The organism is Streptomyces sp. NPDC006512 (assembly GCF_040611935.1).
In the GTDB taxonomy this organism is placed as follows: domain Bacteria; phylum Actinomycetota; class Actinomycetes; order Streptomycetales; family Streptomycetaceae; genus Streptomyces.
In genome coordinates, this window is sequence record NZ_JBEXPG010000048.1 from 1 (window position 1) to 56,917 (window position 56,917).

At 72.6% G+C, this 56,917-nt stretch carries 48 protein-coding genes and 1 tRNA gene (1 of these 49 cut by a window edge); 23 read left to right on the top strand and 26 right to left on the bottom strand.

The features are described from left to right. Positions 1-318: 318 nt before the first annotated feature. The gene (locus ABZZ17_RS28325) at positions 319-1,251 is read left to right on the top strand and encodes a pseudouridine-5'-phosphate glycosidase (protein ID WP_356879948.1); all 933 of its coding nucleotides are present in this window, start codon (positions 319-321) and stop codon (positions 1,249-1,251) included. Next, complete coding sequence (locus ABZZ17_RS28330; RefSeq protein WP_356879950.1) at positions 1,248-2,171, top strand: PfkB family carbohydrate kinase; 924 nt, start codon at positions 1,248-1,250, stop codon at positions 2,169-2,171. The genes ABZZ17_RS28325 and ABZZ17_RS28330 overlap by 4 nt, the downstream gene beginning before the upstream one ends. A 79-nt stretch (positions 2,172-2,250) precedes the next feature. Here ABZZ17_RS28330 and ABZZ17_RS28335 read toward each other — a convergent pair whose 3' ends face one another. Further along, a complete protein-coding gene (locus ABZZ17_RS28335) occupies positions 2,251-2,895 on the bottom strand; it encodes a uridine kinase (protein ID WP_356879952.1) in 645 nt (214 codons plus the stop codon). Positions 2,896-2,986: 91 nt separating this feature from the next. Between ABZZ17_RS28335 and ABZZ17_RS28340 the strand changes: the two genes are divergently transcribed. After that, positions 2,987-4,432 carry a WGR domain-containing protein gene (locus ABZZ17_RS28340; RefSeq protein ID WP_356879954.1) on the top strand — a complete coding sequence of 482 codons (1,446 nt, stop codon included), beginning with the start codon at positions 2,987-2,989 and terminating at the stop codon, positions 4,430-4,432. A gap of 107 nt (positions 4,433-4,539) precedes the next feature. On the opposite strand, the gene ABZZ17_RS28345 is transcribed toward ABZZ17_RS28340, so the two are convergent. Then, positions 4,540-4,851 carry a cupin domain-containing protein gene (locus ABZZ17_RS28345; RefSeq protein ID WP_356879956.1) on the bottom strand — a complete coding sequence of 104 codons (312 nt, stop codon included), beginning with the start codon at positions 4,849-4,851 and terminating at the stop codon, positions 4,540-4,542. Positions 4,852-5,047: 196 nt separating this feature from the next. Between ABZZ17_RS28345 and ABZZ17_RS28350 the strand changes: the two genes are divergently transcribed. Then, on the top strand, positions 5,048-5,707 hold the full coding sequence (locus ABZZ17_RS28350; RefSeq protein WP_356879958.1) for a DUF2293 domain-containing protein: 660 nt from the start codon (positions 5,048-5,050) through the stop codon (positions 5,705-5,707). Here ABZZ17_RS28350 and ABZZ17_RS28355 read toward each other — a convergent pair. Further along, entirely contained in the window at positions 5,700-6,410 is a 711-nt protein-coding gene (locus tag ABZZ17_RS28355; RefSeq protein ID WP_356879960.1) for a chaplin, read from the bottom strand. The two genes, ABZZ17_RS28350 and ABZZ17_RS28355, sit on opposite strands and share 8 nt — an antisense overlap. Before the next feature lie 127 nt (positions 6,411-6,537). On the opposite strand from ABZZ17_RS28355, the gene ABZZ17_RS28360 reads away from it, so the two are divergent. Beyond that, the gene (locus tag ABZZ17_RS28360) at positions 6,538-7,086 is read left to right on the top strand and encodes a hypothetical protein (RefSeq protein WP_356879962.1); all 549 of its coding nucleotides are present in this window, start codon (positions 6,538-6,540) and stop codon (positions 7,084-7,086) included. Here the strand turns inward: ABZZ17_RS28360 and ABZZ17_RS28365 are convergent. The 3 genes from ABZZ17_RS28365 to ABZZ17_RS28375 all read right to left on the bottom strand — a co-directional run bounded on the left by ABZZ17_RS28365 (position 7,067) and on the right by ABZZ17_RS28375 (position 12,884). Continuing rightward, positions 7,067-8,269, bottom strand: a complete 1,203-nt coding sequence (locus ABZZ17_RS28365; RefSeq protein WP_356879964.1) for an SWIM zinc finger family protein — start codon at positions 8,267-8,269, stop codon at positions 7,067-7,069. The genes ABZZ17_RS28360 and ABZZ17_RS28365 overlap by 20 nt on opposite strands. Further along, positions 8,266-11,097 (bottom strand): DEAD/DEAH box helicase, encoded by a 2,832-nt coding sequence (locus ABZZ17_RS28370; RefSeq protein ID WP_356879966.1) that lies wholly within the window; start codon positions 11,095-11,097, stop codon positions 8,266-8,268. The genes ABZZ17_RS28365 and ABZZ17_RS28370 overlap by 4 nt, the downstream gene beginning before the upstream one ends. 134 nt (positions 11,098-11,231) lie before the next feature. After that, on the bottom strand, positions 11,232-12,884 hold the full coding sequence (locus ABZZ17_RS28375) for a helix-turn-helix domain-containing protein (protein ID WP_356879968.1): 1,653 nt from the start codon (positions 12,882-12,884) through the stop codon (positions 11,232-11,234). Between the two features lie 174 nt (positions 12,885-13,058). Here ABZZ17_RS28375 and ABZZ17_RS28380 point away from each other — a divergent pair, with 174 nt between their 5' ends. Both ABZZ17_RS28380 and ABZZ17_RS28385 read left to right on the top strand, forming a co-directional pair. Then, positions 13,059-13,682 (top strand): hypothetical protein, encoded by a 624-nt coding sequence (locus tag ABZZ17_RS28380; RefSeq protein ID WP_356879970.1) that lies wholly within the window; start codon positions 13,059-13,061, stop codon positions 13,680-13,682. Between the two features lie 81 nt (positions 13,683-13,763). After that, complete coding sequence (locus ABZZ17_RS28385; protein WP_356879972.1) at positions 13,764-14,021, top strand: DUF6343 family protein; 258 nt, start codon at positions 13,764-13,766, stop codon at positions 14,019-14,021. A gap of 88 nt (positions 14,022-14,109) precedes the next feature. Here the strand turns inward: ABZZ17_RS28385 and ABZZ17_RS28390 are convergent, their stop codons facing one another. The 4 genes from ABZZ17_RS28390 to rpsA form a co-directional block, all read right to left on the bottom strand. Continuing rightward, positions 14,110-14,538 (bottom strand): tetratricopeptide repeat protein, encoded by a 429-nt coding sequence (locus tag ABZZ17_RS28390; RefSeq protein WP_356879974.1) that lies wholly within the window; start codon positions 14,536-14,538, stop codon positions 14,110-14,112. 92 nt (positions 14,539-14,630) lie between these two features. Next, entirely contained in the window at positions 14,631-15,260 is a 630-nt protein-coding gene (gene coaE / locus ABZZ17_RS28395; protein ID WP_356879976.1) for a dephospho-CoA kinase, read from the bottom strand. A gap of 58 nt (positions 15,261-15,318) precedes the next feature. Then, entirely contained in the window at positions 15,319-16,257 is a 939-nt protein-coding gene (locus ABZZ17_RS28400) for a PAC2 family protein (protein WP_356879978.1), read from the bottom strand. 208 nt (positions 16,258-16,465) lie between these two features. Further along, positions 16,466-17,983, bottom strand: a complete 1,518-nt coding sequence (gene rpsA, locus ABZZ17_RS28405) for a 30S ribosomal protein S1 (RefSeq protein ID WP_356879980.1) — start codon at positions 17,981-17,983, stop codon at positions 16,466-16,468. Positions 17,984-18,337: 354 nt separating this feature from the next. On the opposite strand from rpsA, the gene ABZZ17_RS28410 reads away from it, so the two are divergent. Then, positions 18,338-19,186 carry a class I SAM-dependent methyltransferase gene (locus ABZZ17_RS28410; RefSeq protein ID WP_356879982.1) on the top strand — a complete coding sequence of 283 codons (849 nt, stop codon included), beginning with the start codon at positions 18,338-18,340 and terminating at the stop codon, positions 19,184-19,186. 4 nt (positions 19,187-19,190) lie between these two features. After that, complete coding sequence (gene hrpB / locus ABZZ17_RS28415; protein WP_356879984.1) at positions 19,191-21,716, top strand: ATP-dependent helicase HrpB; 2,526 nt, start codon at positions 19,191-19,193, stop codon at positions 21,714-21,716. Here the strand turns inward: hrpB and ABZZ17_RS28420 are convergent. From ABZZ17_RS28420 to ABZZ17_RS28430, 3 genes are all read right to left on the bottom strand, one after another. Continuing rightward, positions 21,706-22,698 carry a DUF3068 domain-containing protein gene (locus tag ABZZ17_RS28420; RefSeq protein WP_356879986.1) on the bottom strand — a complete coding sequence of 331 codons (993 nt, stop codon included), beginning with the start codon at positions 22,696-22,698 and terminating at the stop codon, positions 21,706-21,708. The genes hrpB and ABZZ17_RS28420 overlap by 11 nt on opposite strands. A 13-nt stretch (positions 22,699-22,711) precedes the next feature. After that, positions 22,712-22,852, bottom strand: a complete 141-nt coding sequence (locus ABZZ17_RS28425; protein ID WP_356879988.1) for an SPW_0924 family protein — start codon at positions 22,850-22,852, stop codon at positions 22,712-22,714. 138 nt (positions 22,853-22,990) lie between these two features. Next, positions 22,991-23,470, bottom strand: a complete 480-nt coding sequence (locus ABZZ17_RS28430; protein WP_356879990.1) for a DUF6193 family natural product biosynthesis protein — start codon at positions 23,468-23,470, stop codon at positions 22,991-22,993. Positions 23,471-23,570: 100 nt separating this feature from the next. Between ABZZ17_RS28430 and ABZZ17_RS28435 the strand changes: the two genes are divergently transcribed. Then, positions 23,571-23,978 (top strand): DUF6234 family protein, encoded by a 408-nt coding sequence (locus ABZZ17_RS28435; protein WP_356879992.1) that lies wholly within the window; start codon positions 23,571-23,573, stop codon positions 23,976-23,978. Between the two features lie 15 nt (positions 23,979-23,993). Here the strand turns inward: ABZZ17_RS28435 and ABZZ17_RS28440 are convergent, their stop codons facing one another. Beyond that, complete coding sequence (locus ABZZ17_RS28440) at positions 23,994-25,325, bottom strand: lytic transglycosylase domain-containing protein (protein WP_356879994.1); 1,332 nt, start codon at positions 25,323-25,325, stop codon at positions 23,994-23,996. Between the two features lie 146 nt (positions 25,326-25,471). On the opposite strand from ABZZ17_RS28440, the gene ABZZ17_RS28445 reads away from it, so the two are divergent. Next, positions 25,472-26,323: a DUF4184 family protein gene (locus ABZZ17_RS28445; RefSeq protein WP_356879996.1), complete on the top strand. Its 852-nt coding sequence runs from the start codon at positions 25,472-25,474 to the stop codon at positions 26,321-26,323. Between the two features lie 78 nt (positions 26,324-26,401). Here ABZZ17_RS28445 and polA read toward each other — a convergent pair whose 3' ends face one another. Beyond that, complete coding sequence (gene polA / locus ABZZ17_RS28450; protein ID WP_356879998.1) at positions 26,402-29,125, bottom strand: DNA polymerase I; 2,724 nt, start codon at positions 29,123-29,125, stop codon at positions 26,402-26,404. 289 nt (positions 29,126-29,414) lie between these two features. On the opposite strand from polA, the gene ABZZ17_RS28455 reads away from it, so the two are divergent. The 8 genes from ABZZ17_RS28455 to ABZZ17_RS28490 all read left to right on the top strand — a co-directional run bounded on the left by ABZZ17_RS28455 (position 29,415) and on the right by ABZZ17_RS28490 (position 39,349). After that, the gene (locus ABZZ17_RS28455; RefSeq protein ID WP_356880061.1) at positions 29,415-31,685 is read left to right on the top strand and encodes an FdhF/YdeP family oxidoreductase; all 2,271 of its coding nucleotides are present in this window, start codon (positions 29,415-29,417) and stop codon (positions 31,683-31,685) included. A 53-nt stretch (positions 31,686-31,738) separates the two neighbouring features. Further along, the gene (locus ABZZ17_RS28460; RefSeq protein ID WP_356880000.1) at positions 31,739-32,212 is read left to right on the top strand and encodes a hotdog fold thioesterase; all 474 of its coding nucleotides are present in this window, start codon (positions 31,739-31,741) and stop codon (positions 32,210-32,212) included. 277 nt (positions 32,213-32,489) lie between these two features. Next, on the top strand, positions 32,490-32,897 hold the full coding sequence (locus tag ABZZ17_RS28465) for a hypothetical protein (protein WP_356880002.1): 408 nt from the start codon (positions 32,490-32,492) through the stop codon (positions 32,895-32,897). A 543-nt stretch (positions 32,898-33,440) separates the two neighbouring features. Next, the gene (locus ABZZ17_RS28470) at positions 33,441-34,676 is read left to right on the top strand and encodes a branched-chain amino acid ABC transporter substrate-binding protein (RefSeq protein WP_356880004.1); all 1,236 of its coding nucleotides are present in this window, start codon (positions 33,441-33,443) and stop codon (positions 34,674-34,676) included. A gap of 113 nt (positions 34,677-34,789) precedes the next feature. Next, positions 34,790-35,722 (top strand): branched-chain amino acid ABC transporter permease, encoded by a 933-nt coding sequence (locus tag ABZZ17_RS28475; RefSeq protein WP_356880006.1) that lies wholly within the window; start codon positions 34,790-34,792, stop codon positions 35,720-35,722. Between the two features lie 5 nt (positions 35,723-35,727). Further along, a complete protein-coding gene (locus ABZZ17_RS28480; RefSeq protein ID WP_356880063.1) occupies positions 35,728-37,545 on the top strand; it encodes a branched-chain amino acid ABC transporter permease in 1,818 nt (605 codons plus the stop codon). A gap of 5 nt (positions 37,546-37,550) precedes the next feature. Next, entirely contained in the window at positions 37,551-38,636 is a 1,086-nt protein-coding gene (locus ABZZ17_RS28485; protein ID WP_356880008.1) for an ABC transporter ATP-binding protein, read from the top strand. Further along, on the top strand, positions 38,633-39,349 hold the full coding sequence (locus ABZZ17_RS28490; protein WP_356880010.1) for an ABC transporter ATP-binding protein: 717 nt from the start codon (positions 38,633-38,635) through the stop codon (positions 39,347-39,349). Before ABZZ17_RS28485 ends, ABZZ17_RS28490 begins: the two co-directional genes overlap by 4 nt. An 84-nt stretch (positions 39,350-39,433) precedes the next feature. Here the strand turns inward: ABZZ17_RS28490 and ABZZ17_RS28495 are convergent, their stop codons facing one another. Next, positions 39,434-40,090, bottom strand: coding sequence for a response regulator (locus ABZZ17_RS28495; protein ID WP_356880012.1), 657 nt, complete (start codon positions 40,088-40,090; stop codon positions 39,434-39,436). A gap of 98 nt (positions 40,091-40,188) precedes the next feature. On the opposite strand from ABZZ17_RS28495, the gene ABZZ17_RS28500 reads away from it, so the two are divergent. Both ABZZ17_RS28500 and ABZZ17_RS28505 read left to right on the top strand, forming a co-directional pair. Continuing rightward, positions 40,189-40,261: transfer RNA gene (locus tag ABZZ17_RS28500), tRNA-Leu, on the top strand. Between the two features lie 128 nt (positions 40,262-40,389). Further along, positions 40,390-41,148 (top strand): helix-turn-helix domain-containing protein, encoded by a 759-nt coding sequence (locus ABZZ17_RS28505; RefSeq protein ID WP_356880065.1) that lies wholly within the window; start codon positions 40,390-40,392, stop codon positions 41,146-41,148. A 7-nt stretch (positions 41,149-41,155) separates the two neighbouring features. Here the strand turns inward: ABZZ17_RS28505 and ABZZ17_RS28510 are convergent, their stop codons facing one another. After that, positions 41,156-41,614: a MarR family transcriptional regulator gene (locus tag ABZZ17_RS28510; RefSeq protein ID WP_356880014.1), complete on the bottom strand. Its 459-nt coding sequence runs from the start codon at positions 41,612-41,614 to the stop codon at positions 41,156-41,158. Positions 41,615-41,718: 104 nt separating this feature from the next. On the opposite strand from ABZZ17_RS28510, the gene ABZZ17_RS28515 reads away from it, so the two are divergent. Further along, positions 41,719-41,970, top strand: coding sequence for an EF-hand domain-containing protein (locus ABZZ17_RS28515; RefSeq protein ID WP_356880016.1), 252 nt, complete (start codon positions 41,719-41,721; stop codon positions 41,968-41,970). A 113-nt stretch (positions 41,971-42,083) separates the two neighbouring features. On the opposite strand, the gene pyk is transcribed toward ABZZ17_RS28515, so the two are convergent. Then, the gene (gene pyk / locus ABZZ17_RS28520; RefSeq protein ID WP_356880018.1) at positions 42,084-43,511 is read right to left on the bottom strand and encodes a pyruvate kinase; all 1,428 of its coding nucleotides are present in this window, start codon (positions 43,509-43,511) and stop codon (positions 42,084-42,086) included. A 168-nt stretch (positions 43,512-43,679) separates the two neighbouring features. Further along, positions 43,680-44,384, bottom strand: a complete 705-nt coding sequence (locus ABZZ17_RS28525; RefSeq protein WP_356880020.1) for an SIMPL domain-containing protein — start codon at positions 44,382-44,384, stop codon at positions 43,680-43,682. Between the two features lie 130 nt (positions 44,385-44,514). Here ABZZ17_RS28525 and ABZZ17_RS28530 point away from each other — a divergent pair, with 130 nt between their 5' ends. Continuing rightward, complete coding sequence (locus ABZZ17_RS28530; RefSeq protein WP_356880022.1) at positions 44,515-46,326, top strand: 5'-nucleotidase C-terminal domain-containing protein; 1,812 nt, start codon at positions 44,515-44,517, stop codon at positions 46,324-46,326. A gap of 46 nt (positions 46,327-46,372) precedes the next feature. Here the strand turns inward: ABZZ17_RS28530 and ABZZ17_RS28535 are convergent, their stop codons facing one another. The 7 genes from ABZZ17_RS28535 to ABZZ17_RS28565 form a co-directional block, all read right to left on the bottom strand. Beyond that, positions 46,373-47,782 carry a SidA/IucD/PvdA family monooxygenase gene (locus tag ABZZ17_RS28535; RefSeq protein WP_356880024.1) on the bottom strand — a complete coding sequence of 470 codons (1,410 nt, stop codon included), beginning with the start codon at positions 47,780-47,782 and terminating at the stop codon, positions 46,373-46,375. Beyond that, positions 47,779-49,176: an aminotransferase class V-fold PLP-dependent enzyme gene (locus ABZZ17_RS28540; RefSeq protein WP_356880026.1), complete on the bottom strand. Its 1,398-nt coding sequence runs from the start codon at positions 49,174-49,176 to the stop codon at positions 47,779-47,781. The genes ABZZ17_RS28535 and ABZZ17_RS28540 overlap by 4 nt, the downstream gene beginning before the upstream one ends. Before the next feature lie 1,096 nt (positions 49,177-50,272). Next, entirely contained in the window at positions 50,273-52,777 is a 2,505-nt protein-coding gene (gene pepN / locus ABZZ17_RS28545; RefSeq protein ID WP_356880028.1) for an aminopeptidase N, read from the bottom strand. 100 nt (positions 52,778-52,877) lie between these two features. Further along, positions 52,878-53,189, bottom strand: a complete 312-nt coding sequence (locus ABZZ17_RS28550) for a chorismate mutase (protein WP_356880030.1) — start codon at positions 53,187-53,189, stop codon at positions 52,878-52,880. A 78-nt stretch (positions 53,190-53,267) separates the two neighbouring features. After that, entirely contained in the window at positions 53,268-54,428 is a 1,161-nt protein-coding gene (locus ABZZ17_RS28555) for a histidine kinase (protein WP_356880032.1), read from the bottom strand. 1,048 nt (positions 54,429-55,476) lie between these two features. Continuing rightward, positions 55,477-56,133: a response regulator transcription factor gene (locus tag ABZZ17_RS28560; protein ID WP_356880034.1), complete on the bottom strand. Its 657-nt coding sequence runs from the start codon at positions 56,131-56,133 to the stop codon at positions 55,477-55,479. Positions 56,134-56,461: 328 nt separating this feature from the next. Continuing rightward, positions 56,462-56,917, bottom strand: the 3' portion of a protein-coding gene (locus tag ABZZ17_RS28565; protein WP_356880036.1) for a serine protease. The gene runs 318 nt beyond the window's last position; the window shows 456 of its 774 coding nt (coding positions 319-774); its start codon lies beyond the right edge, outside the window; its stop codon occupies positions 56,462-56,464.

A 56,917-nucleotide genomic window follows, 5' to 3' on the forward strand; every position in this document is an offset into this window, starting at 1 on the left:
CAACGCTTCCCACTCCAGATCCGACAGTTCATGACGACGCACCATGCGGCACATGATCCCCCATCAGAACCCTTTGAAGACAGTGCCTAGTGCCGTGGCCGGGAAGGTCTGCCGGGTCGCGGCGTCCGGTGCGGTGCATCTCAAGGCCGGGCCGCGGCTCGTACCGGACGTACCTCCGTGGTCCGACAACGCGGAGAGGTTCCGTGCCGGGCGTCGCGACCCGGTGGACCTTTCCGGTCAGGGCACTAGTCGGACAGGTTGGTGCGGGAGCGGGGGCAGCGCGTTTGGGGGCGCGCATCATGCGCCATGGATGGGGACATGCCACAGCACAGAGCAACCGAGGTCCCGGTCCTGTCGGAAGAGGTACGCGAGGCGCTCGGCGCCGGGCGGCCCGTCGTCGCCCTGGAGTCGACGATCATCGCGCACGGCCTGCCCCGTCCGCGCAATCTGGAGGTGGGCCTGGAACTGGAGTCCCTGGTCCGGGCGGAGGGTGCGGTTCCGGCGACGATCGCGGTGATCGACGGGGTGGCGTACGCGGGTCTGGACAAGGCCCGGCTGGAGCGGATCGCCTCGGGCGGGGACGTGCGCAAACTCGGGCACCGGGATCTGGCTCCGGCCCTGGCGACGGGCGCGACCGGGGCGACGACGGTCTCCGCGACGGCCCTGCTGGCGGCGCGGGCCGGGCTGCGGGTGTTCGCCACGGGCGGGCTGGGCGGGGTGCACCGGGAGTGGGCGCGGTCGCTGGACGAGTCGGCGGACCTGTCGCTGCTCGCGCGGACCCGGATCACGGTGGTGTGCGCGGGGGTGAAGTCGATCCTGGACGTGCCGGCGACGCTCCAGCGCCTGGAGACGCTCGGGGTGGGGCTGCTCGGGTACGGGACGGCGCGGTTCCCCGGGTTCTACCTCGCCGACTCCGGTGAACCGGTGGACTGGACCGTCCACCGGCCGGAGGAGGTAGCCGAGGTGATGGCCGCCCAGGACGCGGTCGGAGGCCCCGAGTCCGCCCTGGTCGTCGCCCATCCGGTCCCGGAGGCGGACCAGTTGGATCCGCGGCTGCACGACCGGGTGCTGGGCGAGGCCCTCGCCGCATGCCGCGAGCGGGGCATCACGGGCCAGGCGGTGACGCCGTTCCTGCTGGAGTTCCTGGTACGGGCGACGGGCGGCGCCTCACTGGAGGCGAACCTGGCGGCGGTACGGGGCAACGTGCGGCTCGGGGCCCGGATCGCGCGGGCCTGGGCGGCGCGGCCGTGAGCGCGCCCGCGGCTCCGACGGCCCCGCCGGGGGCGCTGCTGGTCGTCGGCGACGTGGTGACGGACGTCGTCGCGGTGCATCCGGAACCCCTGGCCCCGGCCACCGACACCGCCGCCCGGATCCGCACCCTGCCGGGCGGGGCGGGCGCCAACGCCGCCTGCTGGGCGGCCCGTACGGGAACCGCCGAGGTACGCCTCCTCGCCCGGGTGGGCTCCGAATCGGCACGCTGGCACGAGCGGGCCCTGGTCGACGCGGGGGTGCGGCCCCGGCTGGTCGTCGACCGGTCGGAACCGACCGGGACGGTCGTGGCCCTGGTCGGCAAGGACGCCGAGCGGACCTTCCTGACCGACAGCGGGGCCTCCCTGCGCCTGTGCCCCGCCGACTGGGCGCCGGCCCTCCTGGACGGCGCCGCGCACCTGCACCTGTCGGGGTACCTGTTCTTCGCCGACACCAGCCGGGAGCTGGCCCTGGTCGCGCTGCGGGCGGCGCGGACGCGGGGGGTGCCGGTCAGCGTGGACCCCGCTTCGGCGGGGTTCCTGGCCGCGCTGGGCCGCGAGAGGTTCCTGGCCGCCGTCACCGGGGCCGGGGTGCTCCTGCCCAACGAGGACGAGGCCCGGCTGCTGGCCGGCCTGCCCGAACCGGCCGGGGCGACCCGGGCGGCCGAGGAGCTGAGCCGGCGGATACCGCTGGTGGTCGTCACGCGGGGGGCGGGCGGGGCGCTGGTGGCCGAGGGCGGCCGGATCACCGCCGAGGTCGCGGCGGAACCCGTCGCCGCGGTGGATTCCACGGGCGCCGGGGACGCCTTCACCGGCGGGTTCCTCGCCGCCCGGCTGGACGGCGCGGACCCGGTCGAGGCGGCCCGCGCCGGCTGCCGGACCGCCGCGCTGGCCGTCGCCCGGCTGGGCGGCCGGCCCTCGTAGGGCGGGCCCGCGGGGTCGCGCCGGACCTGCGGCGTCCGGCACGGCACCGGGGCGGCGGGCGGGCGCTCCTTCCCCGGGCTCAGTCCGGCAGGCCGCTCCAGGCCGGGTGCCCGGGGTCGTCCGCCTTGACCAGGACGTCGGCGGCCTCGGCCGGGCCGGTCTCCCGCGCGTAGCGGGCGAAGGCCGGCAGCGTCCAGCGCGCGGACTCCTCGGTACGGCGGGCCAGGGCCGCCGGGGAGAGGCTGATGTGCACGCCGAGGTCGAAGGGGAACCAGTGCCCCATCAGCAGCGGACCGTGGACGATCACCGCGCTGCCCGGGGCGAGTTCGACGTACGGGCTGCGGGTGGCCCGGTCGGTCACCGGGTCCCACAGGTCGGGCAGGACCCGGCCGCTCCCGCCGGGGTCGGTCGGGCCGAAGACCTCGCGCCACAGGGCGCCGGTGTCGTACCAGCCGCCGAGGTAGGAATCCACGTCCTGGCGCCCGTACTCGAAGCGGAGCGAGGCCGGCCGCAGGAAGCCCTCGGCCGACACCACCAGCACCGAACGGCCGCGCAGGCGCAGCGCGTCGGCGAGGCGGCCGGCGAGCACGCCGGTCCCGGCGGCGGGCGCGCCGTCGATGCCGATGCGCTGCCAAGTCCCCTGCTCCGGGGCCGTGCCGGGGCCGTCGAGGTGGTCGGCCAGGCGTTCGGCCAGCCGCTGCCAGGTGATCGCTTCGAGCTGCACCCGTCCATTGTCAGTGGTGGGGCTTAGTTTTTTCACGAGGGGATCACCGGTGCACAGGAGCCGGCGGCCCGGCTTCGAGGAGGGGTCTGTCATGGCTCGGGAGACGACGTATCTGGAGCTGTCGCAGGAAGACGGCGCCGCGCACAAGTTCTACGAGGTGACGGTGGACGGCACCGCCGTCTCGGTGCGCTACGGACGCATCGGCGCCGACGGCCAGTTGCAGAGTTCCTCGTTCCCGACGGCGGAGAGGGCCCGGGCGGCCGCGGCCAAGAAGATCGGCGAGAAGGTCCGCAAGGGGTACGCGCCGGCCGTGCGCGGGGCGCGCGCCGCCCGTTCGGTGACCCGCCGCCAGGTTGCTTCGGCGCCTTCGACGGCGCGCGCCGTGGCCCCGGTGCTGTGGCGGTTCCGTACCGGCTCCTCGGCGTTCGGCATCCACGTGGACGAGGACCGCTGCTGGGTCGGCAACCAGGCCGGTGACGTCTACACGGTGAGCCACTCCGGTGAGGTACTGGCCCGCTACTCCCTGCCGGACGGGGTGAAGTGCCTGGTCGCGGACGAGTTCTGGATATACGCGGGCTGCGACGACGGCACGGTGTACGACCTGTCGTCGAAGGTGCCGTTCGGGGCCTACGGCATCGCGGCGGACGTGGACATCTACTGGCTCGACATCCACGAGGGCGTCCTGAACGTCTCGGACGCGAACGGCGGCCTCACCGTCATCGACCACGAGGACGAGCACCAGTGGTCGCGGAAGTCCTCCGGGGCCGGTGCCTGGATGGTCCGGGCGGACGAGCGTGCGGTCTACCACGGTCACGGCAACGGCGTGACGGCCTACGCGGCCGACGGCACCGGGGAGTTGTGGCACACGAAGACCCCGGGCGGGGTGCTGTTCGGCTGGCAGGAGGAGCACGCCGTGTACGCGGGCACGGTGCGCAACACCGTGCAGCGCCTGTCGAAGGCGACGGGGGCGGTCGAGGCCGCCTACCCGTGTGACGCGGCGGTGTACTCGTGTGCGACCTCGCCCGACGGGCGGCACGTGTTCGCGGGCGACTCGTCGTCGTCGGTGTACTGCTTCGACGCGGACGGGCGCCGGCTGTGGAAGCTCGGCACCGGGGGTGGCTCCGCGCTGTCGATGCAGTACCTGGACGAGCGGCTGTACCTGGTCACCACGGACGGTTCGCTGGTGTGCGTGGACGCGAGCGAGGCGGCGATCGCGGCCGCCCAGCAGGGTTCCGTGCCCACGGCGGTGGACGTGAAGTCGGCGGCGGCCCTGCCCGTGTTCACCCCGGCGGCCTCGGCCGCCGCGGTGGCGACGGTCTCGCGGGCCTCGGTCCCGGTCGGCGGCATCGTCGTCGAGTGCGTCCAGCAGGGGTCCCGGATGCGGGTGCAGGTGGTCTCGGAGGGCTTCGACTCCGCGTGGAACGTCCAGTTCCCGCGCGGGATCCGGGAGGCCGGGGCGCGGTACGTGGTGGACGGGCTGCACCCGGCCGCCGGTGGCTTCTACCGGGTGCGCGGGGAGATCCGCCGGCTGGTCTGAGCGGGCGCGGGGGGCTGGGGCGGCCCGTCCCGCGCGGGTGCGGCCGGGGTCCGTGGTGGACGGGGGTCTCCACGGGCTCCGGCCGTACCCGCGCGGGGCGGGCCGGCTCAGCGGCGGTGTTCGGGGCAGGCGCAGGGGGTGGCGCCGCGCGGGGCCGGGACGGACACCGCGAAGGGGGCGTCCTGCGGGAGGGCGCAGGTCACGTGGAGCACGATCGGCTCGGTGCCGAGGTTGCGGCCGAGGTGGATGTGTCCGGTGCCTTCGGGTTCGACGAAGGTGTCCCCGACCGTGTGCACCTCGACGCTGTCGTCGTCGAGGATCCGCGTCAGGGTTCCGGCCTTGACGACCGCCATCAGCGGCACCTGGTGGTAGTGCCAGCCCGTGCAGCCTCCGGGTTCTATGACGACCTCCCGGCGCATGAGGTCCGAGGGCTCTTTCTCCCTCGGCCGCCTCGCCGTGGCCTGCCGTCCGCCCATGTGCCCTCCCTCATGGGCCCGCCGTGGCCCACTCGACTCACGGTAGGAGGACATCATGACGTCCGAGAAGAGTTGATGAAAGGCTAACAACCTATCTTTACAAGGTGATATACGCACCGGTCAGCGGTATCACCCCCACATGAGTCTCGTCGTTTTCGAGTCACAGAAGCAGATCCACTGCGCAGAGTGCCGGCAGGGCCCGCTGCGTCACCTCGTCCGCGAGGCGGGGGTTCCGCAATGTCTGGACTGTGCCGATCTGGGACACCTGGTCTACCTGCCGCGGGGAGACGCGGCGCTCACCCGGCGCGCCCGGGAGGCCAGTTCGCTGTCGGCCGTCGTCGTACGCCGGCACAAGCGCCGCCGCCGGTACGAACGGCAGGGGCTGTTGGTGGAGGAAGCGGCCCTGGCGCGTGCCGAACGGGCCTGTCTCGCGGACGCCGACGCGCGCGCCCGCCGCCGGGAGCGTGACCGGCAGCGGCGCGCGGCCGAGGACGTCCGTTTCACCGCGGCCTTCACCGCCGAGATCCTGCGGTTGTTCCCCGGGTGCCCGCCGGAGCGCGCGCGGGCCATCGCCGCGCACGCCTCGCTGCGCGGCAGCGGCCGCGTCGGGCGCAGCGCGGCCGGCCGGGCCCTCGACGAACCGGCGGTGTCGGTGGCGGTCCGGGCGGCCGTGCGGCACATCGACACCGAGTACGACGCCCTGCTGATGGCGGGCGTCCCCCGGTTCGCGGCCCGGGCCCGGCTGGCGGCGCGGATCGACGCGATCCTGGACGGCTGGCGGGCGCGGCCCGCTAGTTGAGGCGGAAGCGGCGGTACAGCAGCGCCCCGCCGAGGAGCAGCCCGCCGCCGGCGGGCAGCAGGTAGCCGATGCCCTCGGAACCGGTGTGGGCGAGTGCCGAGGTGTGGCGCGGCGGGACCGGCGGCGCGGGGGGTGCGGGAGGTGCGGGCGGGGTCACCGGCCGCGGGGCGACGGGCGGGGTGACCGGCTGCGGCGGCTTGCCGCCGGTGGGGGTCTCCCCGTTGACGGAGGTGTTCCCGTGGGAGCTGTTGCCGACCCCGACGACGCTCACGGAGTTGCCGCTGAGGTTGATCGGAAGATCGACGGGAAGCTGGATCCCGTTGCCGGACAGCAGTCCTGGCGAATCCTTTCCGCTTCCGTGGGCGACCGCTCCTCCGCCGTTGGCCGCAGCGGATCCGCCACCGCCGGCCCGCTCCGGACCGGAGGGCCTCGGCCCGGGGTTCCCCTCTCCCGGGGAGACGTTCGTACAGCGGTTGCCGGCGGCCGAGTTGAGGACTCCGACCACGCTCACCGTGTTCCCGCACACGTTCAGCGGGGTGTGCACGGGCAGTTGCACCAGGTTCCCCGCGAGCAGCCCGGGGGAGCGTTCCGCCTTCCCGCCCGCTTCCGCATCGGCATGGGCCAGGCCGCCCACCCCCGCGACCGCCAGTCCACCGCCCGCGACCATCGCCGCGATCAAGCCGTTCCGACGACTGTGACGCATCAGTTTTCCTGCCTTCCGGAGGGTTCAGGGGGCATTGCCCCCACACCGGAAACAACGCCGTAAACCCATTCGGGTTATAGCGACGGTAGGCATTTCACTCCATCGTGTACTGGGTACTGCCTACTTCATGACTGAACGCCCGCTGCTCCTCCTCGACGTGGACGGCCCGCTCAACCCGTTCCGGTCCCCCTTCGCCGCCCTGCGCGGGTACACGAGCCACCGGATGCGGCCGGACGTCTGGCTCTCCTACCGCGATCCGCAGTCGCGCGCGGCCCGACGCGGTGCCCGGGTCCGGCTCCATCCCTCCCACGGCGCACGGCTGTTGGCCCTGCCCTTCGAGATCGTCTGGGCCACCGCCTGGACGCACCAGGCCAACACGATGATCTCCCCGCACGTCGGTCTCCCCACCGATCTTCCGGTCGTCGAGTGGCCTGAGCTGTTCGCCCGCGACCCCGAGGGCCTCTCGTGGAAGACGCGGCCCCTGCTGGAGTGGGCGGCGGGCCGCCCCTTCGCCTGGGTCGACGACATGATCACTCCCCGCGACCGGGCCTGGATCGCGGCCCGGCACCCGGCCCCCGCCCTGCTCCTGCGGGTCCTCCCCCGGCACGGGCTGCGCGCACGGGACTTCACCACCCTGTCCCGGTGGGCGGGTGAGGTCAGCGGGACAGCGCCGTGACCGGGTCCGGGGAGGGGGCCGCGGCGGGCCACCAGTCCTCGTCGTCCGCGCGGGACTCGTAGGCGTACCAGAGGCCTTCGCGGCCGAGGCGGAGCTGACGGGTGCGGGCGGTCAGGCGGTTGCGCTCCGGACGGAAGCTCCCCAGTCCGGCGGCGAGGAGGGCGGGCCGGGCCCGGTCGAAGGGACCGGCCGGGGGGTCCCAGGGCTCGTCGAGGACGGTGAGCGCGGGCAGCCCGCCCTGCCGCCAGGCCGCGGCGGCCCGGGCCAGCTCGGTGGTGGAGCGGCCGGTGGCGCGCGCGAGGTCCCGGTACAGGACGCGGGCCGGGCCGGTGAGCCCCGCGGTGTGGTGCGCCGAGGCCAGCCGGACGGCGTCCTGCCACAGGGTGAGGTGTCCGGTCGGGTCGGCTCCGGTGGTGAGCAGCGCGAGGGCGCGGGCGGCCGCGTCGGTCGCGAGCTGGTCCAGGGCCAGCGGGTCCGGCGCGGCGGGGTCGGCCGGGTAGGCGGGCGGCAGACCCGCGGCGGCGGGCGGGGTGAGCGGGGCGGGCAGCGGGGGCAGGCCGGTGCGGGCCACCGCCGCGCGGGCGGGCACGCCGGGGAAGTCCGGTGCGGCGTCGGGCTGTTCGCGCGCGGCGTGGGCGGCGTTGCGCCGGGCGAGTTCGTCGAGGAGTTCCCGCTCGCCGCGGCCCCGCAGCAGGAGCAGCACGAAGGGGTCCTGGTCGAGGAGACGGGCCGCCCGGTAGCAGAGGGCCGCCGCGTGCTTGCAGGGCCGGCCCGCGTCGGGGCAGGAGCAGCGGGGTACGAGCTCGCCGGCTCCGGGCAGGACCGTCTCCGCGAGGGACTGCGGGACCTCCCGCTCCAGGAGGGCCGCGAGGGCGGCGGGTTCCGCCGCCACCACCTCCAGGACCTCCGCCCACTCGGCGTCCGTGAAGGCGCCGAGGGACAGCTCCGTGCGGTACGGGCGGGCCTTGCTGCCCCGTACGTAGGCCACGATCCGGCCGGGGGTGACCGTGACGGCTTCGACGTGTCCTTCGGTCGCGTACGTCCGGCCGCGCGCGAGCCGGGCCGCGTCGTGCGCGCGGGCCTCCAGCGCGGCGACCCAGGCCCGCCCCCACCAGGTCTTCGCGTCCAGTCCGGCGGGTACGGTCTCGAAGGTGCGGCGCCGGTCGTCCCGTGCGGTGATCATGCGGGCCTCCGCAGCGAGACGAGGTCGGCGAGTTCCCGGTCGGTGAGTTCGGTCAGCGCCGACTCCCCGGAGCCCAGGACGGCGTCGGCCAGCGCGCGCTTGGACTCCAGGAGTTCGGCGATGCGGTCCTCGACGGTGCCCTCGGCGATGATCCGGTGGACCTGGACGGGCTGGGTCTGGCCGATGCGGTAGGCGCGGTCGGTGGCCTGTTCCTCGACGGCCGGGTTCCACCAGCGGTCGAAGTGGACGACGTGTCCGGCCCGGGTCAGGTTCAGGCCCGTCCCGGCCGCCTTGAGGGACAGCAGGAACACCGGGATCTCCCCGGACTGGAAGCGGTCGACGAGCTCCTCGCGGCGCGGGACCGGCGTCCCGCCGTGCAGGAACTGGTGGGAGATGCCCCGGGCCGCCAGATGCCGCTCGATGATCCGGCCCATCGTCACGTACTGCGTGAAGACCAGCACCGAGCCGCCCTCGGCCAGGATCGTGTCCAGCAGTTCGTCCAGCAGGGCCAGCTTGCCCGAGCGGTGCGGGATCCGGGGCGGCTCCTCCTTCAGGTACTGGGCGGGGTGGTTGCAGATCTGCTTGAGCGAGGCCAGCAGCTTCATGATCATGCCGCGCCGTTCGATGCCCTCGCTCGCCTCGATCACGGCCATCGCCTCCTCCACCGCCGCCTGGTAGAGGGAGGCCTGTTCGCGGGTGAGGGACACCGGGTGGTCGGTCTCCGTCTTCGGCGGGAGCTCGGGGGCGATGCCCGGGTCGGACTTCTTGCGCCGCAGCAGGAACGGCCGCACCAGCGCCGCCAGCCGGGCCACCGCCGCCTCGTTGCCGCCGTCCTCCTCCTGCTGGTGCTCGACCGGACGGGCGTGGCGGGCGCGGAAGGCGGTGAGGGGACCGAGCAGCCCCGGAGTCGTCCAGTCGAGCAGGGCCCACAGCTCCGACAGGTTGTTCTCCACGGGAGTGCCGGTGAGAGCGACGCGGGCCGGCGCCGGGATGGTGCGCAGCGCCTTCGCCGTCGCCGAATGCGGGTTCTTCACGTGCTGGGCCTCGTCCGCGACGACCATGCCCCAGTCCTGCCCGGCGAGGCGGGCGGCTCCGGCGCGCATGGTGGCGTACGTGGTGAGGACGAAGCCGCCTTCGAGTCCGTCGAGGATGCGGCTGCCGCCGTGGAAGCGGCGTACCAGCGTGCCGGGCGCGAACCTCTCGATCTCCCGCTGCCAGTTGCCCAGGAGGGAGGCCGGGCAGACGACGAGGGTGGGCTCGGGGCGGTCGCGGTGCAGGTGCAGGGCGATCAGGGTGACGGTCTTGCCGAGGCCCATGTCGTCGGCCAGGCAGCCGCCGAGGCCGAGCGAGGTCATCAGGTCGAGCCACGCCAGCCCGCGCAGCTGATAGTCCCGCAGCGTGGCCTTCAGGGCGGCGGGCGGCGCGACCGGGTCGAGGTCCCCGGTCAGCCGGTCGCGCAGCGCGGCCAGCGCGCCCACGGGGACGGCGGGCACCGGCTCCCCGTCGACCTCGGCCGTCCCGCTCAGGACGGTGGCCAGCGCGTCCACCGGGTCCAGCAGGCCCAGCTCCCGCTTGCGCGCCTTGCGCACCAGCGCCGGATCGACCCGCACCCACTGGTCGCGCAGCCGCACCACGGGCCGGTGCGCCTGCGCGAGGGCGTCCATCTCCCCGGGGGTGAGCCGGTCGCCGCCCAGCGCCAGCTCCCAGGAGAAGGCGAACAGCCCCGCCGCGTCGAAGAAGGCGGTGCCGTCGGTGGCGGAACCCGGAGCGGTGGACCGGACCACGGCGGTCGCGGAGAGCGTACGGGCCAGCTCGCGCGGCCAGTGGACCGGTACTCCCGCCGCCGCGAGCCGGGGTGCGGCCGCGCCCAGCAGGTCCTCCAGCTCCGGGTCGGACAGCGCGAGGGCGTCCGGTACGGGCTGGTCGAGCAGGCGCAGCAGCGGCGGCCAGACCCGGGCGGCGCGGCGCAGCGCGAGCACGGCGTCGATCCGGGCGCGGGGCCCGAACGCGGCGGCGGCCGCACCGGCCCACAGCAGCCCGGCGTCGGTCACCAGCGTCGGGTCGGCGAGGCTGTGGACCTGGACCACCGCGGCGCCCGCCCGGCGCACGTCCTGCGGTTCGGCCTCGTCGAAGAGGCGGAAGGACGACAGGTCGAGCCGCAGCGAGATGCCCACCCCGGCATCGGCTCCGGCCGCGACCTGTGCGGCCCATTCCTGTATCCCCGGTACCCGCTGCGGCTCCTGCGCGGCGAACGGCCGGCCGGCGGCGAAAGGCGCCGCCGCGGTCCTGGGCAGCGTGTCGGCGACGGCGTCGAGGAAGGCCCGCACCAGGGCCTCCGGTTCGGGCAGGGTCAGCGGGCGGCGGCCCGCGAGCGGGCTGGCGTACCCCTCGTACGGCATGGCGGCGGCGACGGCACGCAGGTGGCCGACGTCCCCGGCGTCGAGCGGGCCCGCGCGCCAGGCGTCGATGCCGTCCGGGGTGACCCCGGGCAGCAGCCGGCCCCGGGCCACGAGGGACAGGGCCTGGGCCGCGGCGGTGCCCCAGGCCCGGGTGGCGGGCGAGGCCGCCGGGCTGCGGGCGGCCCGCACGAGGAGGGGGAGGGCTTCGGCGACGGTCAGGGACACGCCGGGCACGGTGCGGGTGCGGACCCCGTCGCCGTGCGGGCGGACCACCTGGAGCGGATGGGGGCTCCCGGCCTCGGGCAGCGGATCACCGGCGGGACACCAGAAGACGACCCGCCCCTCACGGGGCACGGCGGCGGGCAGGAACACGGCGGCGCGCCGGAGCAACGACGACGTCGACGCTGCGGGTGATGGCGACTGCGGCATCACGGCGTCGTCCCCCTTCCTGCTCGCCCCGGCTCCGCCCGGTCATGGCGGATCCACTGCCGCCGAGTCTAGGCGGGCCCACCGACAACACCCCCTGACCTGCGGCTACGGCCGCCCCGCCGATGCTGCGCCGCCTACTTCGCCCAGCGGCCCAGCTCGCTCGCGAAGCCGTACTCGGGCCGCCCGGCGGTGGCGCTCGTCCGCCAGGGCCGGCCGTTCTCGTCGAGGCGGAGGGTGCCGGACCCGCCGGGGCCCGTCCAGCGCAGGTCGAGGTACCACTCGCAGTCGCAGCCGGTGGCGGCCGCCACCACCCGCAGCACGGCCGGTTCCCCCGCCGAGACCCGCAGCGGGAACGCCGGTGCCGGGATCCGGTCCCCGCCGTCGTTCCCCGCGACGGGCCGCGCCTGCGGCCTCGGCGCGTCGAGGTTGACGGCGAAGGCGGCCGGGGTGAGGGCGCCGCCGCAGCCCTGGGACATCTGGTAGACGTTCCAGGCCGGCGGGGTGCGCCGCGCGGTGACCCGTACGTCCAGGTCCTGGAGGACCACGGCGCCCTCCCCCGTCCCGTGCACGGTGATCTCGACGGTCTGGCTCCCGGCGTGCACCGCCTGCTGCGCCTGCGCCCAGGCGGGGGCGTCCGCCTCCACGGGGGGCGGGGGCATCTGCGCCGGGGTGCGCTCGGAGAGGTAGGCGTGCTCGCAGCCCGCCGCCCACACGTGGGACCGTACGGCCGTCCTGAGCGGCGCCACCGCCGCCGTCGGCGGGGTCGGTGCGGGCGCCGGCGCGGCGGCCGGCGGGGCGGATGCGGAGGGGGAGGGCGAGGACGCCGGCGGGGCGGCGGCGGGCGGCGCCGACGCCGACGGGGAGGGGACGGGCGGGCCCCCGGAGGCCGGCGTACGGGGCTGCGACGGCGAGACGGCGGCCTGGTCCCCCGTCGGCCCCGCCTGTGCGTGACGGCGCTCCGGTCCGGCCGCGGCCAGCACCCCCGCCACCACCGCGGCGGCCGTCACACCGGCGGCGGCCACCGCGACGCCCCGCCGCCGGTACCAGGCCCGCCGCCCTCCCCCAGCGCCCCCGGCCCCGGGAACGGCCCCGGCCCCGACGACCACCACGGCCCCGTTCCCGGAGCCGGAGCCGGACGCCGAAGCGGTTGCGCGTACGGCGCCCGGTACCGCGTCCCGGACAGGTGCGGCAGCCGGGCCCGGGAGGGCCTCCGGCCCGGCCCCGGGAGCGGGCACCGCCGCGGACGGCGTCCCGGTGATGGACTCCGGTCCCGCCCCGGGCGACTCCCCCGGCGCCGGGTCGAGCACCGGCCCGGACGGCCCCTTCGGCACGGGGCCGGTCTCCGCCCCCGGCTCCCCCACGGGGGCCTCCCCAGGCCCCGCACCGGTCTCCGCCCCAGGCACTGCCCCGGGCTCCGCTCCGGACCCCACCACGGAGGCCGCCTCCGCGGCCCGGTCCCGCTCGGGACCCCGCTCGGGCCCCCGTACCGGCTCGTGTTCCGGGTGCGCCGCCGACCTGCGCCGGGCGTCGGCCAGCAGCCAGGCCCGGTGCAGTTCCACCGCCTGCTCCCGGCTCGCCCCGCAGGCCCGTGCGAAGCGGTCCAGCACCGCGAACTCCGCGGGCACCGCCTCCCCGTTGCAGTACCGGTGCAGGGTCGACGTACTGGTGTGCAGCCGCCGCGCCAACGACCCGTAACTCAGCCCCCCGCGTTCCTTCAGCTCCCGCATCAGCCGCGCGAACGTCTCCGTCTCGACCGGCCCCCGCGCCGGCCGTTCCGCCTCGCCCACAGCACTCCCCCGTCCCGTGACGCCGTTCCATGCAGGGGGTGTTCCCCCAGGTGACGGCATGTACGGCCGTTCCAGTGTCCCGGATCGGGCGGGTTCCCTGGCCTGACACCCCGCAGCGGGGGAAGGCTGTGGACGCAGTCGACCTCCACACCGCACCTCTACGGGGAGAACACCGTGTTCCGACGCTCCGCCTCCGGCGCCTCCGCCCTGGCCACCGCGGTCCTCGCGGCCGCCGCCGCCCTGCTCCTGACCACCTCGACCACCGCGACGGCCGCCCCGACCGCGCCCGGGTTCCTGAGCGGAACCGACCTGCCGCCGCACCCCTCCTCCCCCTGGTTCGCCGGGAAGGTCACCAAGGGGCTCCAGGAGACCGCTCCGTTCTGCCTGGACGGGGTGCTCCCGGCGGCCGGCAGCTGGCACCGCACCTTCGGCACCGAGTTCGACACCGGCGCCGCCCAGATCTCCGTGCGGACCGCCTCGGACGCCGCGGCCGCCAAGCTGGTGACGGCCCTGGAGCGCAAGGTCGCGGCCTGCGCCGCCGACTGGCTGCGCGCGACCCCGGGCGGGACGGCTTCCTGGCAGGACTACGGGAAGCTCGCGGTCGAGGAGGGCGCACACGTCTACGGGGTCCACGCCTCCATTCCGGAGTCCGAGCCGGGCGTGCACCTGTACGGGATCGGACGCGACGGTTCCACGGTGACCGTCGTGAACTGGGGCCAGATGGGACACCTGACGGACGCCCCCGTGCCCGCCTTCAAGAAGACGACGACCACGGCCGTCAAGAAGCTCAACCCGTAACCCGGGCGCCCCGCACCCGGCCCCCGAGTGGGACCATGGAATCCGAGACCCGGCGATCCAGCACGGGACGAGGCGATGGGCATGCGTTCCGGAAACGAGCCGGTGACCGCCCGCAGTCCGCTGCGGCTGCGGTTCTGGCTGAGCTTGTGGGGGCTGGTGTGGGCCGCGGGGGGGACGGCCGCCTTCTCGCTGGCCGGCCGGCCCGGGTGGGCCGCCGCCTGCGGGGTGGTCGCCCTGCTCGCCGCGGTCGACCTGGTCGTCGTGACCCGGCACATCCGCCAGGGCCCGCACTACCAGCCCGGCCGCGACGTCCCGCCGTACGAGCCGCCGCGCGGCTAGGCCGTGTGAAGGCCTCGTGGTGGGAGGCCTCGTGTTCGAAGGCCTCGCCCGGACCGGAACGTCAGGGCGTGTCCTCGAACCGCGAACGTCAGGGCGTGTCGTCGAACCGCGCCGCCGCCAGGTACTCGGGCTGCGGATCGAGGGCGGCGGCCAGCCGGAAGTGCCGGCGGGCCTGCTCGCGCCGGCCGGAGCGTTCGTGGGTGCGGGCCAGCGCGAAGTGGGCGAAGGCGTTGTCCGGCTCGCGCTCCAGCACCAGCTCGAACTCCAGCTCGGCCGGCCGCAGCTGCGCGGCCGCGAAGAAGGCCCGGGCGCGCAGCAGCCGGGCGGCGGTGTTCTCGGGGTGGGCGGCTATGACGGAGTCGAGGAGCTTGACCGCGCCGCGCGGGTCGCGTGCGGCCAACAGCTGCTCGGCGGCCCGGAAGTCGATGACGTGCGTCTCGGGGCTCGCGGAGCCGGACGACCCCGCTCCGGACGGCGTGGACGGCGGCTGCTGGGGCGGGGGCGTGGTATCGGACACGGTGTCTTTCCTTCCCTCTACGGGCGCGTTCAACGCGCTCCGCAGCACCCGCTATTCCGCGCCGGGCGCTCCCCGCGTGCGCGCCGGACCCGTCAGGCGCCGACGCCGTCCGCGCCGCCGGCGCCCGCGGCAGCCCGCTCGGCCAGCTGTTCCCACACCTTGCGGACCTGGGGCTCCAGCGCCTCCAGCGGTCCGTCGTTGTCGATCACGAGGGTGGCCACCGCCAGCCGCTGCTCGCGAGTGGCCTGCGCGGCCATCCGGGCCCGGGCGTCCTCCTCGGTCATCCCGCGCGGGCCGGTCAGCCGGGCCAGCTGGGTTCCGGGCGAGGCGTCCACGACCACGACCAGGTCGTACAGGGGGGCCAGGCCGTTCTCCGTGAGCAGCGGTACGTCGTGCACGACGATCGCGTCGGGCCCCGCCGCCGCTTCCAGCTCGGCGGAGCGGGCCCCGACCAGGGGGTGCACGATCGCGTTCAGCGTGCGGAGCTTCGCCGGGTCGCCGAAGACGAGGGCTCCGAGTACGGGCCGGTCGAGCGCGCCGTCCGGGGTGAGTACGGACTCCCCGAAGGCCGCCACCACGGCCGCGAGGCCGGGCGTACCGGGCTCCACGACCTCCCGCGCGATCCGGTCGGCGTCGACGACGACCGCCCCGTACCCCGCGAGCAGCCGCGAGACCTCGCTCTTGCCGGCACCGATTCCGCCTGTCAGGCCCACTTTCAGCATGGTCGGCAGCCTAGGGGGTGCCGGTCCGGCCGGACCAGGCCCCCCTGGGCTCCCGTTCCTACTGCTCGCCCTCGCGTTCCGCGAGGAACCGCTCGAACTCGCGGCCGATCTCGTCCGCCGAGGGGATCTCGGCCGGTTCGGCGATCATGTTGCCGCGGGTCTCGGCCCCGGCGGCGGCGTCGTACTGGTGCTCCAGCCCCTGGACCAGGGCGACGAGCTCCTCGTCCCCCTCGCGGATCTGCCGGTCGATCTCGGTCTGCGTACGGTGCGCCTCGGTCCGCAGGGCGTGCGCGACGGCCGGCAGGACCAGCCCGGTCGCGGCGGTGATCGCCTCCAGCGCGGTCAGCGCCGCGTCCGGGTACGGGGAGCGGGCGACGTAGTGCGGTACGTGCGCGGCGACGCCGAGGACGTCGTGCCCGGACTGGCCGAGGCGGAACTCGACGAGCGATTCCGCGCTGCCCGGTACCTGCGCCTCGTCGAAGGGGCTGCGGTGTCCGGGCATCAGGTCGGTCCGGTTGCCGTGCGGGGTGATGCCGACGGGCCGGGTGTGCGGGACTCCCATGGGGATGCCGTGGAAGTTGACCGAGAGCCGGACGCCGAGCCGCTCGACGATCTGCCGGACGGCGACGGCGAACCGCTCCCACTCCACGTCCGGCTCGGGGCCGGAGAGCAGCAGGAAGGGTGCGCCGGTGGCGTCCTGGACGAGCCGGACTTCCAGCCGGGGTTCCTCGAACTCCGTCCAGTGGTCGCGCTGGAAGGTCAGCAGCGGGCGGCGGGCCCGGTAGTCCACGAGCCGGTCCGCGTCGAAGCGGGCCACGACCTGGTGGGGCAGGGTCTCCAGGAGCCGCTCGACGATCTGCTCCCCGGCCTCCCCCGCGTCGATGTACCCCTCGAAGTGGTAGAGCATGACCAGTCCGGCCGAGTCCTGGGCCAGCGCCAGGTCGGCCACCGCCAGGCCCTTGGCGTCCCATTCGTACAAACCCTGTGGATCAAGCACTGTCACCATTCCTCCCTCGCCGCGTTCTCTGGCAAGAACGTCCAAGGGGGCGGCCGCATTCCCCAGTTGACGCCCTGTCCGGTGACGCGGCCCGGTGGCCTCGGGGACGCGGCGGAGCCGGGAACGCGGAAAGGCCCGCCCCCCGGAGGGGACGGGCCTTTCCGTCGGTCTCAGCTCGGCTCACACCGGAGTGTGATGCGCGCTGCGATCAGCTCTGGCCGCCGGCCAGCTTCTCGCGGAGCGCGGCCAGGGCCTCGTCGGACGCCAGGGCGCCCGAGGTCTCGTCCGACTCCGAGGAGTACGAACCACCGGAGAGGCTGGCGCCGCCACCGGCGTTGCCACCGGCGGCCGGGGCGGCAGCGCCCTCGGCAGCGGCGGCCTCGTCGGCCTCGCGGCTCTTGATGACCTGAGCCTGGTGCTGCTCGAAGCGGACCTGCGCCTCGGCGTACTGGCGCTCCCACGTCTCGCGCTGGGTGTCGAAGCCCTCGAGCCAGTCGTTGGTCTCGGGGTCGAAGCCCTCGGGGTAGATGTAGTTGCCCTGGTCGTCGTAGGACGCGGCCATGCCGTACAGGGTCGGGTCGAACTCGACCGACGCCGGGTCGGCACCGAAGGACTCGTTGGCCTGCTTCAGGGACAGCGAGATCCGGCGACGCTCGAGGTCGATGTCGATGACCTTGACGAAGATCTCGTCGTTGACCTGGACGACCTGCTCCGGGATCTCCACGTGGCGCTCGGCCAGCTCGGAGATGTGGACCAGACCCTCGATGCCCTCGTCCACGCGGACGAACGCACCGAACGGAACCAGCTTGGTGACCTTACCCGGGACGACCTGGCCGATCTGGTGGGTCCGGGCGAACTGCTGCCACGGGTCTTCCTGCGTCGCCTTCAGCGACAGGGAGACGCGCTCGCGGTCCATGTCGACGTCGAGGACCTCGACGGTGACTTCCTGGCCGACCTCGACAACCTCGGAGGGGTGGTCGATGTGCTTCCAGGACAGCTCGGAGACGTGCACGAGACCGTCGACGCCACCCAGGTCCACGAAGGCACCGAAGTTGACGATCGAGGAGACGACGCCGGAGCGGACCTGACCCTTCTGCAGGGTGGTGAGGAACGTCTGGCGAACCTCGGACTGGGTCTGCTCGAGCCAGGCGCGGCGGGACAGGACCACGTTGTTGCGGTTCTTGTCCAGCTCGATGATCTTCGCCTCGAGCTCCTTGCCCACGTAGGGCTGGAGGTCGCGGACGCGACGCATCTCGACGAGAGAGGCCGGCAGGAAGCCGCGGAGGCCGATGTCGAGGATGAGACCACCCTTGACGACCTCGATGACGGTACCGGTGACGATGCCGTCTTCTTCCTTGATCTTCTCGATCGTGCCCCAGGCACGCTCGTACTGAGCGCGCTTCTTGGACAGGATCAGACGGCCTTCCTTGTCCTCCTTCTGGAGAACCAGGGCCTCGATCTCGTCGCCGACCTTGACGACCTCGTTCGGGTCGACGTCGTGCTTGATCGAGAGCTCGCGGCTCGGGATCACGCCTTCGGTCTTGTAACCGATGTCGAGCAGGACCTCGTCCCGGTCGACCTTCACGATGACGCCGTCGACGATGTCGCCGTCGTTGAAGTACTTGATCGTCTCGTCGATCGCGGCCAGGAAGGCTTCCGCGTTACCGATGTCGTTGACCGCTACCTGCGGAGGGGTGGTGGCGGTGGTCTCGGTGCTGCTCGTCATGTGGGAAAGGGCTCCGGTTACGGACAGAAAGTCGTAGGTACTGCTACGCCGGGAGCCCTTATCGGCATCTGCCGAAGAAGCCGGACAGCCAAAGAAGCCCAGAATCCCCAGAGGGGGAGGGCCTCGAAAACCGAGGGGACATTCAACAGATGCAAGCGCAGCCTGCTAGGTCTGAGGAGCACAGGCTCGCAGCGCAACTTGTAGCATACGGGGGCAGCCGGACAGGGTCAATGCGCGAAGGCGCACACCCCGGGCAGATCACCGCACAACCGGCACAAATCGTGGGCGCAGAAGCCCCGATGGGCGATCGGCGACGATTTCCCGAGCCACTCGCAGACTACGACGACGGGCCCCATGAACCAAGAGGACTACGCCCACGAAGACGCGCACGAGGCCGGCTCCGCCGCCGAGGACGACGCGCAGGCCACCCGGCGTGACGCCGGGGAGGCCGAGAGCAGCCGCGCGAGCCGCGGCTGGTGGGACCGCAACGCCGACGACTACCAGAGCGAGCACGGCGCGTTCCTGGGCGACGACCGCTTCGTGTGGGGCCCCGAGGGACTGGACGAGGCGGAGGCGGCCCTGCTCGGCCCGGCGGCCTCCCTCAAGGGCAAGGACGTCCTGGAGATCGGCGCCGGCGCCGCCCAGTGCTCCCGCTGGCTCGCCTCCCGGGGCGCCCGCCCGGTGGCCCTGGACCTCTCGCACCGCCAGCTCCAGCACGCCCTGCGCATCGGCGACGACGTACCCCTGGTCGAGGCCGACGCCGGGAGGCTGCCCTTCCGCGACGGCTCCTTCGACCTGGCCTGCTCCGCCTACGGGGCGGTCCCCTTCGTCGCCGACCCGGTGAACGTCATGCGCGAGGTGCGCCGCGTCCTGCGCCCCGGCGGCCGCTGGGTCTTCTCCATCACCCATCCGATCCGCTGGGCCTTCCCCGACGAGCCCGGCCCGGAGGGACTGTCCGTCGCCGCGTCCTACTTCGACCGGACCCCGTACGTGGAGCAGGACGAGGACGGCAACGCCGTCTACGTCGAGCACCACCGCACGGTCGGCGACCGGGTCCGGGACGTGGTCGCGGGCGGCTTCCGCCTCGTCGACCTCGTCGAACCGGAGTGGCCCGAGTGGAACGCCCAGGAGTGGGGCGGCTGGTCCCCGCTGCGCGGCAACCTCATCCCCGGTACCGCGATCTTCGTGTGCGAGAGGGACTGACCCCTTGATCCGCCAGGCCGACCTCGACGCCCTTCCCGTACGGGAGGCCGTGCCCGCCCTCGTCTCGGCACTGGACGCCCGCGGCACCGCCGTGCTGTGCGCCCCGCCCGGCACCGGCAAGACCACGCTGGTGCCGCTGGTGCTGGCCGGGCTGGTGGGCGGCGGCCCCCGGCGCCGGGTCGTGGTCGCCGAGCCCCGCCGGATCGCCGCCCGGGCGGCGGCGCGGCGGATGGCCTGGCTGCTGGGCGAGCGGCCCGGCGGGTCGGTGGGCTTCACCGTGCGCGGGGAGCGGGTGGCCGGCTCCGGGACCGTGCTGGAGGTCGTCACGACCGGGGTGCTGCTCCAGCGGCTCCAGCGGGACCAGGAGCTGGCCGGCACGGACGTGGTGGTCCTGGACGAGTGCCACGAGCGGCACCTGGACGCCGACACCGTCGCCGCCTTCCTCCTGGACGTACGCGAAACCCTGCGCCCGGAGCTGCGCCTGGTCGCGGCTTCGGCGACGACGGACGCGGCCGGCTGGGCCCGGCTGCTGGGGGACGCGCCGGTGGTGGAGGCCGCCGGGGTCGCGTACCCGGTGGAGACGGTGTGGGCGCCGCCGCCGCGGCCGGTGCGGCCGCCGCACGGGATGCGGGTGGACCCGGCGCAGCTGACGCACGTGGCGTCGGTGGTGCGGCGGGCGCTGGCGGAACGTTCCGGCGACGTGCTGTGCTTCCTGCCCGGGGTGGGCGAGATCGCCCGGGTCGCGGGGCAGCTGGGCGGGGTGGACGCGGAGGTGCTCCAGGTCCACGGCCGGGCTCCGGCGGCCGTGCAGGACGCGGCGCTGACCCCGGCGGACCACCGCCGGGTGATCCTCTCCACGGCGGTGGCGGAGTCGAGCCTGACCGTGCCGGGCGTACGGGTGGTCGTGGACTCAGGGCTGGCCCGCGAGCCGCGGGTGGACCACGCGCGGGGGCTGGGCGCGCTGGCGACCGTACGGGCGTCCCGCGCGGCGGGCCGCCAGCGGGCGGGCCGTGCCGGCCGGGAGGCGCCGGGGGTGGTGTACCGGTGCTGGGAGCAGGCCGAGGACGCGCGGCTGGCGTCCTTCCCCTCCCCGGAGATCCGGATCGCGGACCTGGCGCAGTTCGCGCTGCAGGCCGCCTGCTGGGGCGATCCGGAGGCGTCCGGGCTGGCCCTGCTGGACCCGCCGCCGGCCGGTGCGATGGCCGCGGCGCGGGAGGTGCTGCTCGCCGTCGGCGCGGTGGACGGCGCCGGCCGGCCGACGCCGCGCGGGCTGCGGATGGCCCGGCTGGGCCTGCACCCGCGGCTGGCGCGGGCCCTGCTGGACGGTTCGGCGGCGCTGGGAGCGCGGCGGGCCGCGGAGGTGGTGGCGCTGCTGAGCGAGGAGCCGCCGCGGGAGTACGGGGACGACCTGGCCGGGGCCTGGCGGGCGGCCCGGCGCGGCGGTGACGGCTACGCGGGCCGCTGGCGCGCGGAGGCCGTCCGCCTGGAGCGCGCCGTGCGCGACCCCGCGGGGTCCTCCCCCGCGCCGCCCGTTCCCGCAACCGGCGCTGTGCCCGACGACGGCGCCGCCGGGCTCGTCGCCGCCCTGGCGTTTCCGGAGCGGGTGGCGAAGGCCAAGGGCGCGGGGGCCTTCCTGATGGCCTCCGGGACCGGGGCGGAGCTCGGCGACGGCTCGGGCCTGCGCCAGGCCCCGTGGCTGGCGGTCGCCGTCGCCGACCGGCCGCCGCACTCGGCGTCGGCCCGCGTCCGGATGGCGGCCGTGATCGACGAGGACACCGCGCGGACCGCCGCCGCGCACCTGCTCACCGAGGGCGAGGAGGTCCGCTGGGAGGACGGGGACCTGATCGCCCGCACCGCGCAGCGCCTCGGCGCCGTCGAGCTGGCCGTACGTCCCCTGCGCGCTCCTGATCCGGCGCTCGTGCGGGCCGCCCTGCTCGACGGGCTGCGCGCGGAGGGCCTGGGCCTGCTGCGCTGGTCCGAGGACGCGCGGGCGCTGCGGGCCCGGCTGGGTTTCCTGCACCGTGCGCTGGGCGGCGGCTGGCCCGACGTGGCCGGTGACGCGGCCCTGGTGGAGCGGGCCGACGACTGGCTGGAGCCCGAGCTGTCCCGGGCGCGCCGCCGGGCCGACCTGGGCCGCATCGATGCCGGGCAGGCCCTGAACCGGCTGCTGCCGTGGGCCACCGGGGAGGCGGGCCGGCTCGACGAGCTGGCTCCCGAGCGGATCCAGGTGCCGAGCGGTTCCCGGATCCGCGTCGACTACTCCGGTGAGCAGCCGGTGCTCGCGGTGAAGCTCCAGGAGCTGTTCGGGCTGGCCGAGACGCCCCGGGTGGCGGGGGTTCCCGTACTCGTCCACCTGCTGTCGCCGGCGGGCCGGCCCGCCGCGGTGACCGCCGATCTCGCCTCGTTCTGGCAGGGCGGTTACCGCGCGGTGCGGGCGGAGCTGCGGGGCCGGTACCCGAAGCACCCGTGGCCGGAGGACCCGGCGACCGCCGAGCCGACCCGGCACACGAACGCCCGGCTCAGGCGCTGAGCGCTCCGGGCGGCTGCGGGGTCCGCTGCCGTTCGCGGCGGCCGCGGGCTTCCAGCCAGAGGGCGAGGCCGAGGAGGCCGAGGGCGCCGACGGCGAGGCCGGCCGGGGCGTAGGTGTGCAGGGCGAGGACCTTCGTACGGTTGGAGCGGACGAGGTCGAGGGTGTGGTCGGCGTAGTCGGCGCGCATCTTGACGTGTCCGGCGAAGGCGGTGAGCTTGCCGTCGGGGCCGCCGGCCGCGATCCCGCCGCGCATCTCCTGCTGGATAACCTGCTCGGCGTTGACGGGTGCGCCGGTGACCGGGTCGACCCAGAACATCGCCTTGACCGTGTACCAGAGGCTGGTTCCGGTGGTCTGTTCGATCGTCGCCGGGTCGATGCCCTCGATGGGCATCTTCTTCGGCATGGGGACCTTGGTCCAGGGCACGGTCTGTTCGAAGTAGTAGACCTCCATGCCCCGGTAGGTGCGCGGGCCGACGTAGTGGATCGGCGAGGAGGAGCGGGTCTGCGCGTCGAAGTAGAGGTAGTCGCGCGGTTCGGTGAAGAAGGGCCACTTGAACTCGATGCCCTGGCGCGTGACCGGGTCCCCGTCGACCATCTCGCCGGTGGCGTGCACCGGGTCCTGGGTGTGGGCGTCGAAGATGTAGCGCTCGGGGATCTGGGAGACCATCTTCCCGTCCGGGCCGATGATGTACGACAGGGTGTCCCAGACCACGACGTCCTTGCCGGCGTCGGCCTCGATCTCCTTCGAGGCCTCGACGTTGCCCTTGAGGGTCTGGACGATGGTGACCTTGTCCACCTTCTTGGGCTTCATGCCGTCGTTGTAGTCGATGAGGGTCGCGTCCTTCGCCTCCAGCACCATCTCCTGGTACCGGTCGGGCGGGATCTTGGCGAGCCGCGGGTACGCGTACCAGCGCAGCAGTGGTGCGAGGGCCGCGCAGAACACGGCGAGGGCAAGCAGGACGAGGCTCGCTCTGCGTCGCATGGCCGGGCCTCCTCTACTTTCCGGGCGCGGGGGGCGCGGTGGTGAGCAGCGGCTTGGGCGAGGTCTTGCCCTCCGGCACCCCTGCCGCCGTGACGGCGAGGACGAGGGCGAGCGCGGCGGCCAGCCCGATGGCGGCGGCGACGAGTGCGCGCATGCCGGGGCCTCCGAAATCTGATAGGGCGTCAGAGATGGGGCACCGTAGCAATGCGGGGGTGAGATGAGAACCGTCTGGTGCGGGGAGCGCGGGGGGCGGCCGCGGTCCGCGCGGGGGCGGGGACCGCGGCCCGCCCCGTCAGCCGTCCTGGACGTCGGCGCGGCTGACCGCGGGGCCGAGCCCGGGCGGCATGTGCTCCACGACGAGGGCGACGGCCTCCTCGGCGGTGTCGACCAGGGCGATCACGCCGGCGCTGCGCGGGAGGCGGACCCGGAACCGGCCGTCGGGCAGCGGGTCCACGGCCGGGACCTGCACGAGGTACGGGAACTCGGTGCAGCTGCTGAGGTTCAGGCTGTGGTGGCTGGTGAAGGGGTGGAGCACGCGCAGGCTCGGCTGCGCGTACGCGGCTTCCAGGAGCGGGACGATCGGCGGGTACGGGCGGTCGGGGCGGCGCTCCAGCTGGTGGTCGCGCATGGCCCGCCAGCTCAGCAGGAGCCGCTGCCAGCTCACCTCGACGAACTCCGCCGGTCCCCGCCGGCGCGCGGCCGCCGCATCGGGCAGGACGGGCCGGGGCAGGAGCGGTCTTTCGCCCACGGGGGCGTCAACGTTCTCGTTCATCGCGCCAGTGTGGCGGCGGTCACCGCCCCTGACCAGGGGTGGCGAGCAGGTGAGTACCCGTACTCATGCCCCGGCCGCCCGGGCCGGGCAGGGTGGCGGCATGACCACCGGTGCGCATGACCCACCCGACGGCGCGGAGCGGCCCCGGAGCCTGCCCGCCGACATCGCCACGGCGTTCGGCCTGATCCTCGTCGAACTCCTCGCGCTGGCCCTGCTGTTCGTCGTATGGGCGCTGTCCGGGTTCGACTTGAACCCCGACAACCCGCCGAGCACCCACCCGGTGTGGGGCTACCTGGTGGGCGCCGGGGTGCTGGTGGTGTTGATGGCGCGGTCGGGGCTGCGCGCCTCCCGTCGGGGGGCGGGGGTGACGGCGACGACGCAGGCGGTCATGGCCATGGGGACCGTGACCCTGATCGTGGCCGCGGCGTACTACCAGGTGCGCGAGGACACCCCGCCCCCGCCGAGCCCCTGCCTCACGTCGCCGTCCGCGCCCTGGTGCAACGGCTGACGCCGGTGCCCGCGCCTACCGGGTACCGCTCGGACTCGCGGAGGGCGCCGGGCCGGGCTTGCCCGAGGAGGTGGGGCCCGGGGCCGAGGGGCTCGGGGCGGGGGTGGTGGGCCGGGCACTGGCGGTCGGACTCGCACTGGGCTTCGGCGTCGGGGTCGGCGTCGGGGTCGGGCTCGGCGCCGGCGTGGGGCTCCCCGTCGGGGTGGGAGTCGGCGTGGGGGTGGGAGTCGGCGTGGGGGTGGGAGTCGGCGTGGGGGTAGGGGTCGGAGTGGGAGTCGGAGTAGGCGTGGGAGTCGGGGTCGGAGTCGGCGTCGGGGTCGGCGTGGGCGTCGGCTTCGGACTCGGTGTCGGCTCCGGGGTCGGCTTCGGGTCCGGGGTGGGGCTCGGCTTCGGGCTCGGGGTGGTCACCGGGCCGGGGGCCGGCTTCGTGCCGGGCTGCCCGGCCGGGATACCCGTACCCGTGCCGGGGCCGGTACCGGGGCCCGTGCCGTCGGGGACCTCGTGCGCGCCCGCGAGGTAGTACGAGAACCAGGACCGCACCGTCCGCAGGTACTCCGTGGACTGGTTGTACGAGAGCACGGCCCGGTCCAGGTCGGCCGGGATCCGCAGGTCCCGGGTGCCCGCGCACAGGTAGCGCCCGGCGGCCAGGGCCGCGTCGTGGATGTTGTTCGGGTTGCGCCGTCCGTCGCCGTCGGCGTCCTGGCCCCAGGACGCCCAGGTGGAGGGGATGAACTGCATCGGGCCGACGGCCCGGTCGTAGCGGGAGTCTCCGTCGTAGGCGCCGCCGTCGGTGTCGGAGATGTTCGCGAAGCCGTTGCCGTCGAGGACGGGCCCGAGGATCGGACGCAGCGTTGTCCCGGCGGAGTCCACCCGTCCGCCGCCCGCCTGTCCCGACTCGACCTTGCCGATGGCGGCGAGGAGCTGCCAGCGCAGCCCGCACCCGGGGTCGCTCGCCGCCACCTCCTGCTCGGCCTTCCGGTACGCGGCGAGCACGCTCGCCGGTATCCCCTGCGCGCCCGCGACGGCGGCGACGGGTTCGGTGCGCGGGACCTCGGCCGAGGCCGGGGCCGGTGCGGCGGCGGCCGGGGGCGCGTCGTCCACCGGGAGCACGACGGCGGGGGGCAGGGGGCTCACCAGGGGCGGCAGTTCGGTGAAGTAGGCGGAGTCGCCGCCGGATCCGGCCGCGGACGGCCGGGGCCGTGCGCCGTCCTCCCCCGCCGCGGTCATCCGTCCGGTGTCGTCGCCGTTCGGGCCCTGCGAGGCGGTCACCGCGGCGACGACCAGCGCCGAGACCACCGCGGCGAGCCCGCCCCTGCGCAGCCTGCGTCCGAATATTCGAGCCGACATGAGCCGGACCCCTCCCCTAGACGTCCGCGTGACCCTACGTCAACTCCCTTCACAGGGCACGAACAGCGGCCCGGATTTCACCACATCCCCACGTCCTGCGCAGGTCACGCATACTGTCCCGACATCCGGATCCGAGGAGAAGCGCCGTGCCGTTCACTCTCAGCCACGCGGCTGCCGTACTTCCGGCCGTGCGCCGCACCGGGCGGGCGCGGGGGCCCCTGGTGGCTTCGGCACTGGTCCTGGGGTCCTTCGCGCCGGACACCTTCTACTTCATGGACGCGATCGTCGAGGGCGTGATGGGCTACGGCACGTTCACGCATTCCCTGGTGGGCGTGCTCACCGCGGACGCCGCCCTGACCGCCGTCCTCGCCGCGTACTGGCTGCTGCTGCGGGAGCCGCTGACCGCCCTGCTGCCGCGCCGGCGGCAGGGCCGCGTCCACGCCTTCGTCCGCGGTGAACCCTGGCGCGGGCGGCGGCTGCCGTCCCTCGCCCTGTGGTTCTACCTGTCGGCGGTGGCCGGTTCCCTCACCCACGTCGTGTGGGACAGCTTCACGCACCTGGACCGCTGGGGCACGAACGCGCTCCCGGAGCTGGGCGAACCGCTCGCCTTCGGCCTGCCCCTCTACTCCTACCTCCAGTACGGCTCGTCGGCGGCCGCCGCCTGCGCCCTGCTCTGGTTCACGGTGACCGGCCTGCGGCGGCTGCCCGACGGTCCGGCCCCGGCTTCCGTGCCGGTGCTCGGCCGCGCCGAGGTGCTGGGCGCCCTCGCGCTCGTCGCCCTGTGCGTGGCCGCGGGGGTGACGATGCGGGTGGTCCGCTTCTACACGTTCTTCGACCGGATCCGCTCGCCGCTCGACATCATCCCCACCGTCTGCTTCGGCGCCGGCGGCGGTCTCGCCGTGGGCCTCCTCCTCTACGGCGCCCTCGTCCGGCTCCGCCACCGCCACGACCGCCCCCGGAACACCGACGACGAAGCCCGCGCTCGCGTCGCCGCCTGAGCCGTCACCTCCGCACGCACGACCGCCCGCCCCCTCCGGCACGGGCAGGGGGCGGGCGGTCGTGGCGACGTGCGCGCGTCAGTGCGCGGCGGACTCCCAGTCGGGGCCCACGCCCACGGAGACGTCGAGTGCGGCGCGGAGGTCCACGGCGGCGCCCATCTCCCGGCGGACCAGTTCCTCGACCCGCGCGCGCTCGCCGGGCGCGATCTCCAGGACGATTTCGTCGTGGACCTGGAGCAGCATCCGCGACTTCAGGCCGGCCTCCGAGATGGCCTTGTCGACGCGGAGCATGGCCACCTTGACGATGTCGGCGGCGGTGCCCTGGATCGGAGCGTTCAGCGCCATCCGCTCGGCGGCCTCGCGGCGCTGACGGTTGTCGCTGTTCAGGTCGGGCAGGTAGCGGCGGCGCCCGAACACGGTCGCCGTGTAGCCCGTGGCCCGCGCCTCGTCCACCACCCGCTGGAGGTACTCGCGGACCCCGCCGAACCGCTCGAAGAACGTTTCCATCAGGCCGCGGGCCTCGGCGGGCTCGATGTTCAGCTGCTGGGCGAGACCGAACGCGGAGAGCCCGTACGCCAGCCCGTAGGACATGGCCTTGATCTTGCGGCGCATCTCCGCGTCGACCTGGGAACGTTCGACCCCGAACACCTGGGAGGCGACGGTGGTGTGCAGGTCCTCGCCGGTGGCGAACGCCTCGATCAGGCCCTCGTCCTCGGAGAGGTGCGCCATGACCCGCAGCTCGATCTGGCTGTAGTCGGCGGTCATCAGCGACTCGTAGCCCTCGCCGACGACGAAACCGCGGCGGATCGCCCGGCCCTCGTCGGTGCGCACCGGCACGTTCTGCAGGTTCGGGTCGGTGGAGGACAGCCGGCCGGTCGCGGCGACGGTCTGGCTGAAGCTGGTGTGGACCCGGCCGTCGGCGGCGACCGACTTGACCAGACCCTCGACGGTCACGCGCAGCTTGGCCTGCTCCCGGTGCCGCAGCATGATCACCGGGAGTTCGTGGTCGGTCTGCGTGGCCAGCCAGGCCAGCGCGTCCGCGTCGGTGGTGTAGCCGGTCTTGGTCTTCTTCGTCTTCGGCAGGTCCAGCTCGCCGAAGAACACCTCCTGCAGCTGCTTGGGCGACCCGAGGTTGAACTCGTGCCCGACCGCCGCGTGCGCCTCCTTCACCGCCTGCTGCACGGCTCCGGCGAACTGCTGCTCCATGCCTTCCAGGTGGTCCCGGTCGGCGGCGATGCCCGCCCGCTCCAGCCGGGCCAGCAGCTCGGAGGTCGGCAGCTCCATGCCGTGGAGCAGCTCCGTCGCACCGACCTCCTCCAGCTTGGCCGTGAAGGCGTCGCCGAGGTCCAGGACCGCGCGGGCCTGCGCCATCAGCGCGTCCGCCTCGGCGCTCTCGTCGGCGCCGAAGGCCAGCTGGCCGTCCGCGGCGGCGGGCGCCAGCTCCCGGTGCAGGTACTCCATCGACAGGACGTCCAGCGCGAAGGACCGCCGGCCCGGCTTGACGAGGTAGGCGGCGAGCGCGGTGTCCATGGTGACCCCGGCCAGGGTCCAGCCGTGCTCGGGGAAGACCCGCATGAGGCCCTTGGCGTTGTGCACGACCTTGGGCTTCTTCGCGTCGGCCGCCCAGGCCGCGAAGGCCTTCTCGTCGGCCTCGTCCAGGGCGGACGGGTCGAACCAGGCCGCCGCCCCGCCGGCCGCCGCCAGGGCGATCTCGCTGACGTTGCCCTGACCCAGTGCCCAGCTGTCCACGGTGGACACGCCCAGCGGGCCCGCCCCGTGGCTCTTCAGCCACGGCGCCAGCTCGCCCGCGCCCAGGACCGAACCGTCCAGTTCCACGGCCGCCACCGGGGCCGGCGCCGCCTCCTCCTCGGCCGCGCCCGGGTCCACGGCCAGCAGCCGCTCGCGCAGCGAGGCGTTGCGGATCTCCAGCACGTCCAGCACCCCGGTCACCGCGGACCGGTCGTACGGCGCGCGGGCCAGGTCGGCGGGGCCCTTCGCCAGCTCCACGTCCTTGACCATCTCGGTCAGGACCCGGTTGAGCTTGACGGCCTCCAGGTGGTCCCGGAAGTTCTGCCCGGCCTTGCCCTTGACCTCGTCCGCCCGCTCCACGAGCTCCGCGAACGACCCGAACTGGGTGATCCACTTGGCGGCCGTCTTCTCGCCGACGCCCGGGATGCCCGGCAGGTTGTCCGACGGGTCACCGCGCAGCGCCGCGAAGTCCGGGTACTGCTGCGGGGTGAGCCCGTACTTCTCCTCGACCTTCTCCGGGGTGAACCGGGTCAGCTCGGAGACGCCCTTGGTCGGGTACAGCACCGTCGTGTGCGCGGAGACCAGCTGGAAGGAGTCGCGGTCACCGGTGACGATCAGGACGTCGAAGCCGGCGGCCTCCGCCTGCGTCGCCAGCGTCGCGATCACGTCGTCGGCCTCGAAGCCGTCCACCGCGAACCGCGGCACCTTCATCGCGTCGAGGAGCTCGCCGATCAGCTCGACCTGCCCCTTGAACTCGTCGGGGGTCTTCGAACGGTTCGCCTTGTACTCGGGGAACTCCGTCGAACGCCACGTCTTGCGCGAGACGTCGAAGGCCACCGCGAAGTGCGTGGGCGCCTCGTCGCGCAGCGTGTTCGCCAGCATCGACGCGAAGCCGTAGATGGCGTTCGTCGGCTGGCCCGTCGCGGTCGTGAAGTTCTCCGCCGGCAGCGCGAAGAACGCCCGGTACGCCAGGGAGTGCCCGTCCATGAGCATCAGGCGGGGGCGGTCCGCTGCGGTCGTCTGGTCGGTCTTCTTCGATGCTGAATCTGCCACGCCCCCGATCCTAGGCGCCCCCGCTGACAAATCCGGCGACGGCGATACCCGGTGCCCGCCCCCGCGCACCGCGCCGGACGGCCCCCGCCCCGGCAGACCGGGCCCCCACCCCGGAAAATCCGGCGCCCACCCCGCCCCCTCAGGCGCATCCGCCCCACCGGCCGCCCCCGGCGCACCCCGTCCCGGCCCGGCCGCCCCCGACCGCCCTCCCCCGTTCCCCGAGGCCGTGAAAGGATCGAAGATGCGGCCACACGCGCTGCACCCGTACGCACGCTCGAAGGGGAGCGCCATGGCGACCAAGCCGCCCAAAGGTGATCCGGTGCAGGACGCGCCGCAGGTCACGCCGCCGAAGCAGGCCGCCGCGGGCCTGCCGGCGATCGGCCACACGCTGAAGGTCGCGCAGGCACAGATGGGCCTCGCCCGCACCGCCCGGACCCTCCTCAAGGTCAACCAGAAGAACGGCTTCGACTGCCCCGGCTGCGCTTGGCCCGAGGGCGACCACCGGCACGCGGCCGAATTCTGCGAGAACGGCGCCAAGGCCGTCGCCGAGGAGGCCACGCTGCGCCGGGTCACCCCCGCGTTCTTCGCCGCGCACCCCCTCGCCGACCTCGCGGAGCGCTCCGGCTACTGGCTGGGCCAGCAGGGCCGGATCACCGAGCCGATGCTCCTGCCGGAAGGCGGCGACCGGTACGAGCCCGTCACCTGGGACCGGGCCTTCGCGATCATCGCGGAGGAACTGACCGCCCTCGCCTCCCCCGACGAGGCCCTCTTCTACACCTCCGGCCGCACCAGCAACGAGGCCGCGTTCCTCTTCCAGCTCTTCGCCCGCGAGTTCGGCACCAACAACCTGCCCGACTGCTCCAACATGTGCCACGAGTCCTCGGGCTCCGCGCTGAACGAGACCATAGGGATCGGCAAGGGCAGCGTCTCCCTCGAAGACCTCCACCAGGCCGACCTGATCATCGTCGCCGGACAGAACCCGGGCACCAACCACCCGCGCATGCTCTCCGCCCTGGAGAAGGCCAAGTCCGCCGGCGCGAAGATCATCTCGGTGAACCCGCTGCCCGAAGCCGGCCTGGAACGCTTCAAGAACCCCCAGACCCCCCTCGGCATGCTCAAGGGCACCGCCCTCAACGACCTGTTCCTCCAGATCCGCATCGGCGGCGACCAGGCCCTCTTCCGCCTCCTCAACAAACTCGTCATCGAGGCCGAAGGCACCACCGACGAGGACTTCATCCGCGAACACACCCACGGATACGAGGAGTTCGCGGCCGCCGCCAAGGAAGCCGACTGGGCCGAGACCCTCACCGCGACCGGACTCACCCGCCCCGACATCGAAGCCGCCCTCGCCATGGTCCTCGCCTCCCGGCGGACCATCGTCTGCTGGGCCATGGGCCTCACCCAGCACAAACACGCCGTCGCCACCATCCGCGAGGTCGTCAACCTGCTCCTGCTGCGCGGCGACATCGGCCGCCCCGGCTCCGGCGTCTGCCCCGTACGCGGCCACTCCAACGTCCAGGGCGACCGCACCATGGGCATCTTCGAACGCCCCGCACCCGCCTTCCTCGACGCCCTCGACCGCGAGTTCGGCATCACCTCGCCCCGCGGCCACGGCTTCGACGTCGTCCGCTCCATCCAGGCCCTGCGCGACGGCGAGGCCAAGGTCCTCTTCGCCATGGGCGGCAACTTCGTCGGCGCCACCCCCGACACCGAGGTCACCGAGGCCGCGATCCGCCGCGCCTCCCTGACCGTGCACGTCTCCACCAAACTCAACCGCTCCCACGCGGTCACCGGCCGGCGCGCGCTGATCCTGCCCACCCTCGGCCGCACCGACAAGGACGTCCAGGCGAGCGGCAAGCAGTTCGTCACCGTCGAGGACTCCATGGGCATGGTCCACGCCTCCCGCGGCAACCTCGCCCCCGCCTCCCCGCACCTGCTCTCCGAACCCGCCATCGTGGCCCGCATGGCCCGCGCCGTCCTCGGCGCCGCCTCCGCCACCCCGTGGGAGGAGTTCGAAGCGGACTACGCCGCCGTCCGCGACCGGATCGCCCGCGTCATCCCCGGCTTCGAGGACTTCAACACCCGCATCGCCCACCCCGGCGGCTTCCGGCTCCCCCACGCCCCCCGCGACGAACGCCGCTTCCCCACCAAGACCGGCAAGGCCAACTTCACCGCCGCACCCGTCGAGTACCCGCACCTGCCGCCCGGCCGGCTGCTCCTGCAGACCCTGCGCAGCCACGACCAGTACAACACCACCATCTACGGCCTCGACGACCGCTACCGCGGCATCACCGGCGGCCGCCGCGTCGTCATGGTCAACCCCGACGACGCCGCCGAGCTCGGCCTCGCCGACGGCTCCTACACCGACCTCGTCAGCGAGTGGAAGGACGGCGTGGAACGCCGCGCCCCCGGCTTCCGCGTCGTGCACTACCCCACCGCACGCGGCTGCGCCGCCGCCTACTACCCCGAGACCAACGTGCTGGTCCCCCTCGACTCCACCGCCGACACCAGCAACACCCCCGCGAGCAAGTCCGTCGTCGTGCGCTTCGAACCGGCCTGATAGAACGAGCCACGACACAATGGTTAACGATCGTTGACGAACGGAGCCGGCCCATGGGCGAGCAGCACAGCGTGAAGTTCCCGCAGGAGGTCCTCGACGAGTACGCGGCCCTGGGCATAGACCTGCCCGCGCTGTTCTCGGCGGGCGACCTCGGCCGCCGGATGGAGATCCAGATCCTGGAGGCCTCGGCCGAGCGGGTCGTCGCCACCATGCCCGTCAAGGGCAACACCCAGCCCTACGGACTCCTCCACGGCGGAGCCTCCGCGGTACTCGCCGAGACCCTCGGGTCCGTCGGCGCGATGATGCACGGCGGCATCACCAAGGTCGCCGTCGGCGTCGACCTGAACTGCACCCACCACCGGGGCGTGCGCTCCGGCACCGTCACCGGCGTCGCCACCCCCGTCCACCGGGGCCGCTCCACCGCCACCTACGAGGTCGTGATCTCCGACGAGCAGGACCGGCGCGTATGCACCGCCCGCCTGACCTGCCTGCTCCGCGACGCCGACCCGGGCACCGCCGGGGCCTGACCCCGCCGCACGGACCCTCCCGCGGGCCCGGACCCGCCCCTCCCGGCGGCTCCGGGCCCGCGCCGCTGCCGGGAACCGGCGCCCGCCGGGGGCGGCGCGTACGGGCGCACGCGCCCCCGCGCCACGGCCCGCACCCCGCGCCCGCGCCCGGCCCGTCCGCCGGACCGTGCGCCGGATCCGGACCCGCGGATCCCGGCAACCGCCCGGAATCCGCCAGTCCGCACACAGGGGCTCCACCGCTGTTGTGTCACCGATGGTGACCGCTTACCGTCCCCTCATGGGGACCCAGCCAGCCACCGCGGCCCGGTACGGATCCGCCGCCCTCCTCGCGGCACTCACCCTGACCGGATGCACCCGTTCCGCCCCACCCGCACCACCGCCGGACACGGTCACGAGCCCGGCCCCCCGCCCCTCCTCACCCGCACAGGTCTGCACGAGCCTGGTGTCCTACTGGGCGAAGGAGACCCTCAAGGGCAGCAAGTGGTCCGGCCTGGACTGGGAGCAGAAGGGCCTGTCCAACGAGCAGTACGAGATCCACGAGGAAGCCGTCGCCGCAGGTCGCGCCGAGGAGCGAACGGCCGGACAGGACAAGGCACTTGAGCTGATCGACCGGCTCGTGGCGCAGCGCTGCGCCGAGCGGGACGGAGCCACGGGCAGCTCCGAGAACTGGCGGCCGCCGACGTGAGCCGGGTCACCGGAATCCGCGCGCGCTGTCCGGCTTCCGGGCAGGTGCCCCCGTACCGCCGAACCGCAGGTCGCGGGTTCGCGGCCGGCCGCAGCAAGATCGAACCACCCGGAGCGGACCACAGCGGATCGTCACGCTCTGTATTACCCACGCCATACGGAATCCACCCTTTCCCCCCAAGGAAAGCGACCCCCCGGATTCTTTCGGACACTCACCGCCACATTCGGCCGAATTTGATCAGAGACAGGAGCATGAGGGCCTCAAGCCCCTTAGGGGAACAGGTATTTCTCAGCATGTGGTCATTCCCCGACGTTGCTTAACGCCCGATCTGTCCACACTCCCACCACGCATTCTTGCCCTTGGCATAACAAGAGCGTCACATCCTCCTTTCCCGGCTCCCCGTGCTCGCCACCTCGGGCCTAGAGTCACGGCCAGTCACCGCGCCGCCGGGCGCGAATCAGCACGGCCGTGTACCTCCCAGTGCGGCCCGGCGACCTAACGGCACCTCGACAAGAGGGCGCCGCGCCAGGGAAAGGAAGAATCGTGCGACACCGTTCTTTGCTCGTCCTCACCACCGTGATCACCACGGGAGCACTGACCCTCACCGCTTGCGGATCGCGCGACGGAGGCTCCACCGACAACAACGCCGACGGCAAGAAGACCGTCGTCGTCATCGGCGTGGACGCACCCCTCACCGGCTCCCTCTCGGCCCTCGGCCAGGGCATCAAGAACTCCGTCGACCTCGCGGCCAAAACGGCCAACAAGAACAACGAGGTCCCGGGCATCGAGTTCAAGGTCGAGGCCCTCGACGACCAGGCCGTCCCCGCCTCCGGCCAGGCCAACGCCACCAAGCTCGTCGGCAACAAGGACGTCCTCGGCGTCGTCGGCCCCCTGAACTCCGGCGTCGCCCAGCAGATGCAGGGCGTCTTCGCCTCCGCCAACCTGGCGCAGGTCTCCCCCGCCAACACCAACCCCGCGCTCAGCCAGGGCGACAACTGGGGCAAGGGCGAGATCAAGCGCCCCTTCAAGACCTACTTCCGCACCGCCGCCACCGACGTGGTCCAGGGCAAGTTCGCCGCCCAGTACCTCTTCAAGGACGCCGGCAAGAAGAAGGTCTTCGTCGTCGACGACAAGCAGACCTACGGCGCCGGCCTCGCCGCGATCTTCTCCGACGAGTTCAAGAAGCTCGGCGGCGAGGTCGTCGGCACCGACCACGTCACCGTGAAGGAGACCGACTTCTCCTCCACCGCCGACAAGGTCAAGTCCTCCGGCGCCGACTCCGTCTACTTCGGCGGCCAGTACCCCGAGGGCGGCCTCCTCGCCGACCAGATCAAGAAGACCGGCGCCAACATCCCCACCATGGGCGGCGACGGCATCCAGGACCCCGCCTTCATCAGCGCCTCCGGTGAGGCCAACGAAGGCGACCTCTCCACCTCCATCGGCTACCCGGTCGAGAAGCTCCCCACCGCCAAGACCTTCATCGCCGACTACCAGGCAGCCGGCTACAAGGACCCCTACGCGGCCTACGGCGGCTACTCCTACGACGCCGGCTGGTCCGTCGTCCAGGCCGTCAAGGCCGTCGTCGCCGCCAACGGCGGCAAGCTCCCCACCGACGCCCGCGCCAAGGTCGTCGAGGCACTCGGCAAGGTCTCCTTCGAAGGCGTGACCGGCAAGGTCGCCTTCGACGAGAACGGCGACACCACCAACAAGCAGCTCACGGTCTACAAGGTCGAGGGCGGCAAGTGGATCGACGTCAAGAGCGACACCTTCAACCAGTAAGCCCCTAGCACCACACACCACCCGCACCACCTGAACCACCCCACCACCGCGCGAGGGCGCAAACAGCGCCCTCGCGCGGAGTCTTATCCGACACGCTCATCGGAGGCCCTGCGGTGCACGAACTGCCGCAACAGCTGGCCAACGGCCTGGCCCTCGGTGCCCTGTATGGCCTCATCGCCATCGGGTACACCATGGTCTACGGCATCGTCCAGCTCATCAACTTCGCCCACGGCGAGATATTCATGATCGGCGGCTTCGGCGCGCTCACCGCCTACGCCATCCTCCCGACCGGCACCTCCCTGCTGATCGCGATACCCGTCATGATCATCGGAGGCTCCCTCGTCTCCGTCCTCGTCGCCATGGGAGCCGAACGCTTCGCATACCGTCCCCTGCGCAGCGCACCCCGGCTCGCACCCCTCATCACCGCAATCGGCCTCTCGATCGCGCTCCAGCAGCTCGTCTGGCAGTTCTACCCGGACGCCAAGAAGGCAGTCAGCTTCCCCGAGTTCAAGGGCGAAGCCTTCAAGATCACCGACAGCCTCGCCATCCAGCGCGCTGACGCCTTCGTCCTCATCCTCGCCCCCCTCTGCATGCTCGCCCTCGGCGTCTTCGTCTCGAAGAGCCGCAGCGGCCGCGCCATGCAGGCCACCGCGCAGGACCCCGACACCGCCAAGCTGATGGGCATCAACACCGACCGCATCATCGTCATGGCCTTCGCCATCGGTGCCGCGTTCGCCGCCATCGCCGCCGTCGCCTACGGCCTCGACAAGGGCCAGATCAACTTCGAAATGGGCTTCATCCTCGGCCTCAAGGCGTTCACCGCAGCCGTCCTCGGCGGCATCGGCAACATCTACGGAGCCATGGTCGGCGGCGTCGTCCTCGGCCTCGCCGAAGCCCTCTCGATCGCCTACATCGAAGAGATCCCCGGCATGCAGCAGCTCGGCGGTGGAGCCTGGTCCAACGTCTGGGCGTTCGTACTCCTCATCGTCGTCCTCCTCGTGCGGCCCCAAGGCCTGCTCGGCGAGCGCGTCGCGGATCGGGCGTGAGAACCATGACCACCCACACCACCGAAACCTCCCCGGTCATCCCCCTGCCGGCCAACGCCGCACGCGCCCTGACCGTCCTCGGCGCCCTCATCACCATCGCCTCCGCGTTCCTCGCCTGGACCTGGACCTCCGCGTTCCCCGGTGACCTCACCGTCTACGGGTACCCGGCCAGCCTCCAGATGCTCACCATCGTCGGCGGAGCACTCACCCTGCTCCTCGCCGCCACCGGCTACGGAATCCGCGGCCTCGGATGGCTGAACCCCTCCGGCGGCAACAACCCCACGCTGATCGCGGCGTTCGGCGCCCTCGCCACCACCCTGTTCACGCTCATCGCCATCACGGTCGAGCTCGGCGGACTCGCCAACCTCGAACCCGGCGGTTACGTCGCAGCGGCCGGCGTCATCCTCGCCTTCATCGGCGCCCTGGGCCTGCCCCTCGACCGCAAGCCCGTGGAAGACCAGCCCCGCTGGAACTGGTTCCTCGCCGTCATCATCGGCGTCGGCCCCTACGCCCTCTACCGGCACATCCGCCTCGGACGCCGCGAAGGCAAGCTCCCCAAGGCCCGCACGCTTCCCGCCTGGGCCGAAATCCTGCTCATCGCGGCCACCTTCGCCATCGGCCTGTTCGTCGTCACCTACGGCATCGACACCGACGACAAGGAACCGCAGCTCTTCTTCGCCTACCTGCTGATCGTCGCCTTCGTCGCAGCCGCACTCTCCACGTCCGGTCTCGTCGAGCGCATCTCCGCGATCATCGGCAAGCACCGCCAGGTCACCCTGATCGCCACCGCGGCCGCCGCGATCGCCTTCCCCTTCATCCAGCAGAGCGGCGACACCTACACGCTCATCGCGGTCAACATCCTCATCTTCGCGACCGTCGCCCTCGGCCTCAACGTCGTCGTCGGCCTCGCCGGCCTCCTCGACCTCGGCTACGTCGCCTTCCTCGGCGTCGGCGCCTACGCCGCCGCCCTGGTCTCCGGAAGCACCGCCTCCGCCTTCGGCATCCACCTCCCCTTCTGGGCAGCGGTCATCGTCGGCGCCCTCGCCTCCCTCATCTTCGGCGTGGTCATCGGCGCACCCACCCTCCGCCTGCGCGGCGACTACCTCGCCATCGTCACCCTCGGCTTCGGAGAAATCTTCCGCATCGCCATGGGCAACCTCGACGGCACCTCCGGCCCCGACATCACCAACGGCCCCAACGGCATCCCCAACATCCCCCACCTCGAACTCTTCGGGTGGAACTTCGGGGAATCCCACACCGTCGGCGGCATCGTCCTCGGCGCCTACGCCAACTACTACTTCCTGATGCTCCTCGTCATGGCCGTAGTCGTCCTGGTCTTCGCCCGAGCCGGCAACAGCCGCATCGGCCGCGCCTGGGTCGCCATCCGCGAAGACGAAACCGCCGCCGAAGCCATGGGCATCAACGGCTTCAAGGTCAAGCTCATCGCCTTCGCCCTCGGCGCCACCCTCGCCGGCCTCGCCGGCACCGTCCAGGCACACGTCAACAGCACGGTCGTCCCCGAGAACTACGTCTTCGCCGGGCCCGTCCCGCCGAACTCCGCGTTCCTCCTCGCCGCCGTCATCCTCGGCGGCATGGGCACCATCCGCGGCCCCATCCTCGGCGCCGCACTCCTCTTCCTGATCCCGGCGAAGCTGGCCTTCCTCCAGGACTACCAGCTCCTCGCCTTCGGCATCGCCCTCATCCTGCTCATGCGCTTCCGCCCCGAAGGCCTCATCGCCAACAAGCGCGCGCAGCTCGAGTACCACGACGACACCGCTGACCAGGCCCCCACGGACCTGGCCACCGCCAAGGCGGGGGCGTGAACACCATGACCACCACAGACACCACCACCAGCACCAAGGCCACCGTCCTCGAAGCCAGCGGCGTCACCATGCGCTTCGGCGGCCTCACCGCCGTCAAGGGCGTCGACCTCAAGGTCAACGCAGGCGAGATCGTCGGCCTCATCGGCCCCAACGGCGCCGGCAAGACCACCTTCTTCAACTGCCTCACCGGCCTGTACGTCCCCACCGAGGGCAGCGTCACCTACAAGGGCACCGTCCTGCCGCCCACACCCCACAAGGTCACCGCAGCAGGCGTCGCCCGCACCTTCCAGAACATCCGGCTCTTCCACAACATGACCGTGCTGGAAAACGTCCTCGTCGGACGCCACACCCGCACCAAGGAAGGCCTCTGGTCCGCCCTCCTGCGCGGCCCCGGCTTCAAGAAGGCCGAAGCCGCCAGCGAAGCCCGCGCCATGGAACTCCTCGAGTTCATCGGCCTCCAGCACAAGGCCGGCCACCTCGCGAAGAACCTCCCCTACGGCGAACAGCGCAAGCTCGAAATCGCCCGCGCCCTCGCCAGCGACCCCGGACTCATCCTCCTGGACGAGCCCACCGCCGGCATGAACCCCCAGGAAACCCGCGCCGCCGAAGAACTCATCTTCGCCATCCGCGACATGGGCATCGCCGTCCTCGTCATCGAGCACGACATGCGCTTCATCTTCAACCTGTGCGACCGCGTCGCCTGCCTCGTCCAGGGCGAAAAGCTCATCGAAGGCACCGCCGCGGAAGTCCAGGGCGACGAACGCGTCATCGCCGCCTACCTCGGCACCCCCTTCGAAGGCGCCCCCGGCGCCGAAGAAGACGCCGCGGTCCAGGCCGCCGAAGCCCACGCCGAAGCCACGGCCACCGAAGCCGAAGCCCCCGCCGAAGCTCCTGCCGACGCGGAAACGGAAGCGGAAGCTCCCGCCGAAGCCGAAGCCGAAGCCGAAGCCCCCGCCGAAGCCGAAGCCACCCCGGAAACCCAGGCCGACGCAGACACCACCACGGACACGGACGAAGACGCGCCCCCCACCCCGGACGCGGACACGGACGGCACCACCAGCACCACCCGCACGGAGGGAGAGGCCAAGTGACCGCACTGCTCAAGGTCGAAGACCTCAAGGTCGCCTACGGCAAGATCGAAGCCGTCAAGGGAATCTCCTTCGAAGTCAACCAGGGCGAAATCGTCTGCCTCGTCGGCACCAACGGCGCCGGCAAGACCACCACCCTGCGCACCCTCTCCGGGCTCCTCAAGCCCAGCGGCGGCAACATCACCTTCGACGGCCAGCCCCTGGCCAACGTACCCGCCCACAAGATCGTCGCCATGAAGCTGGCCCACTCCCCCGAGGGACGCCACATCTTCCCCCGGCTGACGATCACCGAAAACCTCCAGCTCGGCGCCTTCCTGCGCACCGACAAGGAGGGCATCGAGAAGGACATCCAGCGCGCCTACGACCTCTTCCCCATCCTGGGAGAGCGCCGCAAGCAGGCCGCAGGCACCCTCTCCGGCGGTGAGCAGCAGATGCTCGCCATGGGCCGCGCGCTCATGTGCCAGCCGAAGCTCCTCATGCTGGACGAGCCCTCCATGGGCCTGTCCCCGCTGATGATGCAGAAGATCATGGCGACCATCGCCGAACTCAAGGCCACCGGGACCACCATCCTGCTGGTCGAGCAGAACGCCCAGGCGGCCCTGTCGCTGGCCGACCGGGCGCACGTGATGGAAATCGGCAAGATCGTGCTCTCGGGCACCGGCCAGGAACTTCTCCACAACGAGGACGTCCGCAAGGCCTACCTCGGCGAGGACTGACCCCGCCCACCAAGCCGTGAGGCCCGTCTCCCCTCGGGGGGAGACGGGCCTCACGCGCGTGTTCCGGGCGGCGATCCGCGGGGGTCAGCCCTTGGCGGCGTTCGCCTTCTTCTCCTCGGAGTCCTCGATGACCGCCTCGGCGACCTGCTGCATCGACATGCGGCGGTCCATCGACGTCTTCTGGATCCACCGGAAGGCGGCCGGCTCCGACAGCCCGTACTGGGTCTGCAGGATGCTCTTGGCGCGGTCCACCAGCTTGCGGGTCTCCAGGCGCAGCGAGAGGTCCGCGACCTCCTTCTCCAGCGCCTTCAGCTCCGCGAAGCGGGACACGGCCATCTCGATGGCCGGCACGACGTCGCTCTTGCTGAACGGCTTCACCAGGTACGCCATCGCGCCGGCGTCCCGGGCCCGCTCGACGAGGTCGCGCTGCGAGAACGCGGTGAGCATCAGCACGGGGGCGATGGACTCCTCCGCGATCTTCTCGGCGGCGGAGATCCCGTCCAGGACCGGCATCTTCACGTCCAGGATCACCAGGTCGGGGCGGTGCTCGCGGGCGAGCTCGACGGCCTTCTGGCCGTCCCCGGCCTCACCGACGACGGAGTACCCCTCCTCTTCGAGCATCTCCTTGAGGTCAAGACGGATGAGCGCCTCGTCCTCGGCGATGACGACGCGCGTCGTCAGCGGCGGAACGTGCGACTGGTCGGCGTCGGGCGTGGGCGTCGACTCGTGCTCGGCGGTCACGGGGGCTCCTTGTTGCATGCGATTCAGCTCCCCCGAGCCTACCTAGCTCCTGTATGTTTGTGACACGGAGGGTCTTCGGTATCCTTCGTTTCGAAGGGGCCCCGGTAGCCCAGCGGTAGAGGCCATGGATTCAAAACCCATTCAGCGTCGGTTCGAATCCGACCCGGGGCACTTCTCCTTCGATTTAAAGGTCGCCAAGAGGTTAGGCGATCTTCACTCGTCCTGGTGAACGAAACTTCGAATTACGGCCAAGCGGGCGAACGCCGACAAAACTCTCGCGCGTGGAGCACAATCCTTCGATTCGCGAAGAAGCTGTCGCCCTCCTCCGGAGGGGCATACCCAACCGCACGGTGGCCGAGCAATTCGGCATCCCGCGCGGAACCGTCGCCTGGTGGCGTCACGAGGACCGAAGAGTCCGGGGCGAAACCTACTCCCCGCCGACCGACTGCCCACCGTGTACCGGCCGAGACGTCCACCCGAGCGCGTACGCCTACCTTTTGGGCCTCTACCTCGGCGACGGCCACATCATCTCGAAGCCGAAGCAGCACCATCTATCGATCTTCTGCGACGCATCCTGGAGCGGCCTCGTCGATGCGGCGGAGGAAGCGATGCGCCTCGTCATGCCGCTGCCCCGCGTGAGCCGCCGCGCGAGGAAGGGCTGCATAGAGGTCAAGTCCCACACGCACCACTGGACGTGCCTGTTCCCGCAGCACGGGCCGGGGAAGAAACACGAGCGGCGGATCATCCTCGACGGGTGGCAGCAGGAGATCGTCGATGCGTACCCCTGGGAGTTCATCAAGGGGCTGATCCACTCCGACGGGTGCCGGATCACGAACTGGACCACCCGCATGGTCGGCGGGGAGCGCAAGCGGTACGAGTACCCGCGGTACTTCTTCACCAACAAGTCGGACGACATCCGTCGGCTGTGTACGGACACGCTCACCAAGGTGGGGGTCGAGTGGACGGTGCTCGCGCGGGGCAGTGACCCCTTCAACGTGTCGATCGCCCGCAAGGCGTCCGTCGCGTTGATGGACGCCCATGTGGGGCCGAAGCACTGAGCCGCGGCTACGGGAGGTCGCTGTCGCCGCCGAGGTTGTCGATCATGCGGCGCAGGACGTTGACGGCCGCCGTGTACTCGGGGGTGTCGATGCCGGCGTGCATGCGTTCGTGGACGGGGCGGGTGCGGGCCCGGGCGCGGCGGCGGCCTGCTTCGCCGGCTTCGGTGAGGGTGAGGCGGTGGTCGGGGGTTTCCGTGGTCCAGCCGCGGGTTGCGAGGTCGTCGTAGAGGGCTTCGAAGTCGAGGTGCTGGGTGTCGAAGCGGGCGAGTTTGGCGGTGAGGGTGGTGCGTGTCCAGGTGGCGGGGGTGGCGGAGAGGTGGTTGAGGATCCACCAGTGGGGCTGGGTGAGGTCTTCTTGGGCGAGGGCCTTGCGGATGCCGTTGATGATGATCGTGTTGGCCGCGCCGGTCCAGTAGCCGATGGCCTGGGCCGCGAGCTGCTCCTGGGGGTATTCCTTGAGCGTCATGGGAGGAACGTAAGACCTTGAGTTAACTTGAGGTCAAGGTGGCGCGCGGGGGTCGGCGTAGGGTGCGTACACGATTCGGCCACCACGGAATGGGGACTTCGGTGATGAGTGAGAAGGCTCGTAAGTTGTTCGACGCGCTGGATCTGGACCAGGACGGTGAGCTGACGCGGGTGGAGGTGATCAGCGCGTTGCGGTCGAAGGGGCCGACGTTGGCGGCTCGTGGGGATCTGCCGTTCTGGGGTGTGCAGGATGCGGAGGCGTCGTCGGCGTTGTTCGATGCGGCGGATGCGAATGGTGATGCGGTGTTGTCGTTCGAGGAGTTCGCGGCGGTGGTGGACCGGCGTTTCGGCTGGTGAGGCCGTGGGGCCGGCGGGGTCGTGGGGGCGGGGTGGGGTGGCGGTGGCCGCGTCGGGCCGGGAGGGTGCCCGACGCTGACCGGGGTGCGGGGTGCGGGGTGCGGGGGTGGGGGTTAGCGGACGGGGTCGCCGATGTGGTGGATGCGGACGAGGTTGGTCTTGCCGCTGACGCCGGGGGGTGAGCCGGCGGTGATGACGACGATGTCGCCGGGTACGCAGCGTCCGATGCGCAGGAGTTCTTCTTCGACCTGGGCGACCATGGCGTCGGTGGAGTCGACGTGGGGTCCGAGGAAGGTTTCGACGCCCCAGGTGAGGTTGAGCTGGGAGCGGGTGGCCTGGTCGGGGGTGAAGGCGAGGAGGGGGATGGGTGAGCGGTAGCGGGAGAGCCGGCGGACGGTGTCTCCGCTCTGGGTGAAGGCGACGAGGAACTTGGCGCCGAGGAAGTCGCCCATTTCGGCTGCGGCGCGGGCGACGGCTCCGCCTTGGGTGCGGGGTTTGTTGCGTTCGGTGAGGGGTGGGAGTCCCTTGGCGAGGATGTCTTCTTCGGCGGCTTCGACGATGCGGGACATGGTCCGCACGGTTTCGACGGGGTGTTTGCCGACGCTGGTTTCGCCGGAGAGCATGACGGCGTCGGTGCCGTCGATGACGGCGTTGGCGACGTCGGAGGCTTCGGCGCGGGTGGGGCGGGAGTTCTCGATCATCGAGTCGAGCATCTGGGTGGCGACGATGACGGGTTTGGCGTTGCGTTTGGCGAGTTTGACGGCGCGCTTTTGGACGATGGGGACTTGTTCCAGGGGCATTTCGACGCCGAGGTCGCCGCGGGCGACCATGATGCCGTCGAAGGCGGCGACGATGTCGTCGATGTTGTCGACGGCCTGGGGTTTTTCGATTTTGGCGATGACGGGGAGGCGGCGGCCTTCTTCGTCCATGATGCGGTGGACGTCTTCGATGTCGTGGCCGCTGCGGACGAAGGAGAGGGCGATGACGTCGGCGCCGGTGCGCAGGGCCCAGCGGAGGTCTTCGATGTCCTTGTCGGAGAGGGCGGGGACGGAGACGGCGACGCCGGGGAGGTTGAGTCCCTTGTGGTCGGAGACCATGCCGCCTTCGATGACGCGGGTGTGGACGCGGGGTCCGTCGATGGCGGTGACTTCGAGGGTGACGCGGCCGTCGTCGACGAGGATGCGTTCGCCGGTGGTGACGTCGGTGGCGAGTCCGTTGTAGGTGGTGCCGCAGGTGTGGCGGTCGCCGGGGTGGTCTTCGGTGGTGATGGTGAACTCGTCTCCGCGTTCAAGGAGTACGGGTCCTTCGTGGAAGCGGCCGAGGCGGATCTTCGGGCCTTGAAGGTCGGCGAGGATTCCGACGCTGCGGCCGGTTTCGTCGGAGGCTTTGCGGACGCGCTCGTAGCGCTCTTCGTGTTCGGCGTAGGTGCCGTGGCTGAGGTTGAGGCGGGCGATGTCCATTCCGGCTTCGACCAGGGCTTTGATCTGGTCGTATGAGTCGGTGGCGGGGCCCAGGGTGCAGACGATTTTCGCTCGGCGCATGGGTCGAGCGTATGCCCCTACCTGTGAGTAGGAAATTGGTTCCGGGTGTCGTCCCAACAACCTTTGGGCGAAAGCTTGTTGACATTTGTTGAATGTGCGTGGGGGTGCTCATCGGAGCACCCCCACGGTGCGTTTTGGGTGGGTTTCGCAGGGGTGCCGGGGTGGGTGTCAGAGCTGGGGCGGGGTCATGGTGAAGCGGGCGTTCACCTGTGCGTGGACGGTCTGGCGCTGGGGTTCGAGGTCGAGGGGCGGGGCGGTGTCGTCTTCGGTGGCGGTGGCGAAGGCCATGGTGCGCATGCCGCTGCCGCCGGGGCGGGCGAAGGGGGTTTCGTTCTCGGCGCCGAGGTCGGCGAGTTCGACGAGGGCGGCGAGGTCGGTGCCGAGGGCGTGGGCGTATTCGCGGGCGCGTTGGACGGCTTCGAGTACGGCTTGGCGGCGGGCTTCGCCGTGGGCGGGTGAGGTGGGGCGCAGGGCCCACCAGGGGCCGTCGACGCGGGTGAGTTCGAGGTCGGCGAGGCGGGTGGTGAGTTCGCCGAGGGTGGTGAAGTCGTTGAGTTCGGCGGTGATGTTGACGCGGCCGTGGTAGGCGCGGACGCGTTCGCCGCGGCCGTGGCGGGTGAGTTCGGGGGTGATGGAGAAGGCGCCGGTTTCGAGTTTTTCGACGGGTTCGCCGTAGCTCTTGATGAGTTCGAGGACGGTGTTGTTGCGTCGGGTGAGGTCTTCGAGTGCGGTGCGGCGGTCGGTGCCGCGGGCGTTGACGGTGATGGTGATGCGGGCGATTTCGGGTTCGACTTCGAGGGTGGCTTCGCCGCGGACGGCTACGCGGGGTACTTCGGGGGTTCCGTAGGGCTGGTGTGCGGTGTCCTGGGTCATGGTTTCACTGTCGCACCGTGGTTGGTGGGGGTGTGTGGTCATCGGATCGAAACCTGGTGGGGGTGTTGCGTCTTGTTACCCGTGGGTCAGAATCTACGCGCGTTGTTCAGGGCCTCACGAGGGAGATGGCATGACGTTCGACCGTAGGAAGTTCATGGGGGCTTCGGCCGCGACGGGTGCGGCCGTGGCGTTGGCGGGTGCCGCGGGCACGCCGGCCGCCGCCGCGCAGCAGGAGCAGGAGGGGGCGCGGGGGCGAGAGCCGCGGACGTACGCGTTCACGGTGATGGGGACGACGGATCTGCACGGGAACGTCTTCAACTGGGACTACTTCACGGACAAGGAGTTCGACGACAAGGCGCACAACGACGTGGGTCTGGCGAAGATCTCGACGTTGGTGGAGCGGGTGCGGGCGGAGAAGGGGCGGCGGAACACGCTGCTGATCGACGCGGGTGACACGATCCAGGGGACGCAGCTGTCGTACTACTACGCGAAGGTGGATCCGATCACGGCGCGGCGTGGTCCGGTGCATCCGATGGCGCGGGCGATGAACGCGATCGGTTATGACGCGGCGGCGCTGGGGAACCACGAGTTCAATTACGGGATTCCGGTGTTGCGGAAGTTCGAGGAGCAGTGTGATTTTCCGCTGCTGGGGGCGAACGCGCTGGATGCGAAGACGTTGCGGCCGGCGTTCGCGCCGTACAGCATGCACCGGTTGCGGACGCCGTGCGGGCGGGACGTGAAGGTGGCGGTGCTGGGGTTGACGAATCCGGGGATCGCGATCTGGGACAAGGCGAACGTGCAGGGGAAGATGACGTTCCCGGGTCTGGAGGAGCAGGCGGCGAAGTACGTGCCGCGGCTGCGGTCGATGGGTGCGGACGTGGTGATCGTGTCGGCGCATTCGGGGTCGAGCGGTACGTCTTCGTACGGTGATCAGTTGCCGTACGTGGAGAACGCGGCGGCTCTGGTGGCGGAGCAGGTGGCGGGGATCGACGCGATCCTGGTGGGTCACGCGCACACGGAGATCCCGGAGTACCGGGTGCGGAACGGGGCGACGGGCAAGGACGTGGTGCTGTCGGAGCCGTTGAAGTGGGGGCAGCGGTTGACGTTGTTCGACTTCGAGCTGGTGTGGGAGCGGGGTCGCTGGTCGGTGTCGAAGGTGGCGGCTCAGGTGCTGAATTCGAACACGGTGGCGGAGGACCGGAAGATCACGCGGTTGTTGTCGGACGAGCACCGGAAGGTGGTGGCGTACGTCAACCAGGTGATCGGTACGTCGACGCAGGCGATGTCGTCGGCGGAGGGTCCGGTGAAGGACGTGCCGGTCATCGATCTGATCAACCACGTGCAGGCGGAGACGGTGAAGGGGGCGTTGGCCGGTACGGAGTGGGCGGCGCTGCCGGTGTTGTCGCAGGCGTCGTGTTTCTCGCGGACGGCGGCGATACCGGCGGGTCAGGTGACGATCCGGGACGCGGCGGGGCTGTATCCGTTCGAGAACACGCTGGAGGCGCGGCTGCTGACGGGTGCGCAGGTGAAGGACTACCTGGAGTATTCGGCGCGGTACTACGTGCGGACGGCGCCGGGTGCGCCGGTGGATCCGGCGGCGTTGACGAACGCGGAGGGGATTCCGGACTACAACTACGACGCGGTGTACGGGCTGACGTACGACGTGGACGTGGCGCAGCCGGTGGGGTCGCGGATCGTGGGGTTGTCGTTCGAGGGCCGGGCGGTGGATCCGGGGGCGCGGTTCGTGTTGGCGGTGAACAACTACCGGGCCTCGGGTGGGGGGAATTTCCCGCATGTACCGCAGGCCAGGCAGTTGTGGGCGGATTCGGACGAGATCCGCAACACGATCGTGCAGTGGGTGAAGGCGAAGGGGACGGTGGATCCCGCGGGGTTCGCTTCGGTGGGGTGGCGGCTGACGCGGGCGGGTGTGCCGGTGTTCTAGGGGTGCTGCCCGGCGGTCGCCGTGTGGGGGCCGCCGTTCGGGCCGGCTAGGGGTGTTCGACCAGCGGGAGCAGTTCGCCTGTGGGGTGGGGGCGGGTGTGCTCCCGCTGTTCGAGGCCGAAGGTGGTGAAGGCGGTGCGGTGGGGCTGGGGGTAGGGCTCTTTGTCGGTGAGGGTGTTGAGGATGGCGGCGCTGCGCCAGGCGGCGAGGCCGAGGTCGGGGGCGCCGACGCCGTGGGTGTGGCGTTCGCCGTTCTGGACGTAGACGCTGCCGGTGACGGAGGGGTCGAGGATCATCCGGTGGCGGTCGTCGATGCGGGGGCGGCCGGAGGAGTCCTTGCGGAGGTAGGGGTCGAGGCCGGCGAGGAGGCTGGTGAGGGGGCGTTCGCGGTAGCCGGTGGCGAGGACGACGGCGTCGGTGGTGAGGCGGGTGCGGGTGCCCTGCTGGGTGTGTTCGAGGTGGAGCTCGATCTTGGTGGTGGCGACGCGGCCGGCGGTGCGGACGGTGACGCCGGGGGTGAGGACGGTGTCGGGCCAGCCGCCGTGGAGGGTGCGGCGGTAGAGCTCTTCGTGGATGGCGGCGATGGTGGCGGCGTCGATGCCCTTGTGGAGTTGCCATTGGGCGGGGACGAGCTGGTCGCGGACGGGTTCGGGGAGGGCGTGGAAGTAGCGGGTGTAGTCGGGGGTGAAGTGTTCGAGGCCGAGCTTGGAGTACTCCATGGGGGCGAAGGCGGGGGTGCGGGCGAGCCAGGTGAGGCCTTCGTGGCCGGTGGGGCGGCTGCGGAGGAGGTCGAGGAAGACTTCGGCTCCGGACTGGCCTGATCCGATGACGGTGACGTGGTCGGCGCCGAGGATGCGCTGCCGGTTGTCGAGGTAGTCGGCGGAGTGGATGACGGGGACGGTGGGGGCGTCGGCGAGGGGGCGCAGGGGTTCGGGTACGTAGGGGGCGGTGCCGATGCCGAGGGCGAGGTTGCGGGTGTAGGTGCGGCCGAGGGCTTCGGCTTCGCCGTCGGGGTCGAGTTGGGTGTAGTCGACTTCGAAGAGGTCGCGTTCGGGGTTCCAGCGGACGGCGTCGACCTGGTGGCCGAAGTGGAGTCCGGGGAGGCGGCCGGCGACCCAGCGGCAGTAGGCGTCGTATTCGGCGCGCTGGATGTGGAACTGCTCGGCGAAGTAGAAGGGGAAGAGGCGCTCTTTGTGCTTGAGGTAGTTGAGGAAGGTCCAGGGGCTGGTGGGGTCGGCGAGGGTGACGAGGTCGGCGAGGAAGGGGACTTGGAGGGTGGCTCCGTCGATGAGGAGTCCGGGGTGCCAGCGGAAGTCGCGGCGTTGGTCGTAGAAGGCGGTGGCGAGGGGGCCGATGCCTTGTTGGGGGAGGCCGTGGGCGAGGGCGGCGAGGGAGAGGTTGAAGGGGCCGATCCCGATTCCGACGAGGTCGTGGGGTGCGTCGAGTTGGGCGGTCATCGGTGGGTTCTGCCTTCCAGGAGGGTGACGAGGGTGTCCAGGTCCCGCGCGGTGGTGTGGGGGTTGAGGAGGGTGGCTTTGAGCCAGAGGCGGCCGTCGGTGGTGGTGCGGCCGAGGACGGCGGTGCCGTCGTGGAGGAGGGTGCGGCGCAGGGTGGCGAGGTGGTCGTCGTCCGTGGGGGTGGGCCGGAAGAGGACGGTGGTGATGGTGGGGGGTGCGTGGAGTTCGAAGCGGGGGTGTGCGTCGAGGAGTTCGGCGAGCCGGTGGGCTGCGGTGCAGGTGAGGTCGATGAGGTGGGCGAGGCCGTCGCGGCCGAGTGAGCGCAGGGTGGCGGCGATTTTGAAGGCGTCGGGGCGGCGGGTGGTGCGCAGGGAGCGGCCGAGGAGGTCGGGGAGGCCGGCTTCGGTGTCGTCGGTGGCGTTGAGGTAGTCGGCCTGGTGGGCGAGGGGGGTGAGGAGGTCCCGGTCGGGGACGAGGAGGAGGCCTGCGGCGACGGGTTGCCAGCCGAGTTTGTGCAGGTCGACGGTGAGGGAGTGGGCGCGGTGGAGTCCGGTGACCTTGTGGCGGTGGCGGGGGCTGAGGGCGAGGGGTCCGCCGTAGGCGGCGTCGATGTGGAGTTCGGCGCCGTGGTGGTGGCAGAGGTCGGCGATGGGGCCGAGGGGGTCGATGAGTCCGGCGTCGGTGGTGCCGGCGGTGGCGGTGACGAGTACGGGGCCGGGGGTGTGGGTGAGGGCTTCGGCGAGGGTGGCGGGGTCGAGCACGCCGGTGGGGGTGGGGAGGGTGGTGGCGGGGGGTAGTCCGAGGAGCCAGGCGGCGCGGGGGATGGAGTGGTGGGCGTTGGCGCCGTGGAGGACGGTGAGGTGGGGGCCGTGGCGTTCGCGGGCGAGGAGGAGGGCGAGTTGGTTGGCTTCGGTGCCGCCGGTGGTGAGGAGGGCGTCGGGGTGGGGGGTGTCGTAGAACGTGGTGGCGAGGGTGTGGGTGAGGCGGGCTTCGATGGCGGAGGCGGCGGGGGCCTGGTCCCAGGAGTCGAGGGAGGGGTTGAGGGCGCTGGCGGCGAGGTCGGCGGCGGCCGCGACGGCGAGGGGTGGGCAGTGCAGGTGGGCGGCGCACAGGGGGTGGGCGGGGTCGGCGGCGCCGGCGGCGAGGGTGTGGACGAGGGTGCGGAGTGCTTCGTGGTCGCCGGTTCCGTGGGTGGGGAACATGTCGCCGAGTGCGGTGTGGACGCGGGCGGTGACGGTTGCGGGGCCGCCGGCGGGGAGGGGGCCGTCGCGTTCGGCGGTTCCGGTGCGGAGGGCGTCGAGGACGGTGTCGATGAGGGGCCGCAGGGCTTCGGCTCCGCCGTGGCCGCCGGCGAGTGGGGGCGGCGGGGGCGGGGTGCGGGGCGGCTCGGTCATCCGGGGTCCTTCGCGGAGGCTGGGCGGGGACAGCCTGGTCCCCGCCCAGCTCAACGATCAGACCCGAATGGGGTAACCGCCGGGGTTTGTCCGCCTCTCCGGTGTCGGCCAGGCGTTCGAGGGGGGCCGTCGGGGCCGGGCGGGAGGGGCTGGGCCCGGGCGGGCAGGCCAGGCCGCACAGGCCGGGCCCCGCAGGCCGGGCCGCACAGACCGGGCCACGCAGGCCAGGCCGCATAGACCGGGCATGGTGGACCCGGACCAGGGGGCAGCCCTTGGCGGGCCGGGCCGGGCGGCCACCTGGGCGGGCCCCGGACCGGCCCGCGAGGGGCTGGCCCGCGGGACCGCGCCGGACGGGCCCGGCCAGGTGGGACCGGAACGACCGGGCCCGGGACGCGCCGGCCTTGCCGCGCGGGGCGATTGCCGGGGCCACCGAGCGGCCCCGGGTCTTGCGGGCGGCCCGCTTGGAGCGACCCGTGTCATGCCGGACCCGGTGGCCCCGACCCGGATGGACGCGGGGCTGCTTGAGACCGGGCCCGGCGGGGCCGAGCCGAGCCGGACTCCGGGGCCTCCCGGGCCCGGAGGGCCAGGAGGGCCAGGCAGGCCGGCGGCCCAGGCGGTCGGGGGCGACCGAGCGGACCGAGCAGGCCTGGCCGGACGGGCCGACCGGGGCGACCAGGGGCTACCGGACCAAGCGGACCGCACCGCCGGGCCGGACCAGGCCGAACCAAGCGCACTGGACGGGCCGTCCGCGCCGTCCGCGCCGTCCGCGGCGACCGGGGCGACCGGGGCGACCGGGGCGACCGGGGCTAGATGACCAGAGCGACCGGACCAATCGGGCCGCACCGCCGGCCGGGCCGAACCGAGAGGACCGCGCCGGGCCGCACCGGGCCGCGTTCACCGCACCGGGCCGGTCCGCACCGGGCCGGACCGCACCGGACCGCACCGGACCGCACCGGACCGCGCCGGGCCGGACCGCGCCGGACCGCACCGGGCCGGGCCGCACCGGGCCGCACCGGGCCGTCGGGCCGGGCCGGACCGGGCCGGAAGGACCGGGCCGCACCGCCGGGCCGGGCGGCCGGGCGGGCGGGCTGGGGGGTTAGGGGGTGGGGGTGCGGATTTGGAGGGCTCGGGCGAGGTCGTCGAGTTGGTCGACGAGCTTGCGGCGGAGGAGGGGGATGAGGTCGGGGTCGTCGAGGGTGGCGCGGCCGGTGCGGAGGTTGGCTTCGTCGATGGCGTGGGCGGGGAAGGCCCAGCGGCCGGCGGCTTCGGCGATGGCGGGGCCGCGGCGGGCTCCGAGGGCGACGGCTTCGGGGTAGTAGCGGGGTACGTAGTCCTGGACGAGGTGGGCCTGTTCGGGCTGCCAGAAGCCCTGGGCGGTGGCGGTGAAGAGGTAGTTGGAGAGGGTGTCGTCGTGGAAGAGGCGCTGCCAGGCGGCGGCTTTGGCCTCGGCGGTGGGCAGGGCGGCGCGGCAGCGGGCGGCGCCCTGCTGTCCGGTGGCGCTGGGGTCGGCTTCGAGGGCGGCGTCGATGGTGTCCTCGTCGAGGGCGCCGAGTACGGCGAGGCGGGCGAGGATGCGCCAGCGCAGTTCGGGGTCGAGTTCGGGGCCGCCGTTGACGGTGCCGTCGGCGAGCCAGGCCGCGAGGGTGTCGGGGTGGGTGGCGCTGTCGATGAGGACGCGGACGGCGGCGAGGCGCAGGCCGGGGTCGGTGCCGTCCTCGGTGCGGCGCAGGAGGTCGCGGGTGAGGGAGGTGATGAGGGTGAGGGCGGCGGCGCGTTCGGTGGGGGCGAGGTAGCGGTCGGCGATGTGGTGGCGGGCGAAGCCGAGGACGCCCTGGACGACGGCGAGGTCGGTTTCCTCGGGGAGGTGGGCGTCGGCGGTGGTGAGGTAGGCGCCGGGTTCGAGTTCGCCGTCGCGGACCATGTCGCGCAGGGAGCCCCAGACGACGGCGCGGGTGAGGGGGTCGGGGATGCGGGAGAGGGAGCGCAGGGCGGTTTCGAGGGAGAGTTCGTCGAGGCGGATCTTGGCGTAGCCGAGGTCTCCGTCGTTGAGGACGAGGAGGTCGGGGCGGCGGCCGCTGCCGGAGAGGATCTCGTCGGTGGGGACGTCGATGCCGAGGAGTTCGCCGCGTTCGAGGAGGCCGTCGGGGGCGAGGGCGTAGGTGCCGGCGGTGATGTGGTGGGGGCGGCTGCCGGTGCGGTCGACGGTGAGGGTCCAGCCTCCGGGGCTTTCCTCGATGCGGGGGGTGAGGGTGTCGACGCCGGTGGTGCGCAGCCATGCCCGGGCCCAGGTGTGGACGTCGCGGTCGGTGTGGGCGGCGAGGGAGTCGACGAAGTCGGCGAGGGAGGCGTTGGCGAACTTGTGGCGGGCGAAGTGGGTGTTGATGCCGGCGAGGAAGTCCTTCTCGCCGAGCCAGGCGACGAGCTGGCGCAGGGCGGAGGCGCCCTTGGCGTAGGAGATGCCGTCGAAGTTGAGGAGGGCGGAGGCGGTGTCGGGGACGTCGTCGGGGGCGGGGGCGACGGGGTGGGTGGAGGGGCGCTGGTCGGCGTCGTAGCCCCAGGGCTTGCGTTCCATGCCGAATTCGGTCCAGGTGCCGGTGAAGCGGGTGGCTTCGGTGAGGGTCTGGTAGCCCATGTATTCGGCGAAGGATTCGTTGAGCCAGATGTCGTCGAACCAGGTGAGGGTGACGAGGTCGCCGAACCACATGTGGGCCATTTCGTGGGCGATGACCATGGCGCGGCGCTGGCGTTCGGTGTCGGTGACGGCGGAGCGGAAGACGAACTCGTCGCGGAAGGTGACGAGGCCGGGGTTCTCCATGGCGCCGGCGTTGAATTCGGGGACGAAGGCCTGGTCGTAGGAGTCGAAGGGGTAGGGCTCGGCGAACTTCTCGTGGTAGCGGTCGTAGCAGTCGGTGGTGACGGAGAGGATTTCTGCGGCGTCGGCGTCGAGGTGGGGGGCGAGGGACTTGCGGCAGTGGATGCCGAAGGGGAGTCCGGCGTGTTCGGTGGTGATGCTGTGCCAGGGGCCGGCGGCGACGGCGGCGAGGTAGGTGGAGATGACGGGGGTGGGGGCGGACGTCCAGGTGGCGGTGTCGTCTTCGCGGTGGCCGGTGCGGGTGGTGATGCCGTTGGCGAGGACAGTCCAGTGGGCGGGGGCGGTGACGGTGAACTCGAAGACGGCCTTGAGGTCGGGCTGGTCGAAGGCCGGGAAGACGCGCTGGACGTCGTCGAGGAACATCTGGGAGTAGACGTACGTCTCGCCGTCCGCGGGGTCGGTGAAGCGGTGGAGGCCTTCGCCGGTGCGGGAGTAGCGCATGCGGGTGTCGGCGCGCAGCTCGTGGGGGCCGGTGGTGAGGCCGGTGAGGGGGAGGCGGTTGCCGGTGAGGGTGGCGGGGTCGAGGGGGCGGCCGTCGAGCGTGGCGGAGCGCAGTTCGTCCGGTTTCAGTTCCACGAAGGTGTCTCCGGCGGCGCGTGCGCTGAAGCGGATGACGGTGGTGGAGTCGAAGGTGTCGTCGCCGGTGGTGAGGTCGAGGGTGACGGCGTAGTGGTGGACGTCGAGGAGCTCGGCTCGGAGCTGCGCTTCGTTGCGCGTCAGTGCGGACATGAGGTCATGCTGCCTGACGGGCGGGCCGTGCCCCAGGGGGTGTCGGCGGGGTGGCGCCGGTGTTCCCGCGGGGGGTGGCCGGCGCCGGTCCGGGGGGTGGTTATTCTTCGCCGGCCGCGATGGTCTCGTGGTGGCGGATGACCTCGGCGATGATGAAGTTGAGGAGCTTCTCGGCGAAGGCCGGGTCGAGCTTGGCGTTCTCGGCGAGCTGGCGGAGCCGGGCGATCTGGCTGGCTTCGCGGCCGGGGTCGGCGGGGGGCAGCTGGTGGCGGGCCTTGAGGTGGCCGACCTGCTGGGTGCATTTGAAGCGCTCGGCGAGCATGTGGACCACGGCCGCGTCGATGTTGTCGATGCTGTCGCGCAGGCGGGACAGTTCCGCGGCGACGGACTCGTCGATATCGCTGTTGTTCATGGTTCCCGAGAATACGTGGCGTGCGGGAGGGGTTTTCGGGGGTGGCCGGTCCGTGAGACGGGGGCGGGCGGGGCGGGGTCACAGGCGCAGGGTGGCGGTGACGAGCCAGCCTCCTTCGGGGGCGGGGCCGGCGGTGAGGGTGCCGCCGAGGGCTTCGGCGCGTTCGGCCATTCCGGCGAGGCCGTAGCCGCCGCCGCGGGCCTTTTCGGAGAGGCGGGCGGGGTGGCCGCCGTCGTCGGCGATGCGGATTTCGAGGCCTTCGGGGACGGTGCGCAGGCTGATGCGGACGGCGGTGGCGGTGGCGGCGTGTTTGCCGATGTTGGTGAGGGCTTCGAGGACGATGCGGTGGGCGGTGGCGGCGACGTCGCCGGGGAGGCGGGTGTCGAGGCCTTCTTCGATGTGGAGGGCGACGGGCGGGCCGGTGACGGTGAAGCGTTCGGTGAGCTCGCGGAGGTCGGCGAGGCCGGCGACGGGGGTGGTGGCGGGGGCGGGTGTGCGGTCGTCGTCGTTGTCGCGGAGGATCTTGACGAGGCGGCGCATGGAGCCGAGGGCTTCGTCGCCGGCGGTTTCGATGCGGCCGAAGATTTCGGCGGCGCGTTCGGCGGAGACCTGGGTGAAGCGGGCGGCGCGGGCCTCGACGACGATGCCGGTGACGTGGTGGGCGACGAGGTCGTGGAGCTCGCGGGCGAGTTCGAGGCGTTCGGCGGTGCGGACGGCGCGGAGTTCGCGGACGCGTTGGACGGACTGGAGGCGCAGGAGGAGGGAGTAGGCGGCGACGACGACGGCGAGGACGGAAAAGAGCAGGGTGAAGCGGCCGGGGTCGGTGTCGCGGACGGGTGCGGCCATGCAGCCGAGGCCGAGGAGGGGGCCGAGGGTGGCGGCGGTGCGGGCGGGGGCGCGCAGGAGGACCTGGGAGAGGAGGACGAGCAGGGCGATGGCTTCGCCGCCGCCCCAGACGACGAGGGGGTGGTTGCCGAAGACGAGGAGGAGGAGGGTGACGGTCCAGGTGGTGGCGGCCGCGAACCAGGCGCGGGTCAGGAGGGGGATGCGGGGCCAGGGTGCGGCGCTGAGGCAGACGAGGATGCCGGAGACCCAGACGGCGGCGTGGGGGAGGCTGGGCTGGCGGGCGAGGACGACGCCCTCGAAGGTGACGAGGGCGAGGAGCAGCATGGAGAGGAAAAGCCGGATCCAGTCGGCGGCGTGCGGGTGACGCCGCGCCCAGCTCGCGAGCGGACTCACCGTGGGCCTCCGGCGGGCGGGGTGTGACGTACGCGGTTCGCGGCCGGCGAGGACCACGTACGGATCCCCGACGGGGGCGGCTCGGGCCGTACGCCGCCTCCCTGCGGCGGCGCGGGCGACGCGGCGGCGCCGCGCGGCGCGGGACGTAGCGGAGCTCCCGGGGGCGGGGGTGGTGCCGACGGCGGTGCGGGCCGGGCGGCGGGCACGGGCGGCGCGGAAAGCGCGGGGGCTTTCGGCCGGGGTGGCACGGCGGCTTCCGGGCGCGGCGGGGCGGGCCGGGCGGCAAATGCGGGCGGCGCGGGGGCTTCCGACGGCAGGGGCGGCGCGAGGCGCACCGCGGCCCCGGGCGGCGTGGGACGTACGGCGCCTCCCTGCGGCGGGAACAGCGAGGACGGTCCCGGGTGCGGCGGGGCGGGCTGGGCGGCGGGGCCGGGCTGCGGGGAGAGCGCAGAGGCTTCCGGTGGGGGTGGTGCCGCGGGGCATGGCGGCGGCGCGGGCCGGGCGGCGGGCACGGGCGGCGCGGAAAGCGCGGGGGCTCCCGGCCAGGGCGGCACGACGGCTTCAGCCCGCGGCGGCGGCGCGGGATGCAGCGCGGCCCAGGGCGGCGCGGGACGCACGGCGCCTTCCTGCGGCGGGAACAGCGAGGACGGTCCCGGCGGCGGCGCGGGCCGGGCTGCGGGCTCGGGCGGCGCGGAAAGCGCGGGGGCTCCCGGCCAGGGCGGCACGACGGCTTCCGCCCGCGGCGGCGGCGCGGGATGCACCGCGGCCCCGGGCGGCGCGGGACGTACGGCGCCTTCCTGCGGCGGGAACGGCGAGGACGGTCCCGGCGGCGGCGCGGGCCGGGCGGCGGGGGCGGGCTGAGGGGAGGGCGCGGAGGCTTTCGGCCGGGGTGGCGCGAGGGCTTCCGACGGCAGGCTCGGCTGGGCGGGCTGGGTGGTGGGGGTGGGTTGTGGGGAGGGTGTGGGGGATTTCGGTGGGGGTGCGGGGCGTGCCGGGGCCGGGGGTGGTGTGGGGGGTCGGCGCGGGGGCGGGCCGGGGTGGGGGTGGGTCACGCCGTGGTGGCGGCCAGGCCGCTTTCCCAGGCCCAGGCGGCGATCTCGACGCGGTTGCGGGCGTCGAGTTTGGCCTGGACGTTGGCCAGGTGGGTTTTGACGGTGGACAGCGATACGTACAGTTCGGCGGCGATCTCGGCGTTGGTCATCCCGCGGGCGAGGCAGCGTACGACGTCCCGTTCGCGTTCCGTGAGGGGCTCGGCGGGGCGGCGGGCGGCCTGGGCGGCGGGGATGCGGGGGGCCATTTCGCGCAGCAGTCGTACGGTGATGGCGGGTGAGACGAGGGAGTCGCCGACGGCCGCCGCCCGTACCGCTTCAACCAGCATGGCCGGGCTCGCGTCCTTCAGGAGGAAGCCGGAGGCTCCGCCGTGGAGCGCCGCGTGGACGTACTCGTCGAGGTCGAAGGTGGTGACGATGACGATGCGCGGTTTGTCCTGGCCGGCGAGGCGGCGGGTGACTTCGAGTCCGTCGAGGCGGGGCATGCGGATGTCGAGGAGGAGGACGTCGGGCTGGTGCGCGGCGACGGCGGCCAGTGCGGCTTCGCCGTCGACGACGTCGGCGACGACCTCGATGTCGGGCATGCTTTCGAGGATCATGCGGAAGCCGGTTCTGACCATTTCCTGGTCGTCCGCGATGACCACTCTGATCGCCATGCGCTGCCTGCCCCACTGTCGCCCGCTGCCGCCGATGGACTCTTCCCATCGGACCGGTGCGGGCGCCGGTCCGCAACCGCACAGCGGGCCGCCGGGAGGGTGCCGCGGGGCCGGGACAGCGGTGTTCCAGCCTCGCGGTACGTCTCTCGACGGTAGGTGCGTTCGGGGCGGGGCGCTTCGTCCTTCCGGCCGGTTCGTGGCCGGCCGGAAGGACGACGGGGTGCCGTGCGGGGTGCCGTGCGGGGTGCCTCGGGCGGTGCTGGTGCCACGAGCCGTGCCACGAGCCGTGCCGCCAGCCGTGCCGCGGGGCGTGCCGCGGGCCGTGCCGCTAGAGGGTCGCCGCGGCGTTCTTGATCTGGTTGGCGAAGGTGGAGACCTCCGTGTACACCCCGGGGTAGTCGGGGCGGGCGCAGCCCTGGCCCCAGCTGACGATGCCGACCTGGATCCAGGCGTTGGCGTTGTCGCGGCGGAACATGGGGCCGCCGGAGTCACCCTGACAGGTGTCGACGCCGCCCTGGGCGAAGCCGGCGCAGATCTCCTCGCCGGGGACGATGTCGCCGCCGTAGGAGCTCTGGCAGGAGGCGTCGGAGACGAAGGGGACGGTGGCCTTCATCAGGTAGCGCTGCTGACCGCCGCCCTCGCGGGTGGCGCCCCAGCCGGCGACGGTGAAGGTGCCGTTGTCGTAGGCCTTCGTCTCGGCGATCTTCAGGGTGGGCAGGTTGATGGGCTTGGCGAGCTTGATCAGGGCCCAGTCCTTGCCCGTGCCGTTGTAGCCGGGGGCCTG

Coding starts and splice junctions, on each gene's coding strand:
- ABZZ17_RS28420 (WP_356879986.1), bottom strand. CDS start 22,698: ATGCGACGCAGAGCGAGCCTCGTCCTGCTTGCCCTCGCCGTGTTCTGC.
- ABZZ17_RS28435 (WP_356879992.1), top strand. CDS start 23,571: ATGACCACCGGTGCGCATGACCCACCCGACGGCGCGGAGCGGCCCCGG.
- ABZZ17_RS28350 (WP_356879958.1), top strand. CDS start 5,048: ATGAGTCTCGTCGTTTTCGAGTCACAGAAGCAGATCCACTGCGCAGAG.
- rpsA (WP_356879980.1), bottom strand. CDS start 17,983: ATGACGAGCAGCACCGAGACCACCGCCACCACCCCTCCGCAGGTAGCG.
- ABZZ17_RS28360 (WP_356879962.1), top strand. CDS start 6,538: ATGACTGAACGCCCGCTGCTCCTCCTCGACGTGGACGGCCCGCTCAAC.
- ABZZ17_RS28385 (WP_356879972.1), top strand. CDS start 13,764: ATGCGTTCCGGAAACGAGCCGGTGACCGCCCGCAGTCCGCTGCGGCTG.
- ABZZ17_RS28560 (WP_356880034.1), bottom strand. CDS start 56,133: ATGGCGATCAGAGTGGTCATCGCGGACGACCAGGAAATGGTCAGAACC.
- ABZZ17_RS28535 (WP_356880024.1), bottom strand. CDS start 47,782: ATGACCGCCCAACTCGACGCACCCCACGACCTCGTCGGAATCGGGATC.
- ABZZ17_RS28460 (WP_356880000.1), top strand. CDS start 31,739: ATGGGCGAGCAGCACAGCGTGAAGTTCCCGCAGGAGGTCCTCGACGAG.
- ABZZ17_RS28465 (WP_356880002.1), top strand. CDS start 32,490: ATGGGGACCCAGCCAGCCACCGCGGCCCGGTACGGATCCGCCGCCCTC.
- ABZZ17_RS28515 (WP_356880016.1), top strand. CDS start 41,719: ATGAGTGAGAAGGCTCGTAAGTTGTTCGACGCGCTGGATCTGGACCAG.
- ABZZ17_RS28540 (WP_356880026.1), bottom strand. CDS start 49,176: ATGACCGAGCCGCCCCGCACCCCGCCCCCGCCGCCCCCACTCGCCGGC.
- coaE (WP_356879976.1), bottom strand. CDS start 15,260: ATGCTGAAAGTGGGCCTGACAGGCGGAATCGGTGCCGGCAAGAGCGAG.
- ABZZ17_RS28510 (WP_356880014.1), bottom strand. CDS start 41,614: ATGACGCTCAAGGAATACCCCCAGGAGCAGCTCGCGGCCCAGGCCATC.
- pepN (WP_356880028.1), bottom strand. CDS start 52,777: ATGTCCGCACTGACGCGCAACGAAGCGCAGCTCCGAGCCGAGCTCCTC.
- pyk (WP_356880018.1), bottom strand. CDS start 43,511: ATGCGCCGAGCGAAAATCGTCTGCACCCTGGGCCCCGCCACCGACTCA.
- ABZZ17_RS28550 (WP_356880030.1), bottom strand. CDS start 53,189: ATGAACAACAGCGATATCGACGAGTCCGTCGCCGCGGAACTGTCCCGC.
- ABZZ17_RS28425 (WP_356879988.1), bottom strand. CDS start 22,852: ATGCGCGCACTCGTCGCCGCCGCCATCGGGCTGGCCGCCGCGCTCGCC.
- ABZZ17_RS28365 (WP_356879964.1), bottom strand. CDS start 8,269: ATGATCACCGCACGGGACGACCGGCGCCGCACCTTCGAGACCGTACCC.
- ABZZ17_RS28455 (WP_356880061.1), top strand. CDS start 29,415: ATGGCGACCAAGCCGCCCAAAGGTGATCCGGTGCAGGACGCGCCGCAG.
- ABZZ17_RS28525 (WP_356880020.1), bottom strand. CDS start 44,384: ATGACCCAGGACACCGCACACCAGCCCTACGGAACCCCCGAAGTACCC.
- ABZZ17_RS28440 (WP_356879994.1), bottom strand. CDS start 25,325: ATGTCGGCTCGAATATTCGGACGCAGGCTGCGCAGGGGCGGGCTCGCC.
- ABZZ17_RS28370 (WP_356879966.1), bottom strand. CDS start 11,097: ATGCCGCAGTCGCCATCACCCGCAGCGTCGACGTCGTCGTTGCTCCGG.
- ABZZ17_RS28340 (WP_356879954.1), top strand. CDS start 2,987: ATGGCTCGGGAGACGACGTATCTGGAGCTGTCGCAGGAAGACGGCGCC.
- ABZZ17_RS28480 (WP_356880063.1), top strand. CDS start 35,728: ATGACCACCCACACCACCGAAACCTCCCCGGTCATCCCCCTGCCGGCC.
- ABZZ17_RS28410 (WP_356879982.1), top strand. CDS start 18,338: ATGAACCAAGAGGACTACGCCCACGAAGACGCGCACGAGGCCGGCTCC.
- ABZZ17_RS28345 (WP_356879956.1), bottom strand. CDS start 4,851: ATGCGCCGGGAGGTCGTCATAGAACCCGGAGGCTGCACGGGCTGGCAC.
- ABZZ17_RS28325 (WP_356879948.1), top strand. CDS start 319: ATGCCACAGCACAGAGCAACCGAGGTCCCGGTCCTGTCGGAAGAGGTA.
- ABZZ17_RS28485 (WP_356880008.1), top strand. CDS start 37,551: ATGACCACCACAGACACCACCACCAGCACCAAGGCCACCGTCCTCGAA.
- ABZZ17_RS28430 (WP_356879990.1), bottom strand. CDS start 23,470: ATGAACGAGAACGTTGACGCCCCCGTGGGCGAAAGACCGCTCCTGCCC.
- ABZZ17_RS28530 (WP_356880022.1), top strand. CDS start 44,515: ATGACGTTCGACCGTAGGAAGTTCATGGGGGCTTCGGCCGCGACGGGT.
- ABZZ17_RS28355 (WP_356879960.1), bottom strand. CDS start 6,410: ATGCGTCACAGTCGTCGGAACGGCTTGATCGCGGCGATGGTCGCGGGC.